This is a genomic window from Pseudomonas sp. NPDC087814 (assembly GCF_044742865.1).
GTDB lineage: Bacteria > Pseudomonadota > Gammaproteobacteria > Pseudomonadales > Pseudomonadaceae > Aquipseudomonas.
In genome coordinates, this window is sequence record NZ_JBIUVK010000003.1 from 228,522 (window position 1) to 276,333 (window position 47,812).

General features: G+C 62.2%; 46 protein-coding genes and 1 pseudogene (1 of these 47 running past the window's edge). 21 read left to right on the forward strand and 26 right to left on the reverse strand.

The genetic code is table 11. From position 1 onward, the window contains the following. A protein-coding gene (locus ACIOMR_RS04415) for an amino acid synthesis family protein (RefSeq protein WP_087694298.1) crosses the window boundary here: on the reverse strand, window positions 1–385 show its 5' portion. Its footprint begins 206 nt before the window's first position; only the first 385 of its 591 coding nucleotides appear in the window; the start codon lies at window positions 383–385; the stop codon falls past the left edge of the window. A 278-nt stretch (window positions 386–663) separates the two neighbouring features. On the opposite strand from ACIOMR_RS04415, the gene katG reads away from it, so the two are divergent. Further along, the gene (gene katG / locus ACIOMR_RS04420; protein ID WP_401192458.1) at window positions 664–2,934 is read left to right on the forward strand and encodes a catalase/peroxidase HPI; all 2,271 of its coding nucleotides are present in this window, start codon (window positions 664–666) and stop codon (window positions 2,932–2,934) included. Between the two features lie 44 nt (window positions 2,935–2,978). On the opposite strand, the gene ACIOMR_RS04425 is transcribed toward katG, so the two are convergent. Then, window positions 2,979–4,739, reverse strand: coding sequence for an EAL domain-containing protein (locus ACIOMR_RS04425; RefSeq protein WP_008436073.1), 1,761 nt, complete (start codon window positions 4,737–4,739; stop codon window positions 2,979–2,981). A 216-nt stretch (window positions 4,740–4,955) separates the two neighbouring features. Next, window positions 4,956–5,795 carry an EcsC family protein gene (locus ACIOMR_RS04430; RefSeq protein WP_003208925.1) on the reverse strand — a complete coding sequence of 280 codons (840 nt, stop codon included), beginning with the start codon at window positions 5,793–5,795 and terminating at the stop codon, window positions 4,956–4,958. A 163-nt stretch (window positions 5,796–5,958) separates the two neighbouring features. On the opposite strand from ACIOMR_RS04430, the gene ACIOMR_RS04435 reads away from it, so the two are divergent. From ACIOMR_RS04435 to ACIOMR_RS04455, 5 genes are all read left to right on the forward strand, one after another. Continuing rightward, on the forward strand, window positions 5,959–7,086 hold the full coding sequence (locus ACIOMR_RS04435; RefSeq protein WP_401192462.1) for an alpha/beta hydrolase family protein: 1,128 nt from the start codon (window positions 5,959–5,961) through the stop codon (window positions 7,084–7,086). Window positions 7,087–7,228: 142 nt separating this feature from the next. Further along, complete coding sequence (locus tag ACIOMR_RS04440) at window positions 7,229–8,098, forward strand: oxaloacetate decarboxylase (RefSeq protein WP_177067944.1); 870 nt, start codon at window positions 7,229–7,231, stop codon at window positions 8,096–8,098. A 165-nt stretch (window positions 8,099–8,263) separates the two neighbouring features. After that, window positions 8,264–9,250, forward strand: a complete 987-nt coding sequence (tauA, locus tag ACIOMR_RS04445) for a taurine ABC transporter substrate-binding protein (RefSeq protein ID WP_003208919.1) — start codon at window positions 8,264–8,266, stop codon at window positions 9,248–9,250. A 2-nt stretch (window positions 9,251–9,252) separates the two neighbouring features. Beyond that, complete coding sequence (tauD, locus tag ACIOMR_RS04450; RefSeq protein WP_087694292.1) at window positions 9,253–10,086, forward strand: taurine dioxygenase; 834 nt, start codon at window positions 9,253–9,255, stop codon at window positions 10,084–10,086. A gap of 14 nt (window positions 10,087–10,100) precedes the next feature. Beyond that, entirely contained in the window at window positions 10,101–11,114 is a 1,014-nt protein-coding gene (locus tag ACIOMR_RS04455) for a GNAT family N-acetyltransferase (protein ID WP_003208915.1), read from the forward strand. A gap of 2 nt (window positions 11,115–11,116) precedes the next feature. On the opposite strand, the gene ACIOMR_RS04460 is transcribed toward ACIOMR_RS04455, so the two are convergent. The 13 genes from ACIOMR_RS04460 to paaG form a co-directional block, all read right to left on the reverse strand. Further along, window positions 11,117–11,668 (reverse strand): GNAT family N-acetyltransferase, encoded by a 552-nt coding sequence (locus ACIOMR_RS04460; RefSeq protein WP_102604583.1) that lies wholly within the window; start codon window positions 11,666–11,668, stop codon window positions 11,117–11,119. 248 nt (window positions 11,669–11,916) lie between these two features. Next, window positions 11,917–13,971, reverse strand: a complete 2,055-nt coding sequence (paaZ, locus tag ACIOMR_RS04465) for a phenylacetic acid degradation bifunctional protein PaaZ (RefSeq protein ID WP_003208911.1) — start codon at window positions 13,969–13,971, stop codon at window positions 11,917–11,919. A gap of 29 nt (window positions 13,972–14,000) precedes the next feature. Continuing rightward, window positions 14,001–15,647, reverse strand: a complete 1,647-nt coding sequence (locus ACIOMR_RS04470) for a cation acetate symporter (protein WP_003208909.1) — start codon at window positions 15,645–15,647, stop codon at window positions 14,001–14,003. Then, the gene (locus ACIOMR_RS04475) at window positions 15,644–15,952 is read right to left on the reverse strand and encodes a DUF485 domain-containing protein (protein WP_003208907.1); all 309 of its coding nucleotides are present in this window, start codon (window positions 15,950–15,952) and stop codon (window positions 15,644–15,646) included. The genes ACIOMR_RS04470 and ACIOMR_RS04475 overlap by 4 nt, the downstream gene beginning before the upstream one ends. 161 nt (window positions 15,953–16,113) lie before the next feature. Beyond that, a complete protein-coding gene (gene paaE / locus ACIOMR_RS04480; protein ID WP_003208905.1) occupies window positions 16,114–17,190 on the reverse strand; it encodes a 1,2-phenylacetyl-CoA epoxidase subunit PaaE in 1,077 nt (358 codons plus the stop codon). A gap of 33 nt (window positions 17,191–17,223) precedes the next feature. Beyond that, entirely contained in the window at window positions 17,224–17,757 is a 534-nt protein-coding gene (gene paaD, locus ACIOMR_RS04485; RefSeq protein ID WP_003208903.1) for a 1,2-phenylacetyl-CoA epoxidase subunit PaaD, read from the reverse strand. Further along, window positions 17,744–18,505 carry a 1,2-phenylacetyl-CoA epoxidase subunit PaaC gene (gene paaC, locus ACIOMR_RS04490; RefSeq protein ID WP_003208901.1) on the reverse strand — a complete coding sequence of 254 codons (762 nt, stop codon included), beginning with the start codon at window positions 18,503–18,505 and terminating at the stop codon, window positions 17,744–17,746. The genes paaD and paaC overlap by 14 nt, the downstream gene beginning before the upstream one ends. An 8-nt stretch (window positions 18,506–18,513) precedes the next feature. Beyond that, complete coding sequence (paaB, locus tag ACIOMR_RS04495) at window positions 18,514–18,795, reverse strand: 1,2-phenylacetyl-CoA epoxidase subunit PaaB (protein WP_003208899.1); 282 nt, start codon at window positions 18,793–18,795, stop codon at window positions 18,514–18,516. 27 nt (window positions 18,796–18,822) lie between these two features. After that, a complete protein-coding gene (gene paaA / locus ACIOMR_RS04500) occupies window positions 18,823–19,812 on the reverse strand; it encodes a 1,2-phenylacetyl-CoA epoxidase subunit PaaA (protein WP_003208897.1) in 990 nt (329 codons plus the stop codon). Between the two features lie 412 nt (window positions 19,813–20,224). Beyond that, on the reverse strand, window positions 20,225–21,550 hold the full coding sequence (paaK, locus tag ACIOMR_RS04505) for a phenylacetate--CoA ligase PaaK (protein WP_102368711.1): 1,326 nt from the start codon (window positions 21,548–21,550) through the stop codon (window positions 20,225–20,227). Window positions 21,551–21,651: 101 nt separating this feature from the next. Next, a complete protein-coding gene (gene pcaF / locus ACIOMR_RS04510; RefSeq protein WP_401192473.1) occupies window positions 21,652–22,863 on the reverse strand; it encodes a 3-oxoadipyl-CoA thiolase in 1,212 nt (403 codons plus the stop codon). After that, window positions 22,856–23,305, reverse strand: coding sequence for a hydroxyphenylacetyl-CoA thioesterase PaaI (gene paaI, locus ACIOMR_RS04515; protein ID WP_008431049.1), 450 nt, complete (start codon window positions 23,303–23,305; stop codon window positions 22,856–22,858). The genes pcaF and paaI overlap by 8 nt, the downstream gene beginning before the upstream one ends. Before the next feature lie 14 nt (window positions 23,306–23,319). Beyond that, complete coding sequence (paaG, locus tag ACIOMR_RS04520) at window positions 23,320–24,111, reverse strand: 2-(1,2-epoxy-1,2-dihydrophenyl)acetyl-CoA isomerase PaaG (protein WP_177123309.1); 792 nt, start codon at window positions 24,109–24,111, stop codon at window positions 23,320–23,322. Between the two features lie 361 nt (window positions 24,112–24,472). Here paaG and paaY point away from each other — a divergent pair, with 361 nt between their 5' ends. From paaY to feaR (ACIOMR_RS04535), 3 genes are all read left to right on the forward strand, one after another. Next, window positions 24,473–25,063, forward strand: a complete 591-nt coding sequence (gene paaY, locus ACIOMR_RS04525) for a phenylacetic acid degradation protein PaaY (protein WP_003208885.1) — start codon at window positions 24,473–24,475, stop codon at window positions 25,061–25,063. Window positions 25,064–25,124: 61 nt separating this feature from the next. After that, window positions 25,125–26,048, forward strand: coding sequence for a phenylacetic acid degradation operon negative regulatory protein PaaX (paaX, locus tag ACIOMR_RS04530; RefSeq protein ID WP_003208883.1), 924 nt, complete (start codon window positions 25,125–25,127; stop codon window positions 26,046–26,048). Between the two features lie 76 nt (window positions 26,049–26,124). Further along, a complete protein-coding gene (gene feaR, locus ACIOMR_RS04535) occupies window positions 26,125–27,039 on the forward strand; it encodes a transcriptional regulator FeaR (RefSeq protein ID WP_003208881.1) in 915 nt (304 codons plus the stop codon). Between the two features lie 130 nt (window positions 27,040–27,169). Here feaR (ACIOMR_RS04535) and ACIOMR_RS04540 read toward each other — a convergent pair whose 3' ends face one another. From ACIOMR_RS04540 to ACIOMR_RS04565, 6 genes are all read right to left on the reverse strand, one after another. After that, entirely contained in the window at window positions 27,170–27,691 is a 522-nt protein-coding gene (locus ACIOMR_RS04540) for a cytochrome C (protein WP_087694284.1), read from the reverse strand. A gap of 124 nt (window positions 27,692–27,815) precedes the next feature. After that, window positions 27,816–28,337 carry a methylamine dehydrogenase light chain gene (locus ACIOMR_RS04545; RefSeq protein WP_003208877.1) on the reverse strand — a complete coding sequence of 174 codons (522 nt, stop codon included), beginning with the start codon at window positions 28,335–28,337 and terminating at the stop codon, window positions 27,816–27,818. A gap of 19 nt (window positions 28,338–28,356) precedes the next feature. Further along, complete coding sequence (gene mauD / locus ACIOMR_RS04550) at window positions 28,357–28,977, reverse strand: methylamine dehydrogenase accessory protein MauD (RefSeq protein WP_003208875.1); 621 nt, start codon at window positions 28,975–28,977, stop codon at window positions 28,357–28,359. Window positions 28,978–28,980: 3 nt separating this feature from the next. Beyond that, a complete protein-coding gene (locus tag ACIOMR_RS04555) occupies window positions 28,981–29,520 on the reverse strand; it encodes a MauE/DoxX family redox-associated membrane protein (protein ID WP_003208874.1) in 540 nt (179 codons plus the stop codon). Between the two features lie 12 nt (window positions 29,521–29,532). Further along, a complete protein-coding gene (locus ACIOMR_RS04560; protein ID WP_003208872.1) occupies window positions 29,533–30,681 on the reverse strand; it encodes an amine dehydrogenase large subunit in 1,149 nt (382 codons plus the stop codon). A 344-nt stretch (window positions 30,682–31,025) separates the two neighbouring features. After that, window positions 31,026–32,150 carry a sensor histidine kinase gene (locus ACIOMR_RS04565; protein WP_177036947.1) on the reverse strand — a complete coding sequence of 375 codons (1,125 nt, stop codon included), beginning with the start codon at window positions 32,148–32,150 and terminating at the stop codon, window positions 31,026–31,028. 211 nt (window positions 32,151–32,361) lie between these two features. Between ACIOMR_RS04565 and ACIOMR_RS04570 the strand changes: the two genes are divergently transcribed. The 9 genes from ACIOMR_RS04570 (at window position 32,362) to feaR (ACIOMR_RS04610) (ending at window position 40,205) form a co-directional block, all read left to right on the forward strand. Then, window positions 32,362–33,510, forward strand: coding sequence for an acyl-CoA dehydrogenase family protein (locus ACIOMR_RS04570; protein WP_102368716.1), 1,149 nt, complete (start codon window positions 32,362–32,364; stop codon window positions 33,508–33,510). A gap of 17 nt (window positions 33,511–33,527) precedes the next feature. Next, window positions 33,528–33,899, forward strand: a complete 372-nt coding sequence (locus ACIOMR_RS04575; protein ID WP_003208867.1) for a hypothetical protein — start codon at window positions 33,528–33,530, stop codon at window positions 33,897–33,899. A 3-nt stretch (window positions 33,900–33,902) separates the two neighbouring features. After that, window positions 33,903–34,373: a nuclear transport factor 2 family protein gene (locus tag ACIOMR_RS04580; RefSeq protein ID WP_401192484.1), complete on the forward strand. Its 471-nt coding sequence runs from the start codon at window positions 33,903–33,905 to the stop codon at window positions 34,371–34,373. Further along, window positions 34,370–35,497, forward strand: coding sequence for an amidase (locus ACIOMR_RS04585; protein WP_401192487.1), 1,128 nt, complete (start codon window positions 34,370–34,372; stop codon window positions 35,495–35,497). Before ACIOMR_RS04580 ends, ACIOMR_RS04585 begins: the two co-directional genes overlap by 4 nt. A 24-nt stretch (window positions 35,498–35,521) precedes the next feature. Beyond that, window positions 35,522–36,805 carry a Rieske 2Fe-2S domain-containing protein gene (locus tag ACIOMR_RS04590; RefSeq protein ID WP_003208861.1) on the forward strand — a complete coding sequence of 428 codons (1,284 nt, stop codon included), beginning with the start codon at window positions 35,522–35,524 and terminating at the stop codon, window positions 36,803–36,805. Beyond that, a complete protein-coding gene (locus ACIOMR_RS04595; protein ID WP_008431075.1) occupies window positions 36,802–37,293 on the forward strand; it encodes an aromatic-ring-hydroxylating dioxygenase subunit beta in 492 nt (163 codons plus the stop codon). The genes ACIOMR_RS04590 and ACIOMR_RS04595 overlap by 4 nt, the downstream gene beginning before the upstream one ends. A 139-nt stretch (window positions 37,294–37,432) precedes the next feature. Continuing rightward, on the forward strand, window positions 37,433–38,173 hold the full coding sequence (locus tag ACIOMR_RS04600; RefSeq protein ID WP_003208858.1) for an SDR family NAD(P)-dependent oxidoreductase: 741 nt from the start codon (window positions 37,433–37,435) through the stop codon (window positions 38,171–38,173). A gap of 100 nt (window positions 38,174–38,273) precedes the next feature. Further along, window positions 38,274–39,224, forward strand: coding sequence for a PDR/VanB family oxidoreductase (locus tag ACIOMR_RS04605; protein WP_401192492.1), 951 nt, complete (start codon window positions 38,274–38,276; stop codon window positions 39,222–39,224). Window positions 39,225–39,284: 60 nt separating this feature from the next. Continuing rightward, a complete protein-coding gene (gene feaR, locus ACIOMR_RS04610) occupies window positions 39,285–40,205 on the forward strand; it encodes a transcriptional regulator FeaR (RefSeq protein WP_023658728.1) in 921 nt (306 codons plus the stop codon). A 260-nt stretch (window positions 40,206–40,465) separates the two neighbouring features. On the opposite strand, the gene ACIOMR_RS04615 is transcribed toward feaR (ACIOMR_RS04610), so the two are convergent. Further along, the gene (locus ACIOMR_RS04615) at window positions 40,466–41,071 is read right to left on the reverse strand and encodes a response regulator transcription factor (RefSeq protein WP_102368721.1); all 606 of its coding nucleotides are present in this window, start codon (window positions 41,069–41,071) and stop codon (window positions 40,466–40,468) included. 219 nt (window positions 41,072–41,290) lie between these two features. Between ACIOMR_RS04615 and hpaC the strand changes: the two genes are divergently transcribed. Then, window positions 41,291–41,803, forward strand: coding sequence for a 4-hydroxyphenylacetate 3-monooxygenase, reductase component (hpaC, locus tag ACIOMR_RS04620; RefSeq protein ID WP_003212611.1), 513 nt, complete (start codon window positions 41,291–41,293; stop codon window positions 41,801–41,803). 130 nt (window positions 41,804–41,933) lie between these two features. Here the strand turns inward: hpaC and ACIOMR_RS04625 are convergent, their stop codons facing one another. The 3 genes and pseudogenes from ACIOMR_RS04625 to ACIOMR_RS04635 form a co-directional block, all read right to left on the reverse strand. Further along, on the reverse strand, window positions 41,934–42,764 hold the full coding sequence (locus tag ACIOMR_RS04625) for a methyl-accepting chemotaxis protein (RefSeq protein ID WP_371132386.1): 831 nt from the start codon (window positions 42,762–42,764) through the stop codon (window positions 41,934–41,936). 24 nt (window positions 42,765–42,788) lie between these two features. After that, window positions 42,789–44,075 (reverse strand): annotated as a pseudogene (locus ACIOMR_RS04630) (HAMP domain-containing protein); the annotation flags it as partial. Window positions 44,076–44,128: 53 nt separating this feature from the next. Then, window positions 44,129–45,451: a hypothetical protein gene (locus tag ACIOMR_RS04635; protein WP_401192496.1), complete on the reverse strand. Its 1,323-nt coding sequence runs from the start codon at window positions 45,449–45,451 to the stop codon at window positions 44,129–44,131. 226 nt (window positions 45,452–45,677) lie between these two features. Here ACIOMR_RS04635 and ACIOMR_RS04640 point away from each other — a divergent pair, with 226 nt between their 5' ends. Both ACIOMR_RS04640 and ACIOMR_RS04645 read left to right on the forward strand, forming a co-directional pair. Then, complete coding sequence (locus ACIOMR_RS04640; RefSeq protein WP_003212617.1) at window positions 45,678–46,067, forward strand: cytochrome c family protein; 390 nt, start codon at window positions 45,678–45,680, stop codon at window positions 46,065–46,067. 13 nt (window positions 46,068–46,080) lie between these two features. After that, window positions 46,081–47,571 carry an aldehyde dehydrogenase family protein gene (locus ACIOMR_RS04645; protein WP_008431084.1) on the forward strand — a complete coding sequence of 497 codons (1,491 nt, stop codon included), beginning with the start codon at window positions 46,081–46,083 and terminating at the stop codon, window positions 47,569–47,571. Window positions 47,572–47,812 lie beyond the last annotated feature (241 nt).

The following is a 47,812-nucleotide window of genomic DNA, read 5'->3' on the forward strand; positions in this document are numbered from 1 at the left end:
CCGGGCCACCGCGCTTGTTGGTAAAACTCAGGTAGCTCTTGGCCTTGACCGCTTCGCGGTAGTGGTTGCCAAAGCGCAGGGTATGGATGATTGCCGAGGCGTGTTCGATTTCACCGTCGGCACCGACCACGGCGGCCTTGCCATAGGCTTCGATGTTGTCTGCACCACCGATAATGCCAATCAGGCGCTCCACCATCAGTGCGCCGAGATCCGAGCAGTTGGCACGGATTTCCGGTTTCAGGTCTTCGACAAAACCGCGACCCAGCCACGGGTTTTTCAGGACGACAGCCAGGCCCACCATAGTCACTGGCGTGTCGGAGGCCTTGCCGCCTTCAATAAAGGTTTCTTCTACATAGCTGACGATCTTGCGGATTTCAAAACTCATGGCTGCTCCACCTGGGTGCTTATTGGTTTGTGTATGATGGTATACCATAATACCGCAAGCGCAAGAGCTGCAAGCAAACTGAAGATGGGTTCGCGCGATAAAAGGTCGAGCGGATGGCTTTTTCTGGTCTTGAGATCCCAGTGGCTCTTATGCAGGGCGGGGCCCCAGGACGGCTTTCAATCCCAAGAACAGGTCTATCAGGGGATAACGTTGCAGCTATTAGAGTTTTCTGCGAACGAGGCTAATCTTTGAAAACGTCACTAAAAGGTGTGCCAAGCATGTCAACTGAATCGAAATGCCCTTTCAACCACGCTGCGGGTGGCGGCACCACGAACCGAGACTGGTGGCCCCAGCAACTGAATCTGAAGATCCTGCATCAGCATTCCTCCCTCAGCGACCCTATGGGTGAGGGCTTCGATTACGCCAAGGCGTTCCAGAGCCTTGACTTTGAAGCGGTCAAGCAGGATTTGCGCGATGTCATGACGCAATCCCAGGACTGGTGGCCGGCGGACTTTGGCCATTACGGCCCGCTGTTCATTCGCATGGCCTGGCACAGCGCCGGCACCTACCGTACCGCCGACGGTCGCGGCGGTGCCGGTTCCGGTCAGCAGCGCTTTGCACCGCTCAACAGCTGGCCTGACAACGTCAGCCTGGATAAGGCCCGTCGCCTGATCTGGCCGGTCAAGCAAAAGTACGGCCGGCGGATTTCCTGGGCCGATTTGATCGTACTCACCGGTAACGTCGCGCTGGAGTCGATGGGGTTCAAGACCTTCGGGTTCTCCGGCGGTCGCCCGGATGTCTGGGAGCCGGACGAGGACGTTTACTGGGGCGCCGAGACCACGTGGCTGGGCGGAGAAGAGCGTTACGGCGTGCAAAAGAAAATGCAGCAGCCGGGTGATGGTCCGTTGGTGGCTGAACCACAGAACCATGGCAACGAAGAAAGTCGCACCGGAGGCGGTGAGCGCAACCTGGAAAATCCCCTCGCCGCTGTGCAGATGGGCTTGATCTACGTGAACCCGGAAGGGCCTGAAGGTGTTCCGGATCCGGTCGCCTCGGCGAAGGATATCCGTGAAACCTTCGGTCGCATGGCGATGAATGACGAAGAGACCGTAGCCCTGATCGCCGGCGGTCACGCCTTCGGCAAGACCCACGGCGCAGGTCCGGCGGATAACGTCGGCCCGGAACCGGAAGCGGCTGGCCTGGAAGAGCAGGGGCTGGGCTGGAAAAACAGCTTCGGCAGCGGCAAGGGCGGTGACACCATCACCAGCGGGCTGGAGGTGACCTGGACTTCGACGCCGACAAGATGGAGCAATGAGTACCTCGAAAACCTCTTCGGCTTTGAATGGGAACTGACCAGGAGCCCGGCGGGCGCCCATCAGTGGACACCGAAGAACGGTGCCGGCGCCGGCAAGGTTCCGGATGCCCATGATGCCGGCAGGCGGCATGCGCCGAGCATGCTGACCTCGGACCTGGCGCTGCGTTTCGATCCGGCGTACGAACAGATCTCCCGACGTTTCCTGGCCAACCCGGACCAACTGGCAGACGCCTTTGCCCGTGCCTGGTTCAAGCTTACCCACCGCGACATGGGCCCGCTTGCGCGTTATCTCGGCCCGGAAACCCCCGCGGAAGAGTTGCTGTGGCAGGACCCGATTCCTGCGGTCGATCATCCACTGGTGGATGAGCAGGATGTGGCGGCGCTCAAGCAAAAGATTCTCGCCGCCGGGCTGACGGTCTCGCAGCTGGTTTCGACGGCATGGGCAGCGGCGTCCACCTTCCGCGGCTCCGATAAACGCGGGGGAGCCAATGGCGGGCGCCTGCGCCTGGCTCCGCAGAAGGACTGGGCGGTCAACCAGCCTGAGCAACTGTCGGGCGTACTGAAGCGTCTCGAAGCTATTCAGGGCGACTTCAATACCGCACAGACGGGAGGCAAAAGGATTTCCCTGGCCGATCTGATCGTGCTGGCGGGCAGTGTGGGGGTTGAGCTGGCGGCCAAAAATGCCGGCCGCCAGACCACGGTGCCTTTCACGGCAGGGCGCACGGATGCTTCCCAGGAGCAGACGGATGTCGATTCGTTCGGTTTCCTTGAACCGGTCGCCGATGGCTTTCGCAACTACCAGAAGGGGCACTACAAGGTGTCGGCCGAAGCGTTGCTGATCGACAAGGCGCAACTGCTGACATTGACCGCACCCGAAATGACGGTGCTGTTGGGCGGACTGCGGGTCTTGGGTATCAATGTCGGGGAAAGCAAGCACGGGGTGTTCACCGAGCGCCCGGGAACCCTGACCAATGACTTCTTCAGGAACCTGCTGGACATGGGCGTTGAATGGAAGCCAGTCACCGGCACCCACGATACCTTTGAGGCGCATGACCGCAAGACCGGTGCCGTCAAGTGGACGGGCACCCGGGTCGACCTGGTGTTCGGTTCGCATGCCCAGTTGAGGGCGCTGTCCGAGGTCTATGGCAGTGCCGACGCCGAGGAAAAGTTCGTCGAGGACTTCGTGGCGGCCTGGACCAAGGTGATGAATCTGGATCGCTTTGAACTGGCCTGACACTGGCGCCTGACGTTTACAGGCCCACGCTGTGGGCCTGTTCGCTAGCGGCCTGGGCTTATCCAGGTTTCCAGGTCCGTTGCGGTCATGGGCTTTGCTATCAGGTAGCCCTGCGCTTCGGAACATCCCCACTGTATCAAGAGGTCGAGGATTTCCTGGTTTTCTACGCCTTCGGCAACGACTCGGTAGCCGAGCCCTTTCGCCAGGCCTATCAGGGTTTTAACCAACTGCTTGTCATTTTGATTGCTGCCCAGCCCGCTGATCAATGATTGATCCAGCTTGACGGTAGTGGCCGGCAGTTCCTTCAGGTACGCCCAGTTACTGTAGCCCGTGCCGAAATCATCAACCGCGACCTCTATGCCAATCTGCCGAACGCGCTGCAGTTGCCGGATGACTTCCTCAGGGTTGGTCATCAACATGCTTTCGGTAAACTCAAGTTCAAAGTCGGCAGGGTCAAGGTCGTGCCGGTGAAGCTCATGAATCATCGCGTCCACGAACTCGGAGCTTTCCAGATCGCTGACGGTAATGTTCATCGCTATTCGCAGGCGCACGCCTTGTGCTTTCCAGGCTGCGGCTTGCCGGATGATTGCGTTGAGCACCCATAATCCAACGGACGGTATCAACGCGGTTTTTTCGGCCAGGGGGATGAACTCGGCAGGGCTGATGGGGCCAAGCAACGGATGGGTCCAGCGTAGCAATGCCTCTACCGAATCACAGCTTCCCGAGGGCAGTTTGACTTTGGGCTGATACACCAGGCTGAACTGTTTGTCGCAGCTGACCGCTTCCGGCAACGAACTCAACAACATGAACGCGCGTTGTTGAGCTGCATCAAACTGGGGTTCATAAAGAGACCAGCCCAGCTTGCGGTCACGCGCCTCATCTGCCGCACTCACCAGCAGGCGCAGCCAGTCTTGCTGGCCGGAGTGGTGAATGGGCAGCACGCCAATCCCGACTTGCATGAGGATGGGGATGCCGTGGCATTCAACAGGCTTTTTGAAGTCCTTGAGAATACTTTCGCAGATGTGCTCGGTGGTTTGATTCTCCTCAAGGATGAAGCCAAACCGCGTCGGGCTGATTTTGTAAAGCAGGCACTGCGCGGGTAACAGGTTTTGCAGGCGAGATTTGATCGCCAGAACCAGGTCTCCGGCAAAGCTGTAGCCCAGGGCCTTTACAATATCGTTGAGAAATTTTGGCGAGATAATGTCAACTGCGTACACATGGCACGCGTTTTCAAGCTTAAGCGCTTGACGTATATCTTCCTCAAGCCTGAGTCGATTGAATAGCCCCGTCGGTTGGTCTACGAAGTTGCGGGACCGCATGCCCTGTATGCGCATCATGACCAGCTCGGCAAAGTCGTTGAGCATTGCACTGTCACGCTCGCTCATGGGAGGGCGGGGGACAGTATCAATGATGCAGAGACTTCCCAGGGTAAAGCCATCCTCCGTGATCAATGGCGCGCCCGCGTAATAACGAATATGCGGCGGCCCCGTGACCAGGGGATTGTCTTTGAAGCGGGCATCCAGCGTTGCGTCCGACACCTCCAGCAGGGCGTTGTCCAGGGTAGAGTAGGCGCAAAAAGACACTTCTCGCGGTGTCTGCGTTTCTGTAATTCCCACGCGTGCCCTGAACCATTGCCGGTGTTTATCGACAATTGAAATCAGTGCGATGGGGGCGTTGTAATAGGCAGACGCCATCTCGACGATCTTTTCAAATACATCATCACTATCGCTGTCGGTTGGACAAAATTTCGCGACCTCTTTTAGCCGTTCAATTTCATTCGGCGGAATAGGAGCGCCTTCGCCCATGACAATCCTCAAAGTGGTTATGTTCGTACAACAAGGTATCAGACAGTGCCATCATTATGATGTTGTTTTTCTATTCATCAGATAGCTCAAGGGTATGGCGTCCGGGTGATCTCTTCCTGCGTATCTCCCTAATTCTTGCGCCCTGCGGATGAATGTACGCGCGGGGCAGCGAAGTGGATGCACGGCATTAAAAATTTTTCCGGCATTTCCGCGCTTTTAGTTCACCCGGGGCGCCGCCTTGATGGCCATGTACGCATCCTTGATGGGCTCAAAACCATATTTCTCTTCCAGCCGTTTCACGATGAAGTGCCCCCGCGCCATGTCCTGGTAGAAGTGGGTGAACAGCGTATTGATCGTCGCCCCGGTAAAGGCGCCCATCACCGGAACGGCCTGGGCTGCGAACTTGCTGGAAATGGTAAAGCCAAAACGTGTCGCGACTTTATCGATGAGGATCGCCAGCCATTTCCCGGCTTGGCCCGGGGACAAGCTGCTGATGGCCTTGGAGCCTTGCTTGGCGGCGATCCCCGCCAGCTCCTTGGACAGTTGTTGCATGGCCTGGGTGGTGAAGCTGCGGGTCATGTAGTAACCGGTCTCCGTTGCATCGTCGGCCTGGCTGGTGCCACCCATGGCAAACACCTCGATGCAGGCTTGTTTGGTCGAAAAGTCCCCCAGGTCGAAACCCTCGCTGCGCGCCACGTCGGCGACCGCGCGCATCATGATGGTGGTGGAGATCGGCAGCTCGATAAACAGCGCCGCGAAACCGAAGGCCCCGCCGATGGCGCCCGAGGTGGCCGCAAAAGCCTTGTGCAGCCGGGTCGAGGCCGGTTTTCTCGGACTGTTGTCCAGGCTTTTCAGCGCCGCGCCGGCGGATGAATGCAGCGCTGCCGCCACCGCGCCATTGATCCGTTTGGAAACCACCCCCGGCAATGCCTTTACCGCGCTTTCAATCGGGGAGCCGATCATGCCGGACAGCCTGGCCGTCAGGGAGGGTGACTCCAGCAAACCGACGGCCCGCTTGAGATCCTGATAGTCCTCGGGATTGTCTCTGATGCTCACAGGCGTCTCCTTGAAATTTTTCCGGCTTTGATAAAACAAAGACCCGCGAAGAGGGCCATCGTGCCGTCACGCTTTACCCATTCTTTACCTGCGCGGGTGCTGCGTTCGCCGGCGGGTCGGTTAGGCTGCCAGTTACCTTGAACTGAACGGCGGTGTGAATCGAATGAACCTTCAACCTCGGTACTGGCTGGCGGTGAGCGCCCTGGTGGGCAGCCTGGGATTGATTGCGGGGTGTGCGGGCGATCCGCCAAACCCGCGGGCCGAATTCAGCGAGCGGGTCAACAAGGAACTGAGCACCGCGTATCAACCTTCCCATTATGAAACGTCCGGCTGGGGCGCGACCTGGCAGCTCGACAAGCAATCGGTGAACGTTGCGTGGCTGGCACCGGTGACCCATGAGCGCCTGCCGCTGATTATCTACTTGCCGGGTTTGGGTGAGCCGGCCTCGGGCGGGGTGGCGTGGCGCAAGGCTTGGGCGCAGGCCGGTTATGCGGTGTTGTCGGTTCAGGAACCCGCCCATGATCAGTCGATCTTTGCCTCGCAGCAGGCGTTATATGGCGACTTTCGCGGGATGGCGAGCAGTCATTACTCCGCCGCCGCCCTGCGTGACAGGCTGTCGACCTTGCAGAAAGTCCTGAGCGAAGTTCGGGCACGGGCCGCCAAAGGCGACGCGCAACTGGCGGCCATCGACTGGAACCAGGTGGTGGTGGCCGGCTTTGATTTTGGCGCGCAGACCGCTGAGGCACTCGCCGGGGCGTTGGAGCCCGGGGCCACCCCGGGTGTCGGGCTTCAACCCAAGGCGGTGTTGCTGCTCAGCCCTTATGTGGACGCCGATGCCCGGCCGGACGTGTTCGCCCGGATAACGGCGCCCGTGCTGTCGATGACCGGCCAGCAGGATGAAGACCCGTTCAACTGGGTCAGCTCTTACCGTCAGCGAGAGGTGTTGGGCGAGTCGGTGACAGCGGCGGGCAGTGTTCAGCTGGAGTTGAACAGTGCGACGCACAAGACCTTGTCCGGGAGCGAGCTGTTCAGCCGGCCGGCGAAAAAGGCCGACAAGGGCAGTGCTTCGTCTGGCGACGCACCCAAGGGTCGAGGGCACAAGCACGGCGCCAAACCTGGCGGCGGCGGCCCGATGGCGGGCGAACCGGCGCCGGACCCCAAGCAGGTGGCCGCGATTCAGGCCATGGGTGTGGCGTTCCTGGATAGCCGGGTCAAACACAATCCCGCCGCCACCGAATGGTTGCACCAGGGCGCGTCAACCTGGCTGGGTGAGGCGGGACGGTTGAAGTAATGGCGGCGGGCTTCCCCCCGCCAAGCGTGATGTATAAGTTTCTCAAACGTCATCAACCATCTTTTTCCGGCGTGATACGCTAGCCTTACTTTTGAATTGGCACTGGTCGTTCCCGCGTATACGGCGACAGTGAGGAGTGAACATGTCGAAAATTTCCCACCAGGATCTACGGCGCTCGTTTCGCGAGCTGCTGGCCTCCCAACACTGCTTTCACACCGCCTCGGTGTTCGACCCGATGTCCGCCAGGATCGCTGCAGACCTGGGCTTCGAAGTCGGCATCCTGGGAGGCTCGGTGGCGTCATTACAGGTCCTGGCTGCACCGGACTTCGCGCTGATTACCCTGAGTGAGTTCGTCGAGCAGGCCACCCGCATCGGCCGGGTGGCGCAGCTTCCGGTGATCGCCGACGCCGACCACGGCTACGGAAATGCACTGAACGTGATGCGCACCGTCCAGGAACTGGAGCGTGCTGGCGTCTCGGCGCTGACCATTGAAGATACCCTGCTGCCCGCGCAGTTCGGGCGCAAATCCACCGACCTCATCAGCACGGAAGAGGGCGTGGGCAAGGTCAAGGCGGCCCTGGAGGCCCGGGTCGATCCGCAGCTTTCGATCATCGCCCGGACCAACGCCGCCGTATTGCCGGTGGAAGACGTTATCCATCGCACCAAGGCGTATCAAGAGGCTGGCGCAGACGGCATCTGCATGGTGGGTGTCCGTGACTTCGAGCACCTTGAACAGATCGCCGAAGGCCTGACGGTGCCGTTGATGCTGGTGACCTACGCCAACCCGCATCTCAATGACAACGAACGCCTGGCCAAATTGGGTGTGCGGATCGTGGTTGCCGGGCACGGCGCGTACTTCGCCTCGATCAAGGCCACCTACGACAGCCTTCGCGAACAGCGCAACCTCACGCGCAGCACGTCAAACCTGACCGCCAGCGAACTGACCCACACCTACACGTTCCCCGACACCTACGTGAGCTGGGCCAAAGAGTTCATGGATGTTCAAGAGTGACATGACCCTGCAGGAGCGAGCTTGGTCGCTCCTGCAGAAGCTCTAAGCTAATTCCATAAAATTATTTATTTTATTTTTTATAGATCAATATCATCTAACTGAGTTGACCCTTGGAGAGCCGGAGTCCGCGCTGTTCAAGTCTTATCCGCTCAGGAATCTATAAAAATGAACACGCTGAAACTGGCCCGCAACCTCCTCTCGGCCGTGGGCCTCGCTGTCCTCTCCCTAAGCGCTCAATCCGCTGACCTCACCATCGGCTACATCAACGGCATCGACCCGATCAAACGCGCCATCGCCGATGGTGAATATGAAAAAGGTATCGGCCAGAAGATCGATTGGCGCAAATTCGACGCGGGCCCGGCCGTCCTGGCCGCCATGGCTTCCGGTGATGTGCAGATCGGCAACCTGGGTTCCAGCCCGTTGGCTGCGGCGGCTTCGCGAAACATGCCGCTGGTGGCGTTCATTGTCAGCGCGCAGATTCGCAGTTCCGAGGCCCTGGTGGTTCGCGACGGCAGCGGGATCAAGACCCCTGATGACCTGATCGGCAAAACCATTGCCGTGCCCTTTGTGTCGACCTCCCATTACAGCCTGCTGGGCGCGCTGAAGCACTGGAACCTGGACCCGCGCAAAGTCAACATCGTCAACCTGACACCGGCACAAATCACCGCCGCCTGGGCCCGCGGCGATATCGACGGGGCGTTTACCTGGTCGCCTGCCCTGGGTGAAATCCGTAAGACCGGCAAGATCCTCACGGATGCTGCCGAAGTTTCCAACTGGGGCGCCCCGACCTTTGAGGTGTGGGTAGCGCGCAAGGATTTCGCTGAAAAGAATCCGAAGGTCGTTGCCGATTTTGCCAGGGTCAGCCTGGCGGCGATTGCCGATTACGCCGCGCATAAAAAAGACTGGACCGCTGATTCTGCCCCCGTGAAGAGCATCGCCCGACTCACAGGCGCCAACGCTGCGGACATTCCCGAGCTGCTCGAAGGCTCGTCGTTCCCGACGGCCGCCGAACAAAAAAGCGCGCAATACCTCGCCGGTGGCACCGCCAGGGAAATCGGCAAGACCGCCGAATTTCTGAAAGAGCAGGGAAAAATCGAAAAGGTCCTGCCTGACTATTCCGCCTTCGTCAGCGACAAGTTCATCGGAGAATAATCATGGGCCTGACGCTTCATCCCCTTGGCCCTACCATCGGCGCGGAGGTTGAGGGGCTGGATATGGCCCTGCCTCTGACGGATCAACAACACGACTGGGTGGAGCAAGCACTGCTGCAGCACCAGGTGTTGTTCTTCCGTAACCAGGCCATTACCCCCGGGCAGCACGTGGCATTTGCCGCGCGGTTTGGTGATTTGCACCGGCATCCGATTTACCCGCACGTTGACCGGCACCCGGAACTGCTGCTGATCGACACCGCCGTGACCGATGTCCGCGACAACGCCATCTGGCACACCGATGTGACCTTCCTCGCCGCACCGGCGATGGGCTCTGTGTTGGCGGCCAGGCAAGTGCCTGCGTTCGGCGGGGATACGTTGTGGGCCAATGGCGTGGCTGCGTTTGAAGGGTTATCGGCCCCCGTCAGGCAACTGCTCGACGGCCTGACCGCCACCCACGAATTGACCAAATCATTTCCCACCGAGCGCTTCGGCAGCACGCCCGAAGCATTGGCGCGCTACGAAAAAGCCCGGAAGGATCACCCGCCGCTGTCACACCCGGTGGTCAGGACGCATCCTGCCACCGGGCGCAAGGCGTTGTTTGTGAATGAAGGCTTTACCACGCGGATCAATGAGCTTGAGGCGGCGGAAAGTGATGCGTTGTTGCGGTTATTGTTCAGCCACGTGAGCCGTCCGGAATTCACCGTGCGTTGGCGATGGAAGGCGAATGATGTAGCGTTCTGGGATAACCGCATTACCCAGCATTACGCGATTGATGATTACCGACCGCAAAGGCGGGTGATGCACCGCGCGACGATTTTGGGCGACGTGCCTTTTTGATGGAGGATCGGTCGATGGACTTGCCCTTGGTGATCAACCCTGACGACTATCTGGAAACCGAGTTCGGCAGGGAATTCACGCCTGAACGAAATCGACAGGCATGGCAGCTCGCGTATGCGCGGTTGAGGCACGAGCTGTCACAGGCGGCAAAGGGCACTCATGTGTACGTGGTCATGGGCGTGCAGGGGGCGGGCAAGTCTCGCTGGGTGGCGGAAAACCTTGAGCGATTGGGGCACGGCGCAATCGTCTTCGATGCTGCTTTGCCGGCGCGGCGTCATCGGCAGGAGCTGCTGTCCATCGCGAGGGACTATGCAGTCCCGGTGATCGGCATCCTGGTGAGCGCACCGCTGGAGCTGGCGCTGGCGCGAAATGCCCAACGCAATGCTGACAAAAAGGTGCCGGAGGACGCGCTGAAAAGCGTGTTCAGCATGCTCGAGCCACCCAGTGAAGACGAAGGATTCGTGTGGGTGCAAACCATTGAACAGCAGGCGCCGCTGCCCACAACCCTGCAAACTGACCGGATGACCCTGGTTGCGCCTGATGTGGCGCTCGCTGAAAAACTCGCCGATGCCTTGAACGCCAGCTACGCACTGCACCGCCGGTTTCTCGTATGGAGCAAGCCGCACTGGACGCGGGAGGACACGCAGGAAAGCCTGCAGCGCGCGGCAAAAGACTTCGATGCGCCTGTCGGGGAGAAACGGTATTTCCTGTTATCTCGCGACGAGCCCCAGGCATTGGTGGGCTGTATCGGCCTGCTGCCGCTGGCCGATGAGATTCACAGCTACGAAGTTGGCTATTGGGGCAATCAGGCACACGCCGGTCATGGGCTGATGAGGGAGGCATTGACCGCTCTGGTTTCGCAGTTGAGCGGGCACACACTGCGCCTGACCACTTCTTCGGCGAACATATCCAGTCAACGACTGGCTGAGGCAACGGGGTTTGAATGGGTGGAAACCCTTCAAGGCGCGCGGCGCTGCGAGTACTTCGGCGTACGCGATACGCTGGTTTACCGCCGGACCGCGCGCTGACACTAAAGGTACTCACACTCCCCACGCAGCAGCGAAAGCTGAACCAGGTCTTGATGAGCTGCGTTCCAGTAACCCGCCTGCCTCAACGTTCCTTCACGCACGAACCCGGCTTTCTCAAGCAGGTTCAGTGACCGAGCGTTGTCAGGATGAACCAGCGCCTCGATCCTGTTGAGTTCCATGTGCTGGAACGCCCATCGAAGGGCGGCGTAAACCGCCTCCTTCATGAGCCCCTGTCCCTGTGCCGATTGCGCCATCTCAAACCCGATGGCGCAACTGCGCCACGCACGATTCCATTTGAAGAAACCACAGGTGCCGATCAGCGCTGCCGTGGCTATGTCCTCAATCCCCCAGCGAATCCCCGGATTGGGTGAGGTGCGCCAACTGGCAAACAGCTCGATCAGTTGCTCCGCTTGATGAGGCTCGGTGATTGGGTCGGCACCGAACCACTTCATTGCTTCAGCGTCGCTATGAATCGCAAACAACCCCACCGCATCCTCCTGTGTAAGCTCTCTGAGGGTCAGGCGTTCGGTTTTGAGAGTCGGAAAATCGGACACTGCGGGCGTCACCTTTTAGAAAAACGATTCGCTAAGGTGTGTCGTGCGGAATGAAAAATCAATCTGTTCAGTGGTGACGCAGGGCGTCACGGGATACGAACACACGCTCCTGATCAACTGAGATCAACTGTGGGAGCTGTCGAGCCCCAGCGAGGCTGCGATGCAGGCGCCGCGGTCTGGCAGGTACGGCGCGGTGATCCCATCGCAGCCTCGCTGGGGCTCGACAGCTCCCACATTGGTCTCAGCACTCACTCCTCGCGTTTGACCACCAACGTCAAGATGTCATAACTGGCCACCAGCTCACCCAACTGGTTGGTCACCTCCACATCCCACGCCACCACGCCTTGCGGAATGCCCTGGGGGCTCTTCTTGCCCTGGTCGATCTTGCGCTTGCAGGTCAGCCGCGCCTGGATGGTGTCGCCAATGCCCACCGGGTTGATAAACCGCAGGGTGTCCAGCCCGTAGTTCGCCAGCACCGGCCCCGGTGCCGGGGACACAAACAGCCCGGCCGCCGCCGACAGCACAAAGTAACCATGGGCAATGCGTTTGCCGAATTGCGATTCCTTGGCGGCGATGTCATCGAAGTGCATGTAGAAGTGATCGCCCGACAGGCAGCCGAAGTTCACCAGGTCGGCCTCGGTGACGGTGCGGCGGTGGGTCAGCAGCGATTCGCCAATCTGCAGGTCCTGGAAGAAGCGGCGGAACGGGTGCACTTCGGTCTCGATGACCTTGGCGCCGCGTACGTACTCGCCGGTGACCGCCGCCAGCATGGTCGGTGAGCCCTGTACCGCTGCGCGTTGCAGGTAGTGTTTCACGGCGCGCAAGCCGCCGAGTTCTTCGCCGCCACCGGCGCGGCCCGGGCCGCCGTGCTTGAGTTGCGGCAGGGGCGAGCCGTGGCCGGTGGATTCGGCGGCGGATTCGCGGTCGAGTACCAGCAGGCGGCCGTGCCACGCAGCAGCCACCGGGATGGCTTTGGCAGCGATCTGCGGGTCTTTGGTGATCAGGCTCGCGACGAGGCTGCCTTTGCCGCGTGCGGCCAGGGCCAGGGCTTCGTCGAGGTCGTCGTAGGCCATCAGCGTGCTGACCGGGCCGAAGGCCTCGATGTCGTGGGCGCCGCCTTCCGCATGCGGGTCGCGGGCTTGCAGCAGGGTCGGGGCGAAGAACGCGCCCTGGCTGACGTTTTCACCGCGGGGTTCAAAGCCGTCGCGGGCGCCGAACAGCATATCGCTGCTCTGCAGCAGGCTTTCCAGGCGTTCGGCCACGTCTTTCTGCTGGTCGTGGGAGGCCAGTGCGCCCATGCGCACGCCTTCCACCGACGGGTCGCCCACCACGACTTTTTTCAGGCGGTCCCGCAGGCGGGTGGCGACGGCGTCGATATGTTTGGCCGGCACGATGGCGCGGCGAATGGCGGTGCATTTCTGCCCGGCCTTGGTGGTCATTTCCCGGGCGACTTCCTTGATGAACAGCTCGAACTCTTCGTCGTCCGGGCTTACGTCCGGGGCGAGGATCGCGCAGTTCAGCGAGTCGGCCTCGGCGTTGAACGGCACCGAGTTGCGGATCAGGTTCGGGTTGACCCGCAGCTTGGCGGCGGTGTCGGCGGAGCCGGTGAAGGTCACCACGTCCTGGCCTTGCAGGCGGTCGAGCAGGTCGCCGGTGCTGCCGATCACCAGTTGCAGGCTGCCGGGTGGCAGCAGGCCGGATTCGTCCATCAGGCGCACCACGGCTTCGGTCAGGTAGCTGGTGGCGCTGGCCGGCTTGACGATGCATGGCATGCCCGCCAGGAAACTCGGGGCGAATTTTTCCAGCATGCCCCAGATCGGGAAGTTGAACGCGTTGATGTGCACCACCAGGCCGCCACGAGGCACCAGGATATGGGTGCCGGCAAAGCTGCCGAGCTTGCTCAGCTGCATCGCCGGGCCTTCGTGGACGATATTGCCCGACGGCAACTCCCGCGAGCCCAGGCTGGCGTAGGTGAACAGCGTGCTGTTGCCGCCTTCGATATCGATCCAGCTGTCGGCACGGGTCGCGCCGCTGTGGTGGGAGAGGGCGTAGAGCTGTTCCTTGCGCTCGCTCAGGTACAGCGCGATGGCCTTGAGGCGCTGGGCCCGCTGCTGGAAATCCAGGGCCATCAGCCCGCTGACACCCTGGCGGCGCCCGTGTTCGATGGCTTCGGCGAAGTCCGGGCGCTCCTCGTGAGTGCGTGCCAGCTCGTGGCCGTCAATGGCGCTGCGCAGCACCTGGGCGCCGTGTTGGCCGATCCAGCGGCCAGCGATAAAACTTTGCAGGGTAGGGGCGTGAGACATCACGATTCCTCCGGGTTGGAAAATGAGAGTTAGTGTTTGCTGGCGCCTGCGGCACCAATGCCGGTCATGGAGCGAATGAACTGCGCCAGGTAACGCCCGCGTTCAACGGCAGCGCGGGGCGAGCGGTCGGTGACGGAAAAGACCCAGGCGCTGAAAAACGCCAGGCTCATGGAAAACAGGGCAGGGTTGGAATAGGGGAACAGCGCCTTGTCGTAATGCAGTACGTTGACCCACACCGCCGGGCTCAGCACCAGCAGCACGATGGCCGAGACCAGTCCCGCCAGGCTGCCGGTCACCGCGCCACGGGTGGTCAGGCCCTTCCAGTACATCGAGAGGAACAGCACCGGGAAATTCACCGAGGCGGCGATTGCCAGTACCAGGCCGGACAGGAACGCGATGTTCTGCGACTCAAACAGCAGGCCGAGGATGATCGCCAGCACGCCGATGCACAGCGTGGCGATGCGCGACACGCGGATTTCCTGCTGCTCGCTGGCCTGGCCCTTGCGGATCACGCAGGCATACAGGTCGTGGGACACCGCCGACGCGCCGGACAACGCCAGCCCGGCGACCACGGCCAGGATGGTCGCGAAGGCCACCGCCGAAATGAACCCGAGGAACAGGTTGCCGCCCACGGCCTGTGCCAGGTGCACGGCGATCATGTTGCCGCCGCCGATGATCGCGCCGTTGGCATCCCGGAAGCTTGGGTCAGTACCCACCATGACGATGGCGCCGAAGCCGACGATGATCAGCAGCAGGTAGAAGTAGCCAATGAAACCGGTGGCGTAGAACACGCTCTTGCGCGCTTCCTTGGCGTCGCTGACGGTAAAGAAGCGCATCAGGATATGCGGCAACCCGGCGGTGCCGAACATCATGCCCAGCCCCAGGGAAATCGCATCGATCGGGTTCGACAGCAAGCCGCCCGGCGCCATGATCGCGCTGCCCTTGGCATGCACGGCGGTGGCCCCGGCGAACATCGCCTCGGTGCTGAAACCAAAGTGCTTGAGCACCATGAATGCCATGAAGGTGGTGCCGAACAGCAACATCACCGCCTTGATGATCTGCACCCAGGTGGTGGCGAGCATGCCGCCGAAGGTCACGTAGAACACCATCAGCACGCCCACCAGCATCACCGCGTACAGGTAGTCGATGCCGAACAGCAGCTCGATCAGCTTGCCGGCGCCCACCATCTGCGCCACCAGGTACATCAGCGCCACGGTCAGGGTGCCGAAGGCCGAGGTCAGGCGCACCGGGGTCTGCTCCAGGCGGTAGGACACCACATCGGCAAACGTATACTTGCCCAGGTTGCGCAGGCGCTCGGCGATCAGGAACAGGATGATCGGCCAGCCGGCCAACACGCCCAGGGCGTAGAGCAGGCCGTCATAACCGTTGAGGAACATCATCGCCGAGATGCCGAGGAATGACGCCGCCGAGATCATGTCGCCGGCAATCGCCAGGCCATTCTGGAAGCCGCTCATGCCGCCGCCGGCGGTGTAGAAGTCGCTGGCGGAACGGGTGCGCAGGGCGGCCCAGCGAGTCACGCCGAGGGTGAACAGCACGAACACCAGGAACATGCCGATGGCGTTCCAGTTCAGTGGACGGGATGCGCCGTCGGCGGCGACTGCAAGGTCCGTGGCCAATGCCAGCGGCAGGAGAAACCACGCTACCAGCCGGCTCATGCTGTGCACTCCTGCTTGAGCTTGTCGTTCAGCGGGTCGATCACGTGGTTGGCGCGGTACACATAAAAGCCGGTCAGCGCGAACGCCAGCAGCACAATCACCACACCCACCAGCATGCCCACGGTGGTCACGCCGCCGCTCAACGACTGCCCGAGGGTAGCCGGGGAGAACGCCACCAACAGCACAAACCCGAAATAGATCACCAGCATGATCAGCGACAGCGACCAGTACAGGTTCTGTTTGCGGCGTACCAACTGGATGAAATCGGGATGTCGACGGATGCGCTCGATATCGTCGGGGGTCATGGTGGTGTGCTCCTTTTTATTGTTGTTGTGGTTAAACCTGCGTCCTGTAGGAGCGAGCTTGCTCGCGAAAAACCTGAGGGCGCCGCGTTGATTCAGGCTACCCGCGTCATCGTTAACGATCTTCGCGAGCAAGCTCGCTCCTACAGGGGAGCGGTGTGTCCTTAAAGCTGATCGAAATCCAGTACCACCTTGTCGCTGACCGGGAATGCCTGGCACGACAGCACATAGCCGGCGGCCACTTCGTAGTCTTCGAGGGCGTGGTTGCTGTCCATCTCCACTTCGCCTTCGATGACTTTGCATTTGCAGGTGGAGCACACGCCGGCCTTGCACGAATACGGCAGCTCGGCGCCCTGGGCATTGCCCGCGTCGAGGATGCTCTGAGTGTTGCGGGGCAGGTCGAAGGCGAGGGCGCGGCCATCGCTGATCACCGTGATCTGGCTGACCGCCGCATCCACTTGCCGCGCCGCTTCGCGGGCCTCGCGCTTGTGCTGGCTGCCGGCGGCGGCGAACAGTTCGAAATGGATGCGCTCCGGCGCCATGCCCTTGGCCTTGAGGCTGTCGCGCACGGTCTCGGTCATCTCCTGCGGGCCGCAGATAAAGGCCGCGTCGAGGGCTTTTACGTCGAGCCAGCGGGAGAACAGTTGCTCGCACTTCTCGGCATTGATGCGGCCGTTGTAGAGGTCGACATCCTGCTGCTCGCGGCTGAACACGAAGATCAGGTTCAGGCGCTGCAGGTAGCGGTTCTTCAGGTCTTCGAGCTGTTCGCGAAACAGCGCGCCGGAGCTGGAACGGTTGCCGTACAGCAGCGTCACGCGACTATGGGGCTCGGTTTGCAGGGTGGTCTTGATGATCGACAGGATCGGCGTGATACCGCTGCCGGCCGCCACTGCCAGGTAATGGCCGTGGCGAGCCGGATCAAGGTCCACATGAAAATGCCCGGCGGGCGGCATCACTTCCAGGCTGTGCCCGGCCTTGAGCTGCTCATTGGCAAAGGCGGAGAACCGTCCACCGGCCACGCGCTTGATGGCGATGCGCAGTTCGCCGTCATTGACCCCGGTGCAGATCGAATAGGAACGGCGCACTTCCTCGCCATCCAGCTGGGTGCGCATCACCAGGTGCTGGCCCTGGGTGAAGTGGAAGCTATCTTGCAGGTGCTGCGGAATCTCGAAGGCGATGGACACCGCGTCACGGGTCTCGTTGCGCACATCCTTGATGGTCAGGCTGTGAAATTTGCTCATTGTTGTTCTCCAACCAAGCGGGCCGCTGGCCCCTCAGATGCACTTGAAATAGTCGAACGGTTCCAGGCAATCGCGGCAGCGGTGCAGCGCCTTGCAGGCGGTGGAGCCGAATTCGCTGAGCACTTCGGTGTGGGTGCTGCCGCATTGCGGGCAAGCAATCACCGGGCTTTCTCCCAGCAGGCTGCGTTTGCTGCTACTGCCTTGGGGCGGTGCGATGCCGTAGGCCCGCAGGCGTTCGCGGCCGCTGCTGGTGATCCAGTCGGTGGTCCAGGCCGGGGTCAGCTTGCGTTCCAGTTGCGGGGCGCGGAAACCTGCCAGCTCCAATGCATCGCGGATATCGCCCTCGATCACTTCGGTGGCGGGGCAGCCGGAGTAGGTCGGCGTGACCACCACATGCAAGTGGCCGGCCTGCCAGTCCAGGTCGCGCACTATGCCCAGGTCGACCACGCTCACCACCGGCACTTCCGGGTCCATGACCTGCGCCAGGGTGGCCCACGCGGCAGCCAGGTCGGTGGGTTGCGCCGGGCGTGCGCCCTGGTCGCTGGCGATCAGCTCACCAGGTTGCATCGGGGTACGCTCGGGGCAAAAACTGCATTTCCGCCAACAAAATTCCCAGGTGCTCGCTGTGCAAACCGCGGCGTGCATCCAGGTAGAAATAGCTCGCAGCAGGCGGCAGGGGCAGGGTGGCGCTGGTAAAGATTTCGCTGACCTGGGTTTGCCACGCTGCGGCAACCTGAGCGGCGTCCGGCGTAATGCCGGCGGCGTGCAGGCGCTGTTCACTGTCGTCGGCGCCGGTCAGTTCCACGGTGAACCGCCACAGCTCGGGGATCGCCGCGAGCATGCGTTTATGGCTTTCCTCGGTGCCGTCCCCGAGGCGCTCCACCCACTCGCCGGAGCGGCGCAGGTGATAGGTGACTTCCTTCACCGCCTTGGCCGCGATGCCGGCGATGCGTTCGTCGCTGGATTGGGCCAGGCCGCTCAACACCGGCAAGTGCCAGGCGTCATACAGGAATTGCTTGAGGATGGTCACCGCGTAGTCGCCATTGGGTTGTTCCACCAGCAGCAGGTTGCGATAGGCCCGCTCATCCCGGCGGAAGGCCAGGTGATCGGCGTCGCGCCCGTCGTCCAGCAGCTCGGCGGCGTATTCCAGCCAGTTGCGAGCCTGGCCCACCAGGTCGAGGCCGACGTTCATCAGCGCCAGTTCTTCTTCCAGCGCCGGCGCATGGCCGCACCACTGGCACAGGCGCTGGCCCTGGATCAGGGCGCTGTCGCCGAGGCGCAGCAGGTATTCGATCAGATCGGTTTCAGGGTTCATGGTCGACCTCACATATGCCCGACTTCGGCCGGCAACTCGTAGAAGCTGGCGTGGCGGTAGACCTTGTCATCGGCCGGGTCGAACAGCGGGTCTTTCTCGTCCGGCGACGAGGCGGTGATCAGCGCGGAAGGCACTACCCACAGGCTCACGCCTTCACTGCGGCGGGTGTACAGCTCCCGGGCGTTTTCGATGGCCATGGTGGTGTCGGCGGCATGCACGCTGCCCACATGCTTGTGATTCAGGCCGTGCTTGCTGCGCACGAAGACTTCAAACAGGGTCCATTCAGACATAACGGTGACTCCACATCAGGTGGCCGATCAGGCGGCGTTCTTGTTCTGTTTTTTACGGGCGTGGGCGACGGCGGCTTCGCGTACCCAGGCACCGTCTTCAATCGCCTTGCGGCGGGTGGCGACGCGTTCCTGGTTGCACGGGCCGTTGCCCTTGAGCACTTCGTAGAACTCGCTCCACTGGATCTCGCCGAAATCGTAATGGCCGCGTTCGGCGTTCCACTTCAGGTCCGGGTCGGGGCAGGTGCAGCCCAGCAGCTCCAGCTGCGGGATGGTCTGGTCGATGAAGCGCTGGCGCAGTTCGTCGTTGCTCTGGCGCTTGATTTTCCAGGCCATGGATTGGGCGCTGTTGGGCGAGTGTTCGTCGCTGGGGCCGAACATCATCAGCGATGGCCACCAGAGGCGGTTGATCGCGTCCTGGACCATGTCTTTTTGCGCCTGGGTGCCCTGGCGCATCATGGTCAGCAGCAGTTCGTAGCCCTGGCGCTGGTGAAAGCTTTCTTCCTTGCAGATGCGCACCATGGCCCGGGAGTAGGGGCCGTAGGAGGTGCGCTGCAGTACCACCTGGTTGACGATGGCGGCGCCGTCTACCAGCCAGCCTACTGCGCCCATGTCGGCCCAGTTCAGGGTGGGGTAGTTGAAGATGCTGGAGTACTTGGCCTTGCCGCTGTGGAGCTTGGCGATTTCTTCGTCGCGGTCGGCGCCCAGGGTTTCCATGGCGCTGTAGAGGTACAGGCCGTGGCCGGCTTCGTCCTGGATCTTGGCCATCAGTTGCAGCTTGCGTTTGAGGGTGGGGGCGCGGGTGACCCAGTTGCCCTCGGGCAGCATGCCGACGATTTCCGAGTGGGCGTGTTGGGAGATCTGGCGGATCAGGGTTTGACGGTAGGCGTCGGGCATCCAGTTCTTGGCTTCGATCTTGATTTCGGCGTCGATTTTTTCCTGGAAAGCGCGTTCCTGGTCGGACATCTCGGAGAGGTCCTTGATGCGCTTTACTCCGGTTTCTACAAGCTGTGCGTACATGGGGGGTCTCCCGCCTTGTGTTTTGTCGTAGGCATGGAGGACTTTATAAGCGATACGGAAATTAATATCAAACACAAAATATGGTGTCGTTATTTGATTTTGTATCGCTTTGCGGGAAGGGAGCAGATATCTGTCGCTACGGTAACGGCGGCATAGGGTTCCCGGTCATCGTGGTAAGCAGGGCCAGTAGGCAAAAAACAGGGCCGCTTTATGTGGGAGCGGGCTTGCTCGCGAAGAACCTGAGTGCGCCGCGTTGAATCAGGATGCCCGCGTCATCGTTAACGACCTTCGCGAGCAGGCCCGCTCCCACATTTGAACCGTGTGCGCCTTTGATTTTGCTGGTGCTCTACCCCCACCCCAAAAAACGAGCAAAAAAAAGCCCCGCAAATGCGGGGCCAAAAAGGTGCAGCAGTCATGCCTTAGGGCGACGATCCATCACATGGCAAGCCTTGCCCTCAGACCGCTTGATCGAATGCAGCGGCTGCAAAACGATGCGCGAGCTGATCCCGATATACGTCTTGATGTGCCTGCTCAGTTCGCTGGAAACGGCTTTCTGTTGTTCATCATTGAGGTGCTGATGCTCAGCCTTGAGCTCCACATGCACATCCACACTGTCCAGGTTGCCATTACGATACAGATGTATCTCATAACACTCTGAAAGCTGTTTTATTTTAAGCACCTGCTCCTCGATCTGCGTGGGAAACACATTAACCCCGCGAATGATCAGCATGTCATCACTGCGCCCGGTGATCTTGTCGATCCGCCGCATCGGCCGCGCAGTCCCCGGCAGCAACCGCGTCAAATCCCGGGTGCGGTAGCGAATCATCGGCAGCGCCTCCTTGCTCAAGGAGGTAAACACCAGTTCTCCCATCTGCCCGTCCGGCAGCACCTCACCCGTCACCGGGTCGATGATCTCCGGGTAGAAGTGATCCTCCCAAATGGTCGGGCCATCCTTGGTTTCCGCACACTCCATGGCCACCCCGGGCCCCATGATTTCCGACAGCCCATAAATATCCAGCGCCGTAATCCCCAGTCGCGCCTCGATTGCACTGCGCAGCTCGGCAGTCCACGGCTCGGCCCCAAAGATCCCCAGTCGCAACGCCAGCTTCTGTGGATCAATGCCCTGGCGCTCGATTTCATCGGCAATGTTCAGCATGTACGAGGGCGTGACCATGATGATGTCCGGCTGGAAATCCTTGATCAGTTGCACCTGTTTTTCCGTCTGCCCGCCGGACATCGGAATCACCGTACAACCCAGGCGTTCCGCGCCGTAGTGGGCACCAAGGCCGCCGGTGAACAGCCCGTAGCCATAGGAAATATGCACCTTGTCGCCACGTCGCCCACCGGCCGCGCGGATCGAGCGGGCCACCACGTTGGCCCAGGTGTCGATGTCGTTCTGGGTGTAACCCACCACCGTCGGCTTGCCGGTGGTGCCGCTGGAAGCGTGCAGGCGCACCACCTCGTTCATCGGCACGGCAAACATGCCGTAGGGGTAACTGTCCCGCAGGTCGCCCTTGGTGGTGAACGGGAACCTGGCCAGGTCGTCCAGGGACTTGATGTCATCCGGGTGCACCCCCAGCGCGTCGAAGCGCTGACGGTACAGCGGCACATTCTGGTAGGCGTGGCGCAGGCTCCAGCGCAGGCGCTCCAGTTGATGGGCGCGCAGTTCGTCGACGCTGGCGGTTTCCAGCGGGTCCAGCACAGGGTTAAGCACGGCGTTTGGAATAGGCATGTTCATGAGTTCACTCGAATTATTTTTGTGTATCAGCCCACCGCACACCGTGGGCTTTGAGTGCATGCCCCAAGGATACCGCTAGGCTCCCCGGGAATCGCGAATCTTTAGTCGGACAGGCGCTCGATGATCAGCGCGATGCCTTGGCCCACGCCGATGCACATGGTGCACAGGGCGTAGCGGCCGCCACGATCTTCCAGTTCATGCAGGGCGGTGGTTACCAGCCGTGCGCCGCTCATCCCCAGCGGATGGCCGAGGGCGATGGCGCCGCCGTTGGGGTTCACCCGTGGGTCGTTGTCCCCCAGGCCCAGCTCGCGCAGTACCGCCAGGCCCTGGGCGGCGAAGGCTTCGTTGAGCTCGATCACGTCCATGTCCGCCAGGCTCAGGTTGGCCAGTTCCAGCACCTTGCGGGTCGCCGGCACCGGGCCGATGCCCATGATGCGCGGTTCCACGCCGGCGGTGGCCATCGCCACCACCCGGCCGCGGGCGACCAGGCCGTGACGCTTGGCAACTTCCGCGCTGGCCAGCAGCAGGGCGCAGGCGCCGTCGTTGACCCCGGATGCATTGCCGGCGGTGATGCTGCCACCCTCGCGGAATGGCGTGCCGAGTTTCTGCAGTTGTTCAAGGGTGGTGTCGCCGCGGGGGTGTTCGTCGTGTTCCACCACCTTGGCCGGGCCTTTGCGCTGGGGGATTTCCACCGCGACGATTTCCCTGGCCAGGCGCCCGCTGGCCTGGGCGGCGGCTGCACGTTGCTGGCTGCGCAGGGCAAACGCGTCCTGGTCGGCACGGGAGATATTGAACTGCTCGGCGACGTTTTCAGCGGTCTCCGGCATCGAGTCGATCCCGTAGGCCTTTTTCATCAGCGGGTTGACGAAGCGCCAGCCAATGGTGGTGTCGTATAGCTGCGCATCGCGGGAAAACGCCTGTTCGGCCTTGCCCATTACCAGCGGTGCCCGGGACATCGATTCCACGCCGCCCACCAGCATCAAGCCGGCCTCGCCACAGCGAATCGCCCGGGCCGCGCTGCCGATGGCGTCCAGCCCCGAGCCGCACAAACGGTTGAGGGTGGTGCCCGGCACGCTCACCGGCAGCCCGGCCAGCAGCGCCGACATGCGCGCCACGTTGCGGTTGTCTTCGCCGGCCTGGTTGGCGCAGCCGTAGATCACATCGTCGACGCTGCTCCAGTCCACTTGCGGGTGGCGGCGCAGCAGTTCGCGCAGCGGCACCGCTCCGAGGTCGTCGGCGCGCACGCTGCTCAAGGCGCCGGCGTAGCGGCCGATCGGGGTGCGGACTGCGTCGATGATCAAGGCGTCATTCATTCGGATTCTCCTGCGCCAGCACCGTGCCGCGCACTTTGTAGGATTTGCCATGGAACAGCGCAATCAGCTGGCCCAGTTGGTTTTCGATACGGACGTCGTAGTTGCCGGTGCGACCCGAGCGGCTTTGCTCGCGACAATCGGCACTCAAGGTGTCGCCCAGGTGGGCCGGGGCGATGTAGTCGATGCTGCAGCCGAGCGCCACGGTGGCGTCGTTGTAGCTGTTGCAGGCCAGGGCGAATGCCGAGTCCGCCAGCGCAAACAGGTAGCCGCCGTGGCAGGTGCCGTGGCCCTGGATCATGTCGGCGCGCACGCTCATGCCCAGTCGTGCGCAACCCGGCGCCACCGAGAGCAGGCGCATGCCCATGCCCTGGCTGGCGGCATCGCGGCTGAACATGGCCTGGGCGCACTGGTTGGCCAGGTTCATGGCTTCATGGTTGGTCATGTGGTGCGCTCCTTTCAGCGGCCCTTGAAGCTTGGGCTGCGTTTTTCCATGAAGGCGGCGACGCCTTCGCGGTAATCCTCGCTGCGCCCGGCCAGGCGTTGCAGGTCGCGCTCCAGCTCCAGTTGTTGGTCAAAGCTGTTGCTCAGGCTGGCGTTCAGGCTGCGCTTGATCAGCGCCAGGCCGTAGGTCGGTTGCGTGGCCAGGTGGCGGGCGAGGGTCAGGGCTTCGTTGCGCAAGTCGGCGTCGTCCACGCAGCGGTAGATCAGGCCCCATTGCTCGGCCTGCTCGGCGCTTAGGCGGTTGCCCAGCAGGGCCAGCGCCTTGGCGCGGGCCATGCCCACCAGGCGCGGCAGGGTCCAGGTGCCGCCGGAATCGGGGATCAGGCCGATCTTGCAGAAGGCTTGGATGAAGTTCGCCGAGCGTGCTGCCAGCACCAGGTCGCAGGCCAGCGGGATGTTCGCGCCGGCACCGGCCGCCACGCCGTTGACCGCGCAGATCACCGGCAAAGGCAGGTCGCGCAGTTGGCGGATCAGCGGGTTGTAGAACTTCTCGATGGATTCGCCCAGGTCCGGCACCGCGCTGCCGGGTGCCACGTTGCGGTCGCTGAGGTCTTGCCCGGCGCAAAAGCCGCGGCCTTCACCGGTGAGCAGCAGCACGCGCACGTCGGGGTTTTCCTGGACTTGCTTCAACGCTTGCTGGACTTCGCCGTGCATCTGCGTGTTGAAGCTGTTGAGCTGGTCGGGGCGATTGAGGCTGAGCAGGGCGACGCCGGCCTCGATGGAAAACAGGATGTGTTCGAAGTTCATGGTCGTGAGGCCCTCACGGTGCACGCTCGGCGGTCAGCCGGCTCATTATTGGATCGGCGTGGTCAGCCGGTTTTGCCGGAGTATAGCTTTAACGTGATACATAAATGCAACGATAAAATTGATTTGGTGTGTCTTGTTTTGAGTTTGATGAAAATGAACTGCTCGCTGTGCTGGTCGGTAAATACCTGATAAATCCCCTATTTTATTAGCTTTACGTCGATTATCAGCGGCACCGTATCAAGCCACGGCGACACATGATTCAAGCGATACGCTTTTTCAGCTTTGTGCTTGTAAAAATGATGTGATACAAAATAAGCCAAGATCGGCATCGCTTTGCGAATACGCCATAAAAGGAATCCCCATGACTTGCTACAGCCTCGACGGCCTCACCCCGGTGGTCGACCCCACGGCCTACGTCCATCCCTCGGCGGTACTGATCGGCGACGTGATCATCGGCCCCCATTGCTATGTAGGGCCGCTGGCGAGTTTGCGCGGCGACTTCGGGCGCATCGTCCTCGAAGAAGGCGCCAACCTGCAGGACACCTGTGTGATGCACGGCTTCCCGGACAGCGATACGGTGGTCGAGCGCAACGGCCATATCGGCCACGGCGCCGTGCTGCACGGTTGCCGGATCGGCACCGATGCGCTGGTGGGCATGAATGCGGTGGTGATGGACAACGCCCGTATCGGCGCTCGCTCATTCGTCTCGGCGGCGGCGTTCGTCAAAGCCGGTTTCGAGTGCCCTGAGCAGTCGTTGGTGATGGGCGCGCCGGCCAGCGTCAAGCGCAGCCTCAGTGATGAAGAGGTGCACTGGAAACAAACCGGCACCCGTGAATACCAGCGCCTGGCTCAGCGTTGCCTGGAGCAGATGCAGGAATGCGCACCCCTTAGCGCACCGGAAGCTGATCGCCCACGCATCAGCGACAGCGGCCTGCGGCCCAAGGGCAGATGAATCGCCTGCATCCCGACGCCGCTAAAAACGGTATATTTTCTCTTTTTGCCTCGGTACGCCCATGTCGTCACTGACACCCCTGAACCAACTGATTACCCGCTTCCAGGAGCAGACGCCGATTCGCGCCAGTTCCTTGATCATCACCTTGTACGGGGACGCCATCGAACCCCACGGCGGGACGGTGTGGCTGGGCAGCCTGATCCAGTTGCTCGAACCCATCGGCATCAATGAACGGCTGATCCGCACCTCGATCTTCCGCCTGACCAAGGAAGGCTGGCTGACCGCCGAAAAAGTCGGGCGCCGCAGCTACTACAGCCTGACCGGTGCCGGGCGTCGGCGTTTCGACAAGGCCTTCAAGCGGGTCTACAGCTCCAGCGTGCCGGCATGGGATGGCTCGTGGTGCCTGGTGATGCTCACGCAGTTGACCCAGGACAAGCGCAAACAAGTGCGTGAAGAGCTGGAGTGGCAAGGTTTTGGTGCGATTGCCCCGACCGTGCTGGCCTGCCCACGCAGCGACCGCGCCGACGTCAACGCCACCTTGCTCGACCTCGGCGCCCAGGAAGACACCATCGTCTTCGAAACCACCGCCCAGGATGTACTGGCCTCCAAGGCCCTGCGGGTGCAGGTGCGCGAGAGCTGGAACATCGAGGAGCTGGCGGCCCATTACAGCGAGTTCATCCAACTGTTCCGACCGCTCTGGCAAGCGCTTCGCGAGCAGGAACAGCTACAGCCTGCGGATTGTTTCCTGGCACGGGTCCTGCTTATTCATGAGTACCGCAAACTGCTGCTGCGCGACCCGCAATTGCCCGATGAATTGCTCCCCGGCGATTGGGAGGGCCGAGCCGCCCGCCAGTTGTGCCGCAATATTTACCGGTTGATCTACGCCAAGGCCGAGGAATGGCTGAACAGCGCGCTGGAAACTGCCGACGGCCCGTTGCCGGACGTTGGCGAAAGCTTTTACCGGCGGTTCGGAGGCCTGAAATAAGGAGCGACGCTGTTCAGGAGAACGGGTGGAGTAATGTGGCGTAGAGAATAAAAATAAGCCTGCGTGAGGCCTGAACATGATGTCTTCAATTGCACAGCGCTGTGATGGATTCGACCAATGGATCCATCAGATCAATCAGATCTGTGGCGCATTCGATGGGCAGATCCTGGGGGATGGTTTTTCCGGGCAGATCCGCGAGTACCAGAGCGGCGCGCTGAAACTCAGCTTTGTCGACGCCTGCCAGGCTCGCTTGTTTCGTACCCCCAGCCAAATCGCGGCGGGCGAGGGCGGCAAGTACTTTGCCGTGTTCCAGCTCGACGGCACGGCCGGCATGGCCCAGGGTGACAGCAAGGCGCTGTTGCGCGCCGGCGACATTACCCTGATCGATGCGGCGCACCCCAGCGACTTCACCTACAGCGAGAATTCGCGGCAGTTGTCGTTGATCCTGCCGTCGTACCTGGTGGAGCAGACCTTGCGTTTCAACCCGGTCAAATGCGGGCACCGGATCGAGGCGACGTCGCCGATGGCGATGCTGTCCCGGCAGCTGATTCTGGAGGCCACCCGGCAAGACAACCTGACCTTGCAGGAAAGCGAGGCGACGCTGGAGGCGATCATCAACCTGCTGCGCCCGGCGATCAGCCAGGCGGGCGAGGGCAGCGACGCCCATGAGCGAGTGTTCCGCAAGACGCTGGAGTGCATTGACCAGCACATTCGCTCCGAAGAGCTGTGCCCCGAGTGGCTGGCGCGGGAGGTGGGGATGTCGGTGCGCGGGCTGTACCGGATCTTTGCCCGCAAGGGCCTGGTGGTGGCGCGGTACATCAAGAACCGACGGCTGGATTTGTGTGCTGAATCCCTGCGCCAATCCAGGGTGGAGGAAAAGCTTTCGGTGCTGGGGTACTCGTGGGGGTTTTCGGATTCGAGTTATTTTTCGACGGCGTTCAAGTCACGGTTCGGCATTGCGCCGGGTGAGTACCGCAAACAACACGCCTGATCAGAGGATACGCCGATCAAAAATGTGGGAGCGGGCTTGCTCGCGAATGCGGTGGTTCAGTTGATGCATTGGGTGACTGACACACCGCATTCGCGAGCAAGCCCGCTCCCACATTTGGATCGCGTTTCGTTCAGTTGGGCATTCCATCTTCAATCGCAATCCCTTGCGCCCGCATTTCCTTGATCAAACCCGCCCTTGTGCCCGGCAGATTGAGCATCGCTTTGTGCCGCAATTCGGTGACTTCCTCGGCGCTATAGGGCTTGTAATCCACCGGCGTACTCTTGCCCGCCATCCCGTCCGGGCGCATCAGCCAGTTCAGCAAATCCGCCAGTTGCCCATCGTTCAGCGCCGACTGCGACATCCCCGGCACCCTTACCAAAAACTCCCGACCGCCTGGCACCTTCAGAAAGTTGCCGACGAACCCGGTCATCCTCGGTGTGTCGTTGGCCGCCGAGCCCATGCCGCTGCCCAGATGGCAGCCGGCACACTGCAGCTGATAGTTTGTCGCCACGCTGTACCCGGCCTGGGCGATCGGCGTTTGCGGCGACTCATTGCCCGGTGCGTGCTTCTGGTTTGGATTGGGAATGGCCCGAGCCTGGGCGAGCGGGGTGGCGAAGACACACATCAAGCTCAGCAAAAACAACGTACGCATGACAAGCCTCTTGCACTGACCTGTGGCGAGGAAGCTTGCTCCCGTTGGGCTGTGCTGCGGCCCCAAGATCTCTGGGAGCGCTTCGCACTCCAACGGGAGCAAGCTCCCTCGCCACAAGGGTGGGTTAAACCGCGACGCCGCGAATGATCGAGACCGTGCAGTGGTAGATGTGGGATTTGGCCGCCAGGCACCAGTTCACATCGTTGTTGTTGAACGGCCGGTATGCCGGTTCCTCACTGTCGTTACGCGTGCACGCGCACTGGGCGCAGCTTTGCTTACCGCAGCAGTCGTTATAGGAAATGATGTAGTCCTTGCCATCCGCCGGGTTGCGGCAGGTGCCGATCCAGGTCACCTGGGACGCCTCGGTGCCCGGTGGGCAGGAGGTCACCGAACCGCCACAGCAACTGCACAGGAAACCGTCGATGGAGCAGTAGCGCCAGTAGTCGCAACTGTTCGGGTCGCCCGGGTCACCGGCTTTCGGGTTATCGGCAGCCAGCGCCTTGCTGGTGCGGTCCAGGGGCAGCAGCAGGGGCAACGCGGCGCCTGCGACCATCAGCGAACCCATACGGGCCAACAGTTTGCGTCGCGACGTGGTGTCGGCCAGGCGACGGGTCGAGCGCTCGAATAACAGATCCAGCAATTTCATGAGAGTCTCCCTGCCTTAATCAGTGGCTATGGCCGTGGCTGTGGTCGTGGGGCTGCGGCTGGCTGTTGAGGTATTCCTGCAGCGTCGCGCTTTTCAGGTGTTCGACTTCGAACAGGCTGTCCAGGTGCTCGCGGGAATTGACCAGGCCCTTGGCGCGCAAGGTGCCGCTCTTGTCGATCAGCGCGGCATACGGCAGCTTGCCGATCTGGTAGGTCATGCCGACTTCCGGGCCGACCACGTAGGTGACGTCGTCCAGCTTGTGTTCGGTGATCAGCGCGTGCTGGGCTTCCATGTCGCCGTCGCTGATAAACACCACGTCGAGTCGGTCAGCCTGTTCCCTGGCGATGGACTTGATCGCCGGCAACAGGGATTTGCAGATCGGGCAGGTGGGCGAGAGGAAGAACAGCAACTGGTTCTTCTCACCGGCATAGCCGAAGTTCACCGGGCGGCCTTTACGGTCGGAAGCGGTGACTTGCGGGGCCGGCTCATTCACCGCCACGCCCTTGTCGACCATCAGTGCGCCGGCCGGGGCGATGCGCCCGTGCAGCACACCAATCTGGCGCACCAGGCCCATCACGGCAAACGCCAGCGCCAGCAGCAGTACCCACAGCAGTACGTTGGAAACAATAAGGCCTTCCATTGATCACCTACCAATCAGTTTGAGCAGAAGAGGGGAGTTCGCCAGCAGGCCATCGGCTGCGGCGTAAATCAGCAGCGCGACGGCGCTGGCGGCGACGGTGACGAAGCCGTCGAAAAAACCCAGGTCACGGGCAATCGGCAGCACGCTGGCCAGCAGGGCCACGGCCACCAGTGCGCCGTTGCGCAACAGCAGGATCGGCCGCAACGGCTGCGCCTGGTCGGGGCCTGCGCAGCCGCAGTCGATGTCCCGGCGGCCGCGCCACAGGTTGATGCCAATGGCGGCGGCGTACAGTGCAATCAGGCCGGCGGCGCCGAGGGCGGCCCAGGAACGGCTGGCCGGCACCAGCAGGGCAAAGGCAATCACCAGTTCCAGCACCGGGATTACCCGGGCGGCGGGGCGAGTCACTGCCTCTGGCAGCAACTGGTAATCGGCCAGTTGCCGGGCGAAGCGTGCCGGTGCGCGCAACTTGTGGGTCGCGGCACTGGCCAGCAACACCGCGATGGCGAGGGCGCTGGCAATGATGAAGATCGGGTCGATATGCATGGCCGAACCTCTTTAGTAGCTCATGATCTGGGTTGCGGTCTTCGCTACCTTGGCCATGCTACCGGTGAGTTTGTTGGTCTTGAGGTCGAAGATCTGCAAGCCGCCTTCGACGTCGGCGCCCAGCAACAGGGGCTTGTCGTCGCCGGTGGCCTGCATGCTCCAGACCGGGGTCGGGGCTTCCAGGGTGGCTATCTTCTTCATGGTCTTGAGGTCATAGGCCCAGATGATGGTGCTCGGGTCTTCCCACTTCATCGGCTCGTGGTTGTCGTGCATCAGCACGTACATGCGGTTGAGCTTTGGTGCCACAGCCATCAACTGCCAGCCACCCGGGGCCCAGCCGGTTTTCTTTTCCGCATCGGTGGTGAGTGACCAGGACGGCAGGATTTTCGGCTCATCGCCGGAGAAATCTACCGGGCGGATGGTGCCGGTGGTGGTGGTGAAGTAGTAGGTGTCGCCCACGTTCACCGCGCGTTCGTTGAGCTTCTCGGCGTTGGGGTCGAAGAAGTGCGTGCGGTTGCGCGAGGTTTCCTGACCCTGCTCGTTCAGCGTCACCACTTGCAGGCTGCCGTCGCCGCACAGGGAGGCGAAGCGGCGAGTGCCGACCGGGTAGTTGAGTACGCAGCCCGGGATCGCGATTTCGGCGGTGACGGAGCGGGACTGGGTGTCGACCACGGTCACCGAGGTGGAGGGTGTGAAGTTGTAGACGTAGACGAAGCGGTCATCGCCGCTGGTCTTCAGCCCATAGCGCTGGGTCAGGGATTCGGCGCGTTTGTTCGGGATCAGCACTTCCCAGGCGGGCGACAGGCTGGAGCTGTCCCAGGCGGTGAGCACATCGGTGCGATCGCCCCGGGTGCCGCGGGAATAGTAGATGTCGGCGCTGTACAGGGTCTTCTGGTCGTGGCTCAGGGCCGAGGGCGCGGCGAAGCCGGTGGGGACCATGCCGAGGACGCGCTTCTTGTCGGGATCTACCACGGTGACGCGGCCGACCACGAAGCTTTCGAATTCGACGTCTACCACGAATGCGCGGTGGGCTTCCGGTGGAAAGGCCAGGGTGGTCTGGCCGATGGTGTCTGGCGGTAAATCCGCCTGGGCGCTGTTCAAGCCGAGTACAAGCAGGCCCAGACCCAGCGCTGACTGTACGTTGATCCTGTTGCTTCGCATTAGGGGCACTCCCTGAATTATTGTGTTTTGCTAATCGCGGGTGCTTTGGCAGATTCTTGCAAGTGGATTCTGCCTTGTGGGGCGATTGCAAGAATTGTTGTGTCTGCCAAGTGGTTGTGTGTCTGTGCCAATGGTTTGGGGAGGGGGGTATATCGGTTATTTTTGTTATGGCAGAAACGGGTTCCGCTCTTGCAGCGGCTCACTTTTGAACAGCCCTGTAGGCGCTGGCTTGCCGGCGATGGTCGTTAACGATGACGTTGGCATCCTGAATAAACGCGGCGACCTCACGTTTTTCGCCGGCAAGCCGGCTCCTACAGAAAAGCCGCTTCGCAAATGCCCCAATCTCACGACCCCACCAAAGGCAACGAAAAACTGAACACCGCCCCACACGGCTCCAGATTCTGCGCCCAGATATCCCCCTGATGCCGACCAATGATGTTCTTGCACAACGCCAGCCCAATCCCGTTACCACCCACCTTCGACGAAAAGAACCCGTCAAAGATTTTCTCCCGCGCCACGGCCTGAATCCCGCGCCCACAATCCTCTACACTCAACCGCGCCACGTTTCCATCCCGGCAGGCATGCAACCGCAGCACCCGACGCTCCACGGGCAGCTCACTCATCTCTTCAATGGCATTGAACGCCAGGTTCAGAATCACCTGCCCAATCAGCACCCTCTCGCACTGCACCATCAGCGGTTGCGCGCTCGGGACGATCTCCAGCCGCACCTGACTCGGCTCGGCCCGCAGGCTGATGAAATATCGGGTTTCCTGCAGCAACTCATTGAGGTCCACCCACTCCGCGCTCTGCTCCAGCTTGACCACATAATCACGCACACTCTTGATGATCGTTGACGCATGCTCGACCTGCCGCACGGCACTTTGCAGCCCCCAGTTCACCCCCTGGTCGGCACTGTGGGTATCGCCCAGACGAATCAAAACCCCCTCGATAAAGTTGCGCGTGGCCGCCAGTGGCTGGCTCAACTCATGAGCAATCGCCACCGCCATCTCGCCCATGGCGTTGTATCGGGCCAGGTATTCAAGCTGCTGTTCACTGACACGCCGGGCTTCCTCGGCGCGGATCAGGTCCCGCTTCACCTTGTCTTCCCGGGAAATATCACGGAACTGCACCATCAGCACGTCGCGCCCGTCCAGGTGCACCAGCGTCGCGACCGCTTCCGAAAGAATCTCCACCCCGGCCTTGGAGCGATAACACCACTCGATGGTGCGCTGGCCACTGCGGGCCGCGCGCTCAAGCCAACGCAGGCCGATGGAGCGCTTGTACTTCGGTGCGTCCCGGGTCATGTCCGGGGCCTTGAGCGGGATCAGTTCTTCCAGGGTAAACCCCAGCGCCGACAGCGCCGCGGTGTTGGCCCAGAGGATGTCCTTGCTCTGCGCATCGTGAAGGATGGTGCAGATCGGCATGGCTTCGATCAGGGTGTGGAAATCATTGTTATTGGGTAGGTACATCGCGTAGCCCTTGGCGGTGGAGGGGACGACTACGGTGGCAAGTTATACCGGTTTGCATCCGGGGGCACGCTCAGAAGTAATCGGGGGCGCACTAGGGGATTTCTTTAGCCGGTGGGCTGCACGCCCCAATAGTTGACGGTGGTCGGGCTTTTTACACTGGACCTATCAACGCCCGACACGGCGTCCATAACAACTACAACGGAGAAAGCCCATGCTGCGTTCGGCCCTCGTGCAACCAGACGCTTTACCCGACGTGCAGCCCGCGCTGTTCCAGCAGGTGCTCGATGAAGTGCGCCAGCGCCGCGACGAGTTCGACGCCGGCTCCCACGTGCCACGGGACATGATCGAACGCTTCAAGCAGGTGGGCATCTACCGGGCGGCCACGCCGCGTTGTTTCGGCGGCGATGCCCTGGCCCCCGCAACGTTCTTGCAGATGATCGAGCGCATATCCGAAGCCGATGGCTCCGCCGGCTGGGTCGCCAGCTTCGGCAGCGCCGGCGTCTATCTTGCGGCCTTGCCCCAGGAAACCCTCGCCGAACTGTATGCCGACAGCCCCGATCTGGTGTTTGCCGGTGGCCTGTTCCCGTTGCAGCCGGCGGAAACCGTCGAGGGCGGCTGGCAGGTCAACGGCACCTGGAAGTTTGCCAGCGGCTGCAAAGGCGCCGACCTGCTGGGCGTGGGCATCGGTGCGGCGGGCGGCAAGCCACGCACTGCCGTGTTCAAGCCCGGCCAGGTTGAAATCATCGAAAACTGGGACGTGGTCGGCCTCAAGGGCACCGGCAGCCATGACCTGCGAGTTACCGACCAATACATCGACGAGCGCTGGACCTTCATCCGTGGCGGCGCCGCCACCATCGACGAGCCGCTGTTTCGTTATCCCTCGATTGCCTACGCCGCCCAGGTGCTGGCGGTGGTCAACCTCGGCCTGGCCCGCGCGGCCCTCGATGAAATCAGCGCCATGGCCAGCGGCAGCGGCATCACCGGCGCACCGAAACTGGCGGACCGCGCCTACGTGCGCATCGAAATCGCCAAGGCCGAAGCCCGGCTGAGCGCCGCTCGGGGCTTTTTCTACGGCGCCACCGAACAAGTGTGGAACTCGATCCTCGCCGGCAACCCGGTCACGGCCGAGCAAACCAGCCTGTTGCGCCTGACCGCCATTCACGTGTCCCAGGCCGGCGCCGCCGTGGTGCAAAGCGCCTACAGCCTGGCGGGCACCACCGCGATCTACCTGCGCCACCCGCTGCAACGCTACCTGCGCGACGCCATGGTGGTGACCCAGCACGCCTTCCTCAGCGAAGGCCTGTACGACGGCGCGGGCTCGGTGTTCCTCGGCGTTCCTCCATTTCCTGGCTACATCTGACTTTCAAGGATCAACCCATGTCCCAAGCCACTCAAGAACCGCTGCGCGTCGTCTTCTGCATCGGCATCACCCAGAACTTTTTCGACCTGCCTACCGGCGAAGGCCTGAGCGTGTGGAAAGGCTTCAGCCAGATGATGGGCGACCTCGGCGCCATGCCGGGCATCAACGTGCTGGGGGCGATGGATGACGACCGCTTGATGGTCGGCCCGTCGACCACCTCGCCGTGGACCGTCTACATCATGGCCGACGTCGACTGCCACCAGTCGGTGATCGACGCCTGCAACCTGTTCCGTACCACGCCGGTGGGTGAATACAGCCTGTGGCGCTACGCCAAGGTCGAAGCACGGATCGGCCGCCCGCTGACCATTCCCGAAGCGGCCAGGGTGTGAGCCATGGACCTGTTGCAGCGTGTTGAAACCCTTGAAGGGGAGAGCCAGGTAAGGCGCTTGATGGCGCGCTACATGGACCTGTGCGACGTGCCCCGGGCGGCGACCAACGTTCGCGAGTTGGCCGAGTTGTTCACCGTGGATGCGGTGTGGGAAGGCATTGGCACAAGTACCGCGCAGACCTTCGGCCAGCATCGGGGGCGCGACGCGGTGGCGGTGTTTGTCGGCAGCTACCTGCCACCGTCGGAACACTTTGCGCTGAACCTGCATTACCTCACCAGTGAGTCGATCCAGGTAGACGGCAGCGTGGCTGCAGGGCAGTGGATCATGCAACAGATTTCCACCTACGCCGACCAGCGCAGCGAGTTGTTCGGCACGCGGCTGACCATCGATTTTCGCCGTGTCGACGGCACCTGGCTGATCGCGCATTTCCGTACGCAGCGCCTGTTCAATAGCATGTTGGGGGTGAACCCATGAGTACCTTCGTCAGCGAATTTTTACTCGGTGGCAGCGGCCGACGCGTGGCCATCAAGGATTCCATCGACATCGCCGGGTATCCGACCCGCTCGGGCAGTCGTGCCTTTGCCGATGCTCCGCCGGCGACGCGGCATGCGCACGTGGTGCAGGCGGTCCTGGATGCCGGCTGGCAGATCGTCGGCAAGACCAGCCTGCATGAACTGGCATTTGGCGTCACCGGCATCAACGACTGGAGCGGTACGCCCGTCAATCCCCAGGCGCCAGACCGCGTGCCGGGCGGCTCCTCCAGCGGTTCGGCCGCGGCGGTTGCGGCGGGCCTGGCGGATATCGCCATTGGTACCGACACCGGCGGCTCGGTGCGGGTGCCGGCGGCGTGCTGCGGGATTGCCGGGTTGAAACCGACCTATGGCCGAGTCAGCCGCATTGGCGCGCAACCGGCGGTATCCAGCCTCGATTGCGTCGGGCCGTTCGCCGCGAACATGCAGGACCTGATTGCCGCGATGCAGGTGATTTGCCCGGGTTTCCAGCCACAGGCGGCGCCGTCCGGCAGCGTGCCGGTGGGCTTTCTGGATGTGGCCTGTGAGCCATGGCTGAAGGCGAGCCTGATGGCTGCCGTCGACGCGGCCGGCTGGCGTCAGCAGCGTCTACATCTGGACGACTTTGACACGGCGTTCGGCGCCGGCCTTACGGTGATTAACGTCGAAAACTGGGCAGCCTTCGGTCACCTCACAGGCAAGGGCCTGATCGGTGCGGATGTCGAACAACGCTTGTTGGCTGCCAGCCGCACCAGCGCTGCTGATTTGGCCGCAGCCGAAGTCGTGCGCACCCGCTTCAGCCACCAGGTGGACGCCGCGCTCGAAGAATTCTCCGTGTTGCTGCTGCCGACGATGCCGGACCTGCCGCCGACCCTGGCCGAAGCCCGCAACGGCAGCCAGGCCGTGGCCCGCATGACGCCATTGGTGCGGCCATTCAACCTCAGCGGCCACCCGGCGCTGACGGTGCCGGTGACCCTGGCCGACAGCGGGCTGAAGGTGGGGCTGCAGATTGTCGGCCGCAAGGGCCAGGACGAATGGGTGTGTGCCCTCGGCGCACAACTGCAGCAGAGCATCACGGCTCGCCAATAAGAACAACGCCTTGAGGAGGGCTCCATGAGTACCCATGAATACCGGCTGATTGCCAAATCGAAAAGCCTCGACGAGTTGGTCAAGCACGATCGCGTCGACGTCTCGCTGTACAACGACCCGGCGCTGTTCGAGGCCGAACTGGAAAAGATCTTCTACCGCACCTGGGTCTGGGTCGCCCATGAAAGCGAAGTGCGCAACAGCGGCGACTTCAAGACCGCGACCATTGGCCGGCGCCCGGTGATTGTGGTGCGCGACAAGAAAGGCGCGATCAACGTGCTGGAAAACCGCTGCCGCCACCGTGGCGCCACGGTTTGCGAGAAGCACAAGGGCAACGCCACCGGCTTCACCTGCCCGTATCACAGCTGGTCCTATGGTTTGGACGGCAAGCTGCGGGCGCTGCCTTACCCGGACGGCTACGAAGGCATCCTGGAAAAGTCCGAGTTACCCCTGACCAGCCTGCGGGTGGACAGCTACGCCGGGATGGTATTCGCCAGCTACAACGACGATATCGAACCGTTGGCCGACTTCCTCGGCGGCGCCAAACACTGGATGGACCTGTTCATGAAGCAGGGCGCCGGCTACCCGATCAAGACCCAGGGCGAACACAAGTTCAGCTTCAAGGGCAACTGGAAGATCCAGCTGGAAAACACCACCGACGGCTACCACTTCCCGATCGTGCACAAGTCGTTCATGTCGTCGGTGGACGCCGAGACCTCGGAAATGCTCTCGTTCATGACCGACGAGCAGGCCGTCACCCATTCCCTGGGCAATGGCCACAGCGTGATGGTGATGGTGCCCGAGCATGTCGACCTGGACCACGACGACGGTACCGAGCAGTTGCAGGAGCGTTTCGCCCACGTCACCGAAGAACTGTCGAAAACCATGGAGCCGGCCCAGGTGCGACGCATCGTGCGCTCGCTGCACGGTGCCGGGTTCAACCTCAACCTGTTTCCCAATGTCGCCATGTCGATGTCGTTCTTCCGGGTGCTGCGCCCGGTGTCGGTCACCGAGACCGAAATCCGCCACGTCGCCCTGGGCATGGAGGGCGGCCCACAGGTTGCCAACCGCGAGCGCCTGCGCATCCACGAACACTTCCAGGGCCCGTTCGGCTTTGGCAGCCCCGACGACGCCGAAGCCTGGGACCGGGTGCAACGCGGCTCGTATGCCGGCGTTGACGCACCGATCCTGGTCAACCGTGGCCTGAACCGCGAAGTGCTGGCCGACAACGGCGACAAGGTATCCCACGCCACTGATGAAGGCGGCATGCGCGGGGCCTATGACATGTGGAAAAGGATGATGAGCCAATGAACACCCTGACTGGTTTTACCGCACCGCTGGCCCAGGCCATCGAATTCATCTGGCGTGAAGCCGAACTGCTGGACCACAAGGACTACGTGCAATGGGCCGCGTTGTGGAGCGAGAGCGGGCGCTACGTCGTGCCGATCGACCCGGACACCGAGGATTTTGAAGCCAACCTCAACTACGCCTATGACGATGCGCGCATGCGTGACCTGCGCATCGAACGGCTGACGGCGGGGTATTCACCGTCAGCGGTGGATGCGGCGAAAACCGTGCGCAGTGTCTCGCGATTCACCCTGGTGGAAGCGGCGGGCGAGGTGGTGGAGGTTAACTGTGCGCAGCTGCTGTACGCCTACAAGCGCGGAGTACACACGCCGTTTGTGGCCGACCTGAATTACCGCATCCGGTTCAGCGCCGGGGTCGCGACCCTGGAGCGCAAGGTGGTGCGGCTGATCAATTCCACCGACAGCCTGAGTGCGCTCGGCTTTCTGTTGTAAGCACGATTCAAACAACGACACAAAACCAATGTGGGAGCGGGCTTGCTCGCGAATGCGGTGGATCAGTCGCCACATGCATTGACTGACACACCGCATTCGCGAGCAAGCCCGCTCCCACAGTTGAGATGAGGACATTCTGATGAACCGAATCGCGCTTGTAACCGGCGCCTCCCGTGGCCTCGGCGAATGCATCGCCCGGCGCCTGCACGCCGCAGGCTACCGCGTGGGCCTGGCGGATGTGCACCTGGACGGCGTGCAGCGCCTGGCCTCTGAACTCGACAACCGCGGCGAAACCGCCGTCGCCATCGAGCTGGATGTGCGCAACAAGGCCGATTTTATTCGCGCCCGGGACTTGCTCAGCGAGCGCTGGGGCGGCACCGATATTCTGGTGAACAACGCCGGGGTGTCGAAAGTTGCGGCGCTGATGGACATCACACCCGAGGAATTCGACGAATCGATGGCGATCAACCTGCGGGGCACGTTCGTGGCCTGCCAGGTGTTTGGTGCGCATTTCGCCGAACGAGGGTTCGGGCGCATCGTCAATATCGCCTCCCTCGCCGGGCAAAACGGCGGCACTGCCACTGGCGCGCATTACGCCGCGGCCAAGGGCGGCGTGGCTACGCTGACCAAGGTCTTCGCCCGTGAACTGGCGCCCCGGGGCGTGACGGTCAACAGCATTTCGCCAGGCCCGCTTGATTTGCCGGTAGTGCGCGAAACCGTGGCGCCGGAGCGCCTGGAGCAGATCCTCAAGATTATCCCGACGGGCACCCTCGGCGACCCGCACACCATCGCCGACACCGTGCTGCTGTTGATCGCCGACCACGCCGCCTCGATCACGGGCGCGTGCTGGGACATCAACGGCGGGCTGTTCATGCGCTAGTCATCGCCGAAGAGAGTGGGCCTGCTGCGCAGTCCAGCGGGAGCAAGCTCCCTCGCCACAGGTTAGCGTTCAACCGAAACAACAGGATTCAGGTGCTGCAATGATGAAGGTGAAGATCGAACGCATCGTCGATGAAGCGCTGGATATCCGTTCCTTTCGCCTCGTGCGCAGTGACGGCCAGCCCCTCGACAGTTATGAGCCCGGGGCCCATGTGGACCTCACCGGGCCAACCGGCGTCACCCGCCAGTATTCGCTGTGCAGCCCGCCCCACGATGGCCGCGCGTACCTGGTGGCGGTGAAGAAAGAGGCGCAATCCCGTGGCGGCTCCCTGGCCCTGCATGAGCAGGTGCGGGAGGGCATGGAACTGGAGATGGGCGCGCCGCGCAACCTGTTCCGCCTCGACCCGGAGGCGCCGGCCCATGCGCTGTTTGCCGCCGGTATCGGGGTGACGCCGCTGTTGAGCATGGCCTATCGACTGGCCGACAGCGGCCAGCCGTGGCGCCTGCACTATTTTGCACGTTCGGCGCAGTACGCGGCGTTTACCCAGCTGTTGGCCGATACATTCGGCGAGCATGTGCAGTTTCACTATGGCGTCGAGCCGGGCGCGCTGGATGCGGCCTTGAGCGCCTGCCTGGAGCAGGCGGGCGCGGCTGCCCACGTCTACACCTGCGGCCCCGCGCCGTTCATGCACAAGGTGGTGGAAGTGGCGGCCCGCAGCCGTCCCGAGGAGGCGATTCACCTGGAGCACTTCCAGGCCGACCCGGCGGCCAACGCCGGGCCCAGCGGTGGTTTCGAGGTGGAGCTGGCCAGCTCCGGCGTGGTGCTGCAAGTACCGGCGAATACCAGCCTGGTGGACGTATTGCAGGCCCACGGTTGCGACATCGACACCGAGTGCCGCGAAGGCCTCTGCGGCACCTGCATTGTCGAGGTGCTGGAAGGCGTGCCCGAGCACCGTGACAATTGCCTGTCGACCAAGGAGAAGGCCGCTAACCGGCAGATTTGTGCGTGTGTTTCCCGGGCGGTTTCCGCTCGTCTGGTATTGGATATTTGATCGGCGCTACCCGTAAGATTGCTGGGACCAAAAAAATAAAAAACGTGAGGCCTTGCGGTCATGATGAGTTCAACGGTGCAACGTAACGAATCGTTCGAGCGTTGGTTACAGCAGGTTAACCAGGCCTGTGGACGCTTCGATGCCAGGGCCCTGGGCGCGGGGTTTTATGGGGAGTTGAGCGAGTTTCGCAGCGGCGCGATCAAGCTCAGCGTGGTCGATATGGCCCAGGTGCATCTGTATCGCAGCAGCAAGGAAGTCAGTACGGGCAATGAAGGGCACTACTACGCGGTGTTCCAGTTGCAGGGCAGCGCACAGCTGGAACAGGGCGACAACCGTGCGCAACTGGGCTGCGGTGACATCGCCCTGATCGACGCCTGCCGCCCCAGTGACATGACCTACCACGACAACTCCCGGCAATTGTCGCTGATCCTGCCGCGCCAGGTGGTGGAGCGCGGTTCGCACTTCACGGCGGTCAACTGCGCGACGCGGATCTCGGCGCGCACGCCGTTGGCGCTGATGGCCAGCCAGATGGTGCTCGACACCCGCCAGCAAAACGACCTGGGCATGCAGGAAAGCGAAGCCGTGCTGGATGCATTGGTCAGCCTGCTGCTGCCGGGGATCAGCGCCCGGGACAACGGCGTGGACACCCAGGAACGGCAGTTTCGCAAGACCATCGCCTACATCGATGCGCACATCGGCGCCGAAGAACTCTGCCCCGAGCTGATCGCCCGGGAAGTCGGGGTGTCGGTGCGCGGGCTGTACCGGATGTTTTCCAAGCGCGGGCTGGTGGTGGCGCAATACATCAAGCACCGACGCCTGGATTTCTGCGCCGAAACCCTGCGCCATTCGCCGGCGGAGCAGAAGCTGTCGGCACTCTGTTATGCCTGGGGCTTCTCCGACTCCAGCTACTTCTCATCGGCGTTCAAGTCGCGCTTCGGCGTGTCACCGGGCGAGTACCGCAAGCGCTATAGCCATCATTGATGCGTGCCGCTCCCGAACCTGGAATGCATTTTCCTGTGGGAGCCGGGCTTGCCCGCGATGCAGGCCACTCGGTCTGACAGGTACACCGCCGCGATCCCTTCGCAGCCTCGCTGAAGCTCGACAGCTCCCACATTGGAATGAGGTCAACTGTGGGAGCTGGCTTGCCTGCGATGCAGGCCACTCGGTCTGACAGGTAAACCGCAGCGATCCCTTTGCAGCCTCGCCAAGGCTCGACAGCTCCCACATTCAATCATCGCGCCCTAGGGATACAACACCTCGCGGACCAGCATGGCGATGCTGGTCACGCCCATCTTTTCCTTGATCTTGGTGCGGTGCACGTCAACGGTCTTCACGCTGATGTTCAGCTCGCGGGCAATCACCTTGCTCGCCTTGCCGTCCACCACCAGCATCAACACTTCTCGCTCCCGGCTCGTCAGCAGCGCCAGCTTGCCTTGCAGGTGCTCGCGCTGTTCCTGGTCGGCCTGGGCCTGTACAGCGGTCTTCAGTGCGGCCTGGATGCGGTCGATCATCTGTTGCGGGTTGTAGGGCTTCTCGACGAAATCCAGCGCGCCGTTTTTCATTGCGGTGACCGACATCGGTATGTCGCCGTGGGCCGACACGAAGATGGTCGGCAAGGTACTGCCGCGCCGGTTGAGGATCTCCTGCAACTGGAAGCCGCTGGTCTGCGGCATGCGCACGTCCAGCACCAGGCAGGCGGGCTGGCGCGGGTCGTAGTGCGCAAGGAACTCTTCGGCCCCGGCGAAACATTGGGCCTTTATGCTGACCGACTCCAGCAGCCAGGCCAGCGAGGTACGCAGGTCTTTGTCGTCATCAACGATGTAAACAATCGGTGTGCGAATTTCCATCAGGGACTGCCACGAGAATTTCTAATTGTTGTTTTCGCACGCGGGCACGCTGCGGCGGACATTGGCTCATCTGTGGAGCCTTGCCAGCAGAATACCCAGTGTGAACGGCCCTGACGATAAAGAAACCACCTAGTCGGCATGGGGATCGTCTGAATGGTCGCGCCGCACGGGGCGTCTTAGTCTTGTGGCATCACCCACGGACCGTAAAGGGGCACCGACATGGCCGACCTGAGCCAGCAGCAAATCGACTTTCGCAACGCCATGGCGCAACTGCCGGCCGCGGTGAACATCATCACCACCAACGGGCCGGGCGGGCGTTGCGGGATCACGGCGAGTGCGGTGTGCTCGGTGACGGATTCGCCCCCCACGGTGTTGGTGTGCGTGAACCGCGGGAGTGCGACCCATGATGTGTTCCGTACCAATGGGCAGCTGTGCGTGAACGTGCTGTGCGGGGAGCAGGAAGAGCTGGCGCGGCACTTTGCCGGGATGACCCAGGTGCCCATGGCGGAGCGGTTTGCCTGGGACCTGTGGGACGGAGGCGAGGCGGGGGTACCGGTGCTGCGGGATGCGCTGGTGCAACTGGAAGGGCGTATCAGTGAGTGCAAGGAGGTAGGGTCGCATTCGGTGATGTTCGTGGAGTTGTCGCGGGTTGGGGTGCGGGGGCAGGGCGACAGCCTGGTGTACTTCAACCGGCTGTTTCACCGGATTGAGCATGCTGGCGCCCATTGCTGAAGGTTCAGGAGATCAAATGTGGGAGCGGGCTTGCTCGCGAAGGCGGTGTATCAGAAACCTATTCAGTGGCTGACACTCTGTCTTCGCGAGCAAGCCCGCTCCCACATGGGGCCTGCGGGGCAGTTGTTGGTCAGATGCGGAAGCTGCCCACCAGCTGATTCAAGCGTTCCGCTTCACGCTCAAGCTCGGTACAGGCCTGCAGCGTCGACTGCAGGTTTTCCACCCCGGCCTGGTTCAGCATATTGATCTCGGTAATGTCCACATTCAGCGCTTCCACCACTGACGTCTGTTCCTCGGTCGCCGCCGCTACCGACTGGTTGACGTTATCAATCTCGCCAATCCTCTGCGTCACACTGGCCAGCCGCGTACCCGCCAGGTTGGCGATGCTCACGCTTTCCTCGCTGTGCTGCTGGCTCTCGGTCATGGTGCTGACGGATTCCCGTGCGCCCACCTGCAACTCTTCGATCATCTGCTGAATCTCCAGCGCCGACTCCTGGGTGCGATAGGCCAGGCTGCGCACCTCATCGGCCACCACCGCAAACCCGCGCCCGGCCTCACCGGCCCGGGCCGCTTCAATGGCGGCGTTCAGTGCCAGCAGATTGGTCTGCTGGGAGATGCCCTTGATCACCTCCAGGATTTGCCCGATGTTCACCGTCTTGTGATTCAGCGCATCGATGTGCACGCACGAGGCGCTGATCTTGCCCGACAGTTCATTCATCACGGCAATCGTGCGCTCCACCACCTGGCGCCCGTCCTCAGCCTGTTGCCGGGCGCCGGAGGCTTGCTGCGACGCATCGGAGGCATTACGGGCGATTTCCTGGGCGGCGGCGCCCAGTTCGTTGATCGCCGCCGCGACACTGTTGGTGCGGGTCGCCTGTTCATCGAAGTTGTTCAGCGAGGAATTCGAGGCCAGCAGCACCCGCTTGACCACTTGGTTGACCCCGAGCCCCGCTGAAGACACTTCGCGGATCGACTGGTGGATACGTTCAACAAAACGGTTGAAGGCGCTGGCCAACTGGCCGATCTCGTCCCGGGATTGCACCTCCAGCCGCCGCGTCAGGTCGCCTTCGCCACGGGAAATGTCCTCCATCACCCGGGTCAGGGTTTGCAGCGGCCGAGTGATGCGCAGCGCGGCGTACCAGATCAACAGCAGGCCGAGCAGGGCCGAGCCGCCACCCAGCAGCAGTTCCAGGGCGGTGCTTTTCACCCCTTGGGCATCGAGTTGCTGTTGCAGCGCAGTGACCGGCGCCAGCAGCACCGACTGCGGCACGCCCACCAGAACGCCCCACGGTGCGGCACCGGCAATCGGTGCCAGCGGTTCGAGTAGCTTGATTTGCTGTTGATCGACAAAGGTTTGCGGTTGCCCCTGGCGCAACGCGTCCAGTACCTGGGCGCCATCGTGCATGACTTCGCTGATCGGCTGCCCGAGGCGGCTGGCGTCCTCGCTGTAGGCGGAAATCACGCCTTTGGGGCTGACGATGCTGACTTGCCCGTGGCCGTCGAACAGTTGCCCGGCGCTGGTTTGGCTGGCCTGTTGCAAGGCCGCCAGGTTGATGTCCAGGCCAATCACCGCGATCACCTTGCCGTGCTCCATCAGCGGGAACGCAATGCTGGTCACCAGCTTGCGGCTGCCGGAAGCCTCGTCGAAATACGGCTCCAGCACACAGGCCCTGGCGGTGTCGCGGGCGCAGGTGTAGAAGGCGTTGTACGGCGCGCCGCTGGGGCCGGGCGAGGTATTGGCCAGCAGCGCTTCGTCGCCGACTACCGCTGTCAGTTCACCCGGGGTGGCCTGCACCCAGTATTGGGCGAAGCGCCCGGCCTCGTTGCTGCCGACGGCGGCCTGGTCGACGAAGTGGGCATCGTCACCGTCCAGGGCATTGGCTTCGAAAATGACGTAAATCCCGAGCAGGTCGGGCTTGTCGACCAGGGCCTGGCGCAGCTGGGTATTCAGCTCCTGGCGCAACTCTGGGCGGGTCAGTTTGCCCTGTTGTTGCAGTTGCCGCAGGTACAGCACATAACGCGACAAGCCCTGGCCGTATTCATGGGTTTGCATGAAGGTGCGTTGCACCTGCATGGCCTGAACTTGCCCCAGGGCCTGCATGTGTTCCTTGGCGGCGGCAGCGAGCATGTCGCTGCTGGCCTGGGCCACGTGCTGGCTGCTCTGGTGGGTCTGGTACAGCGACAGGCTCATCAGCAGGCCGACCACCAATAACAGGCAGAGGCCGGCGAGCAGGGCGATCTTGCTCTGGATCGTGAGGAATTTCTTGTGCATTGCGAAGGCCTTGGCCAGGCGGGGCGATGGCGGCGCCACCGCCCCGGCCGGGCTTAGAAGTTAGTGGCGAACACCACTTGGCTGTAGAGGTTTTTATCGTGGTTGCCCAGCTGCGTGCCGCCTTGCTCGGCGCTCTTGTCCGGCTGGTACAGGCCGATCAGCGGCATCACCGTCAGGTGGTCGTTGACGTGCCATTCGGCATACAGGTCCAGCTCGTGGCCGTCGCTGTTGCCGAGGTTGCGGTCGATGGTCTTGAAGTCGAACAACACCGCGCCGACGTTGAGGTTCTGCAGGGGCGAAACCTTGAACGTGACGTTCTGGATGCGTGAGTTGTTGTTGAACGGCCCGGCGTAGTTGCCCGCCACTTCACCCTGGAACCAGGTGCCGTAGCCACGGCTGAAACCGTAGAACAGCGGGTCGAAGCCTTCCGAGAAGCGGCTGTAGCGGTAGCTCACATACGGCGTCCAGGTCACGTCGGAGAAGGTCCAGCCAGCTTCCAGGTACCAGGCTTCTTCGTTGCCGGTGTGGGGCTTGTCCTGCCAGGCGTATTCGCCGGACAGGAACAGGTTGGTCACCCCGGCATTGCCCGTGGCCCGCAGGCTGTAGGTCTTCATGCCATCGCGTTCCAGCTGCGTGGGGGAGGCGTACTGCTTGTCGACGTCGGTGGTGTCGATGTACGTCAGCCCCACGGTGCCTTCGGCGGCCACGTGTTCGAGGGTGGCGACGTACATCTCGGTCTTGGCCTGGGCACGGTTATCGGACTTGAGCCACATCAGGTCGCTGCGCCAGCCGTCCTTGCCGCCCAGGCGCAACACGGCGGTTTCGTCGAAGGCCTTGCGGGCGGCGATGTAGTAGCCGCCGCCGCGATTGAGGTCGCCATCGGCCACGCCCTTGCCGAAGTTCAGCGCGTCGCCGTCAATCAGGAAACCGTCGCCGACCACGATGTTCTGGCGGCCGAAGGACAGGTCCACGCCATTCTCGCCCAGGGCCTCAAACAACTTGCCCGAGCGCCAGCCGAGGTAGGCGTCTTCGAATTTTGTGGTGCGCTCCGAACCGTCGCTGAAACCTGCGGCATCGCCGTCGCCCCAGGTGCCGGAACTCAGCAGGTTGGCCGCACCGTAGGTGGTGCCGGCGCCGCTGAAGCTTTTGTCGAAGCTCAGGCCGTACTTCACGTAGCCCTCGCGCCAGGACGAGGAGCCCTTGGCCAGGCGGCCGGATTGACTGTAGTTCTGCTGGCTGTGGAAGGCACCGAATACCGCTTCCAGCGTGGCGTTCAGATGACTGCTGTCATCGGCGTACAGCTCATAAGCGCCGGCCGGGTTGGCGCCGATCATCAGCGCGAGGGTTGAGAGACGAAGCAAGGGGGACTTGAGCATGGTGTGGCATCCATTCTTGTTCATGACCACAGGGTTGGGGTCTGCCGCGATACTAATGCTGGCGAAGTGACGTGCCTTTTGTCTGGTTGCCAAAGACTTGACTGTGCTTGCCAGAATCCACGGTTTGGCAGCCCGGCCAATACGACTGGCACGCAGGGCAAAACCCGAGCGACCTTGAGCCCTGACAATCGTCGGCAACTTCGATGATTTCCAAGGTCGTTTTTCTATGTTCACTGCACACAGATTTTCCCTGGCCGGCCTGCTGTCGCTGGTCCTGGCCCACAGCGCATTCGCCGCTGAATGCAGCCCTGACCAGAGCCGTGGCGCCCAGGTTTTCGCCAACGAATGCAGCGTGTGCCATGCGGTGGCGAAGGGCGGCGCGACAATGATGGGGCCGAACCTGGCAGGCGTTTACGGGCGTAAATCCGGCTCCCTGGCGGGCTTCAGCTACTCCCAGGCGATGCGTGACAAAAACGTCGAGTGGCAAGCCGAGACCATCGCGCAATTCATCACCCAACCCCAGGCGTTTGTGCCTGGCACCTACATGCCCTACATGGGCCTGGCTTCGGCCGACGATCGCCAAGCGGTCGCCTGCTTTCTCAAAGAACAACATTGAATACAGGTGAATCATGAGCAACGTTGAAATCCTGCCGCAGGTGGCTGCATTCCTGGACCGTCGTCATGGCTGCTTTATCGATGGCCAGTGGGTATTTGCCGAGGGCGAACACATCAAGGTGATCAACCCGGCCACCGGGCAAACCCTGTGCGAAACCCTCGACGCGCCGCTGCACGTGGTGGAGCAGGCGGTGCAGTCGTCCCATGCGGCGTTCAAGTCCCGCGTGTGGTCGGGATTGCGCCCGGCCGACCGTGAGCGGATTTTGCTGAACTTCACCGCGTTGGTTGAGGCCCATGCCGAGGAGCTGGCGCAGCTGGAAACCCTGAGCCAGGGCAAGTCGATCAACCTGGCGCGGGGGCTGGATCTGAACGCCACGGTGGAGTTCATGCGCTACATGTCGGGCTGGGCGACCAAGATCGAAGGGCAGACCTTCGACGTGTCCATCCCTTTGCCACCGGGGGCCAGGTTCACTGCGTTCACCAAGCGCGAGCCAGTGGGCGTGGTGGTGGGCATCGTGCCGTGGAATTTCCCGCTGCTGATTGCGGCCTGGAAATTGATGCCGGCGCTGGCGACCGGGTGCACGGTGATCATCAAGCCGGCGATGGAAACGCCGCTGACGGCGATGCGCCTGGCGGAGCTGGCTCTGGAGGCGGGGATTCCGGCGGGGGTGTTCAACGTGGTGACCGGCGGCGGGGCGTCGGTGGGGGGCGTTCTGACTGCTCATCCGTTGGTGAGCAAGGTTTCGTTTACCGGTTCGACTGCGGTGGGCAAGAGCGTGGGGGTGGCGTGCATGGAGAACATGACGCGGTTTGCCCTGGAGTTGGGGGGCAAGAATCCGATGATCGTGTTGGCGGATGCGGATATTGATAAGGCGATCCAGGGGGCGATCCTGGGTGGGTTGCTGAACAACGGGCAGGTGTGTGCGGCGGCTTCGCGCTTTTATGTGCATCGTTCGGTGTATGACCGGTTTGTCGAGGGGTTGGCGGCGGCGGTGTCGGCGATGCCGTTGGGGGCGGGGATGGATGGTGAGGCGGCGATTAATCCGTTGGTGTCGCGCAAGCAGCAGCAAGGGGTACTGCGCCATATCGAGCAGGCCCGGGCTGAAGGGGCGCGGGTGGTGATCGGTGGGGATGAGGTTGCGGGTGAGGGGTTTTATGTGCGGCCGACGATTTTGGCGGATATCGATCATGGGATGGCGGTGGCCCGGGAGGAGGTGTTTGGGCCGGTGTTGGGGGTGATGGCGTTTGATGATGAGGATGCGGTGATTGAGTTGGCCAATGACAATCGGTATGGGTTGGCGGCCAGTCTTTGGACCAATGATCTGGGTAAGGCGATGAACCTGGTGCCGCGGATCGAGGCGGGGACGGTTTGGGTGAATGCGCATGTGTTGCTGGACCCGGCGATGCCGTTTGGCGGGGTGAAGCAATCGGGGATGGGGCGGGAGTTTGGGCGGGCGGTGATTGAGGCTTATACCGAGCTGAAGTCGGTGTGTATTGCGCATTGATTGGGGGCATATCCGTTATTTAGGTCACGGCGACTTATGGTTTCGCTCTTACAGCGAGTCACTTTGCGGCAAAGTAACCAAAGCGCTCTGCCCCGCCTGTCGGCGCCTCGCCTAGGCTCGGCGTTCCCTCACTCCGGCATTGCTCCGCGGGCCGCCGCGACGGGCCATCCATGGCCCGGCGCGGCTAAACCGGCGTCCTGCCGGTTTACCCGCTGCGCAATACCTGCGTTCGGCCTCGGGC

Excerpts from the sequence above, each read along its gene's own strand:
- katG (WP_401192458.1), top strand. The coding sequence starts at position 664 with ATGTCAACTGAATCGAAATGCCCTTTCAACCACGCTGCGGGTGGCGGC.
- ACIOMR_RS04425 (WP_008436073.1), bottom strand. The coding sequence starts at position 4,739 with ATGGGCGAAGGCGCTCCTATTCCGCCGAATGAAATTGAACGGCTAAAA.
- ACIOMR_RS04435 (WP_401192462.1), top strand. The coding sequence starts at position 5,959 with ATGAACCTTCAACCTCGGTACTGGCTGGCGGTGAGCGCCCTGGTGGGC.
- ACIOMR_RS04440 (WP_177067944.1), top strand. The coding sequence starts at position 7,229 with ATGTCGAAAATTTCCCACCAGGATCTACGGCGCTCGTTTCGCGAGCTG.
- tauA (WP_003208919.1), top strand. The coding sequence starts at position 8,264 with ATGAACACGCTGAAACTGGCCCGCAACCTCCTCTCGGCCGTGGGCCTC.
- tauD (WP_087694292.1), top strand. The coding sequence starts at position 9,253 with ATGGGCCTGACGCTTCATCCCCTTGGCCCTACCATCGGCGCGGAGGTT.
- ACIOMR_RS04455 (WP_003208915.1), top strand. The coding sequence starts at position 10,101 with ATGGACTTGCCCTTGGTGATCAACCCTGACGACTATCTGGAAACCGAG.
- paaZ (WP_003208911.1), bottom strand. The coding sequence starts at position 13,971 with ATGTCTCACGCCCCTACCCTGCAAAGTTTTATCGCTGGCCGCTGGATC.
- ACIOMR_RS04470 (WP_003208909.1), bottom strand. The coding sequence starts at position 15,647 with ATGAGCCGGCTGGTAGCGTGGTTTCTCCTGCCGCTGGCATTGGCCACG.
- ACIOMR_RS04475 (WP_003208907.1), bottom strand. The coding sequence starts at position 15,952 with ATGACCCCCGACGATATCGAGCGCATCCGTCGACATCCCGATTTCATC.
- paaE (WP_003208905.1), bottom strand. The coding sequence starts at position 17,190 with ATGAGCAAATTTCACAGCCTGACCATCAAGGATGTGCGCAACGAGACC.
- paaD (WP_003208903.1), bottom strand. The coding sequence starts at position 17,757 with ATGCAACCTGGTGAGCTGATCGCCAGCGACCAGGGCGCACGCCCGGCG.
- paaC (WP_003208901.1), bottom strand. The coding sequence starts at position 18,505 with ATGAACCCTGAAACCGATCTGATCGAATACCTGCTGCGCCTCGGCGAC.
- paaB (WP_003208899.1), bottom strand. The coding sequence starts at position 18,795 with ATGTCTGAATGGACCCTGTTTGAAGTCTTCGTGCGCAGCAAGCACGGC.
- paaA (WP_003208897.1), bottom strand. The coding sequence starts at position 19,812 with ATGTACGCACAGCTTGTAGAAACCGGAGTAAAGCGCATCAAGGACCTC.
- paaK (WP_102368711.1), bottom strand. The coding sequence starts at position 21,550 with ATGAACATGCCTATTCCAAACGCCGTGCTTAACCCTGTGCTGGACCCG.
- pcaF (WP_401192473.1), bottom strand. The coding sequence starts at position 22,863 with ATGAATGACGCCTTGATCATCGACGCAGTCCGCACCCCGATCGGCCGC.
- paaI (WP_008431049.1), bottom strand. The coding sequence starts at position 23,305 with ATGACCAACCATGAAGCCATGAACCTGGCCAACCAGTGCGCCCAGGCC.
- paaG (WP_177123309.1), bottom strand. The coding sequence starts at position 24,111 with ATGAACTTCGAACACATCCTGTTTTCCATCGAGGCCGGCGTCGCCCTG.
- paaY (WP_003208885.1), top strand. The coding sequence starts at position 24,473 with ATGACTTGCTACAGCCTCGACGGCCTCACCCCGGTGGTCGACCCCACG.
- paaX (WP_003208883.1), top strand. The coding sequence starts at position 25,125 with ATGTCGTCACTGACACCCCTGAACCAACTGATTACCCGCTTCCAGGAG.
- feaR (WP_003208881.1), top strand. The coding sequence starts at position 26,125 with ATGATGTCTTCAATTGCACAGCGCTGTGATGGATTCGACCAATGGATC.
- ACIOMR_RS04540 (WP_087694284.1), bottom strand. The coding sequence starts at position 27,691 with ATGCGTACGTTGTTTTTGCTGAGCTTGATGTGTGTCTTCGCCACCCCG.
- ACIOMR_RS04545 (WP_003208877.1), bottom strand. The coding sequence starts at position 28,337 with ATGAAATTGCTGGATCTGTTATTCGAGCGCTCGACCCGTCGCCTGGCC.
- mauD (WP_003208875.1), bottom strand. The coding sequence starts at position 28,977 with ATGGAAGGCCTTATTGTTTCCAACGTACTGCTGTGGGTACTGCTGCTG.
- ACIOMR_RS04555 (WP_003208874.1), bottom strand. The coding sequence starts at position 29,520 with ATGCATATCGACCCGATCTTCATCATTGCCAGCGCCCTCGCCATCGCG.
- ACIOMR_RS04560 (WP_003208872.1), bottom strand. The coding sequence starts at position 30,681 with ATGCGAAGCAACAGGATCAACGTACAGTCAGCGCTGGGTCTGGGCCTG.
- ACIOMR_RS04565 (WP_177036947.1), bottom strand. The coding sequence starts at position 32,150 with ATGTACCTACCCAATAACAATGATTTCCACACCCTGATCGAAGCCATG.
- ACIOMR_RS04570 (WP_102368716.1), top strand. The coding sequence starts at position 32,362 with ATGCTGCGTTCGGCCCTCGTGCAACCAGACGCTTTACCCGACGTGCAG.
- ACIOMR_RS04575 (WP_003208867.1), top strand. The coding sequence starts at position 33,528 with ATGTCCCAAGCCACTCAAGAACCGCTGCGCGTCGTCTTCTGCATCGGC.
- ACIOMR_RS04580 (WP_401192484.1), top strand. The coding sequence starts at position 33,903 with ATGGACCTGTTGCAGCGTGTTGAAACCCTTGAAGGGGAGAGCCAGGTA.
- ACIOMR_RS04585 (WP_401192487.1), top strand. The coding sequence starts at position 34,370 with ATGAGTACCTTCGTCAGCGAATTTTTACTCGGTGGCAGCGGCCGACGC.
- ACIOMR_RS04590 (WP_003208861.1), top strand. The coding sequence starts at position 35,522 with ATGAGTACCCATGAATACCGGCTGATTGCCAAATCGAAAAGCCTCGAC.
- ACIOMR_RS04595 (WP_008431075.1), top strand. The coding sequence starts at position 36,802 with ATGAACACCCTGACTGGTTTTACCGCACCGCTGGCCCAGGCCATCGAA.
- ACIOMR_RS04600 (WP_003208858.1), top strand. The coding sequence starts at position 37,433 with ATGAACCGAATCGCGCTTGTAACCGGCGCCTCCCGTGGCCTCGGCGAA.
- ACIOMR_RS04605 (WP_401192492.1), top strand. The coding sequence starts at position 38,274 with ATGATGAAGGTGAAGATCGAACGCATCGTCGATGAAGCGCTGGATATC.
- feaR (WP_023658728.1), top strand. The coding sequence starts at position 39,285 with ATGATGAGTTCAACGGTGCAACGTAACGAATCGTTCGAGCGTTGGTTA.
- ACIOMR_RS04615 (WP_102368721.1), bottom strand. The coding sequence starts at position 41,071 with ATGGAAATTCGCACACCGATTGTTTACATCGTTGATGACGACAAAGAC.
- hpaC (WP_003212611.1), top strand. The coding sequence starts at position 41,291 with ATGGCCGACCTGAGCCAGCAGCAAATCGACTTTCGCAACGCCATGGCG.
- ACIOMR_RS04635 (WP_401192496.1), bottom strand. The coding sequence starts at position 45,451 with ATGCTCAAGTCCCCCTTGCTTCGTCTCTCAACCCTCGCGCTGATGATC.
- ACIOMR_RS04640 (WP_003212617.1), top strand. The coding sequence starts at position 45,678 with ATGTTCACTGCACACAGATTTTCCCTGGCCGGCCTGCTGTCGCTGGTC.
- ACIOMR_RS04645 (WP_008431084.1), top strand. The coding sequence starts at position 46,081 with ATGAGCAACGTTGAAATCCTGCCGCAGGTGGCTGCATTCCTGGACCGT.